49 protein-coding genes, 1 tRNA gene and 1 pseudogene (2 of these 51 running past the window's edge) are annotated in these 57,671 nt (G+C 58.4%); 25 read left to right on the top strand and 26 right to left on the bottom strand.

Annotated elements, in window-relative coordinates; all coding sequences use genetic code 11:
* On the top strand, window positions 1–1,436 hold the 3' portion of the coding sequence (locus KT71_RS02970; protein WP_008292957.1) for an aldo/keto reductase. The gene continues 43 nt to the left of window position 1, outside the view; only the last 1,436 of its 1,479 coding nucleotides appear in the window; its start codon lies off the left edge, out of view; it ends in the stop codon at window positions 1,434–1,436.
* On the top strand, window positions 1,433–1,915 hold the full coding sequence (locus KT71_RS02965) for a P-loop NTPase family protein (RefSeq protein ID WP_008292958.1): 483 nt from the start codon (window positions 1,433–1,435) through the stop codon (window positions 1,913–1,915). Before KT71_RS02970 ends, KT71_RS02965 begins: the two co-directional genes overlap by 4 nt.
* 4 nt (window positions 1,916–1,919) lie before the next feature.
* On the opposite strand, the gene KT71_RS02960 is transcribed toward KT71_RS02965, so the two are convergent.
* The 3 genes from KT71_RS02960 to KT71_RS02950 all read right to left on the bottom strand — a co-directional run bounded on the left by KT71_RS02960 (window position 1,920) and on the right by KT71_RS02950 (window position 4,760).
* A complete protein-coding gene (locus KT71_RS02960; protein ID WP_169729137.1) occupies window positions 1,920–3,329 on the bottom strand; it encodes a coniferyl aldehyde dehydrogenase in 1,410 nt (469 codons plus the stop codon).
* 183 nt (window positions 3,330–3,512) lie between these two features.
* Window positions 3,513–3,941: a CoA-binding protein gene (locus KT71_RS02955; protein WP_008292960.1), complete on the bottom strand. Its 429-nt coding sequence runs from the start codon at window positions 3,939–3,941 to the stop codon at window positions 3,513–3,515.
* 3 nt (window positions 3,942–3,944) lie between these two features.
* The gene (locus tag KT71_RS02950) at window positions 3,945–4,760 is read right to left on the bottom strand and encodes an enoyl-CoA hydratase (protein ID WP_008292961.1); all 816 of its coding nucleotides are present in this window, start codon (window positions 4,758–4,760) and stop codon (window positions 3,945–3,947) included.
* A gap of 156 nt (window positions 4,761–4,916) precedes the next feature.
* On the opposite strand from KT71_RS02950, the gene KT71_RS02945 reads away from it, so the two are divergent.
* Genes KT71_RS02945 through KT71_RS02935 form a run of 3 tightly spaced genes read left to right on the top strand, consistent with a single transcriptional unit; the run spans window position 4,917 to window position 9,102 of the window.
* Window positions 4,917–8,177: a WD40/YVTN/BNR-like repeat-containing protein gene (locus KT71_RS02945; RefSeq protein ID WP_008292962.1), complete on the top strand. Its 3,261-nt coding sequence runs from the start codon at window positions 4,917–4,919 to the stop codon at window positions 8,175–8,177.
* Window positions 8,174–8,506 carry a hypothetical protein gene (locus KT71_RS02940; RefSeq protein ID WP_023659874.1) on the top strand — a complete coding sequence of 111 codons (333 nt, stop codon included), beginning with the start codon at window positions 8,174–8,176 and terminating at the stop codon, window positions 8,504–8,506. Before KT71_RS02945 ends, KT71_RS02940 begins: the two co-directional genes overlap by 4 nt.
* Window positions 8,503–9,102: a hypothetical protein gene (locus KT71_RS02935; protein WP_008292965.1), complete on the top strand. Its 600-nt coding sequence runs from the start codon at window positions 8,503–8,505 to the stop codon at window positions 9,100–9,102. Before KT71_RS02940 ends, KT71_RS02935 begins: the two co-directional genes overlap by 4 nt.
* 131 nt (window positions 9,103–9,233) lie before the next feature.
* Here the strand turns inward: KT71_RS02935 and KT71_RS02930 are convergent, their stop codons facing one another.
* A complete protein-coding gene (locus tag KT71_RS02930) occupies window positions 9,234–9,722 on the bottom strand; it encodes a DUF2165 family protein (protein WP_008292967.1) in 489 nt (162 codons plus the stop codon).
* Window positions 9,723–9,937: 215 nt separating this feature from the next.
* Here KT71_RS02930 and KT71_RS02925 point away from each other — a divergent pair, with 215 nt between their 5' ends.
* Complete coding sequence (locus KT71_RS02925; RefSeq protein ID WP_008292968.1) at window positions 9,938–11,077, top strand: serine hydrolase domain-containing protein; 1,140 nt, start codon at window positions 9,938–9,940, stop codon at window positions 11,075–11,077.
* An 11-nt stretch (window positions 11,078–11,088) separates the two neighbouring features.
* Here the strand turns inward: KT71_RS02925 and KT71_RS02920 are convergent, their stop codons facing one another.
* Genes KT71_RS02920 through KT71_RS02910 form a run of 3 tightly spaced genes read right to left on the bottom strand, consistent with a single transcriptional unit; the run spans window position 11,089 to window position 13,101 of the window.
* Window positions 11,089–11,472 carry a YchJ family protein gene (locus KT71_RS02920; RefSeq protein WP_023659872.1) on the bottom strand — a complete coding sequence of 128 codons (384 nt, stop codon included), beginning with the start codon at window positions 11,470–11,472 and terminating at the stop codon, window positions 11,089–11,091.
* Between the two features lie 48 nt (window positions 11,473–11,520).
* Window positions 11,521–12,765: a cytochrome P450 gene (locus KT71_RS02915; protein WP_008292970.1), complete on the bottom strand. Its 1,245-nt coding sequence runs from the start codon at window positions 12,763–12,765 to the stop codon at window positions 11,521–11,523.
* Between the two features lie 15 nt (window positions 12,766–12,780).
* Window positions 12,781–13,101, bottom strand: coding sequence for a 2Fe-2S iron-sulfur cluster-binding protein (locus KT71_RS02910; RefSeq protein ID WP_008292971.1), 321 nt, complete (start codon window positions 13,099–13,101; stop codon window positions 12,781–12,783).
* A gap of 99 nt (window positions 13,102–13,200) precedes the next feature.
* Here KT71_RS02910 and KT71_RS02905 point away from each other — a divergent pair, with 99 nt between their 5' ends.
* Window positions 13,201–14,253 carry a helix-turn-helix domain-containing protein gene (locus KT71_RS02905; protein WP_008292972.1) on the top strand — a complete coding sequence of 351 codons (1,053 nt, stop codon included), beginning with the start codon at window positions 13,201–13,203 and terminating at the stop codon, window positions 14,251–14,253.
* A 10-nt stretch (window positions 14,254–14,263) separates the two neighbouring features.
* Here the strand turns inward: KT71_RS02905 and KT71_RS02900 are convergent, their stop codons facing one another.
* The gene (locus KT71_RS02900) at window positions 14,264–16,516 is read right to left on the bottom strand and encodes a xanthine dehydrogenase family protein molybdopterin-binding subunit (RefSeq protein WP_008292973.1); all 2,253 of its coding nucleotides are present in this window, start codon (window positions 16,514–16,516) and stop codon (window positions 14,264–14,266) included.
* The gene (locus tag KT71_RS02895; protein ID WP_023659871.1) at window positions 16,513–16,974 is read right to left on the bottom strand and encodes a (2Fe-2S)-binding protein; all 462 of its coding nucleotides are present in this window, start codon (window positions 16,972–16,974) and stop codon (window positions 16,513–16,515) included. Before KT71_RS02895 ends, KT71_RS02900 begins: the two co-directional genes overlap by 4 nt.
* Window positions 16,975–17,085: 111 nt before the next feature.
* Between KT71_RS02895 and KT71_RS02890 the strand changes: the two genes are divergently transcribed.
* Window positions 17,086–17,511 carry a YqaA family protein gene (locus KT71_RS02890; protein ID WP_023659870.1) on the top strand — a complete coding sequence of 142 codons (426 nt, stop codon included), beginning with the start codon at window positions 17,086–17,088 and terminating at the stop codon, window positions 17,509–17,511.
* Window positions 17,512–17,527: 16 nt separating this feature from the next.
* Here KT71_RS02890 and KT71_RS02885 read toward each other — a convergent pair whose 3' ends face one another.
* A complete protein-coding gene (locus KT71_RS02885) occupies window positions 17,528–18,682 on the bottom strand; it encodes a DUF819 family protein (RefSeq protein WP_008292976.1) in 1,155 nt (384 codons plus the stop codon).
* Window positions 18,683–19,107: 425 nt separating this feature from the next.
* On the opposite strand from KT71_RS02885, the gene KT71_RS02880 reads away from it, so the two are divergent.
* Complete coding sequence (locus KT71_RS02880; protein WP_008292977.1) at window positions 19,108–19,656, top strand: hypothetical protein; 549 nt, start codon at window positions 19,108–19,110, stop codon at window positions 19,654–19,656.
* A gap of 153 nt (window positions 19,657–19,809) precedes the next feature.
* Window positions 19,810–19,886 (top strand) — tRNA-Arg (locus KT71_RS02875).
* A 131-nt stretch (window positions 19,887–20,017) separates the two neighbouring features.
* Here KT71_RS02875 and KT71_RS02870 read toward each other — a convergent pair.
* From KT71_RS02870 to KT71_RS02860, 4 genes and pseudogenes are all read right to left on the bottom strand, one after another.
* Window positions 20,018–21,085: a succinylglutamate desuccinylase/aspartoacylase family protein gene (locus KT71_RS02870; protein ID WP_008292978.1), complete on the bottom strand. Its 1,068-nt coding sequence runs from the start codon at window positions 21,083–21,085 to the stop codon at window positions 20,018–20,020.
* A gap of 54 nt (window positions 21,086–21,139) precedes the next feature.
* Entirely contained in the window at window positions 21,140–21,436 is a 297-nt protein-coding gene (locus KT71_RS21010) for a cation:proton antiporter regulatory subunit (protein WP_274518440.1), read from the bottom strand.
* Window positions 21,419–22,342: pseudogene (locus KT71_RS02865) on the bottom strand (ATP-grasp domain-containing protein); the annotation flags it as partial. The gene KT71_RS21010 and the pseudogene KT71_RS02865, both read right to left, overlap by 18 nt.
* Window positions 22,343–22,560: 218 nt before the next feature.
* The gene (locus KT71_RS02860; RefSeq protein WP_008292980.1) at window positions 22,561–24,567 is read right to left on the bottom strand and encodes a M3 family metallopeptidase; all 2,007 of its coding nucleotides are present in this window, start codon (window positions 24,565–24,567) and stop codon (window positions 22,561–22,563) included.
* Window positions 24,568–24,828: 261 nt separating this feature from the next.
* Here KT71_RS02860 and KT71_RS02855 point away from each other — a divergent pair, with 261 nt between their 5' ends.
* From KT71_RS02855 to KT71_RS02835, 6 genes are all read left to right on the top strand, one after another.
* A complete protein-coding gene (locus KT71_RS02855; RefSeq protein WP_008292981.1) occupies window positions 24,829–26,529 on the top strand; it encodes an amidohydrolase in 1,701 nt (566 codons plus the stop codon).
* Between the two features lie 16 nt (window positions 26,530–26,545).
* The gene (locus KT71_RS02850) at window positions 26,546–27,283 is read left to right on the top strand and encodes a hypothetical protein (protein WP_023659869.1); all 738 of its coding nucleotides are present in this window, start codon (window positions 26,546–26,548) and stop codon (window positions 27,281–27,283) included.
* Between the two features lie 111 nt (window positions 27,284–27,394).
* Window positions 27,395–27,634 (top strand): hypothetical protein, encoded by a 240-nt coding sequence (locus KT71_RS20850; RefSeq protein WP_008292985.1) that lies wholly within the window; start codon window positions 27,395–27,397, stop codon window positions 27,632–27,634.
* A gap of 102 nt (window positions 27,635–27,736) precedes the next feature.
* Window positions 27,737–28,270, top strand: coding sequence for a DUF4252 domain-containing protein (locus tag KT71_RS02845; protein ID WP_008292986.1), 534 nt, complete (start codon window positions 27,737–27,739; stop codon window positions 28,268–28,270).
* A 153-nt stretch (window positions 28,271–28,423) separates the two neighbouring features.
* Window positions 28,424–28,933, top strand: coding sequence for a hypothetical protein (locus KT71_RS02840; RefSeq protein WP_008292987.1), 510 nt, complete (start codon window positions 28,424–28,426; stop codon window positions 28,931–28,933).
* A 5-nt stretch (window positions 28,934–28,938) separates the two neighbouring features.
* Window positions 28,939–30,195, top strand: a complete 1,257-nt coding sequence (locus KT71_RS02835; protein WP_008292988.1) for a serine hydrolase domain-containing protein — start codon at window positions 28,939–28,941, stop codon at window positions 30,193–30,195.
* 11 nt (window positions 30,196–30,206) lie between these two features.
* On the opposite strand, the gene KT71_RS02830 is transcribed toward KT71_RS02835, so the two are convergent.
* Together KT71_RS02830 and KT71_RS02825 are read right to left on the bottom strand one after the other, a co-directional pair.
* The gene (locus tag KT71_RS02830) at window positions 30,207–31,298 is read right to left on the bottom strand and encodes an S-methyl thiohydantoin desulfurase family protein (RefSeq protein WP_008292989.1); all 1,092 of its coding nucleotides are present in this window, start codon (window positions 31,296–31,298) and stop codon (window positions 30,207–30,209) included.
* On the bottom strand, window positions 31,295–32,848 hold the full coding sequence (locus tag KT71_RS02825) for a hydantoinase/oxoprolinase N-terminal domain-containing protein (RefSeq protein ID WP_008292990.1): 1,554 nt from the start codon (window positions 32,846–32,848) through the stop codon (window positions 31,295–31,297). The genes KT71_RS02830 and KT71_RS02825 overlap by 4 nt, the downstream gene beginning before the upstream one ends.
* A gap of 87 nt (window positions 32,849–32,935) precedes the next feature.
* On the opposite strand from KT71_RS02825, the gene KT71_RS02820 reads away from it, so the two are divergent.
* Window positions 32,936–33,145, top strand: a complete 210-nt coding sequence (locus KT71_RS02820; RefSeq protein ID WP_008292992.1) for a hypothetical protein — start codon at window positions 32,936–32,938, stop codon at window positions 33,143–33,145.
* Here the strand turns inward: KT71_RS02820 and KT71_RS02815 are convergent.
* Entirely contained in the window at window positions 33,142–34,437 is a 1,296-nt protein-coding gene (locus tag KT71_RS02815) for a purine-cytosine permease family protein (protein WP_008292993.1), read from the bottom strand. The genes KT71_RS02820 and KT71_RS02815 overlap by 4 nt on opposite strands.
* Before the next feature lie 15 nt (window positions 34,438–34,452).
* Window positions 34,453–35,631 carry a phosphoglycerate dehydrogenase gene (locus KT71_RS02810; RefSeq protein WP_008292994.1) on the bottom strand — a complete coding sequence of 393 codons (1,179 nt, stop codon included), beginning with the start codon at window positions 35,629–35,631 and terminating at the stop codon, window positions 34,453–34,455.
* A 175-nt stretch (window positions 35,632–35,806) separates the two neighbouring features.
* Here KT71_RS02810 and KT71_RS02805 point away from each other — a divergent pair, with 175 nt between their 5' ends.
* The 5 genes from KT71_RS02805 (at window position 35,807) to KT71_RS02785 (ending at window position 41,373) form a co-directional block, all read left to right on the top strand.
* Entirely contained in the window at window positions 35,807–37,432 is a 1,626-nt protein-coding gene (locus KT71_RS02805; RefSeq protein WP_008292995.1) for a serine hydrolase, read from the top strand.
* Between the two features lie 27 nt (window positions 37,433–37,459).
* A complete protein-coding gene (locus tag KT71_RS02800) occupies window positions 37,460–38,101 on the top strand; it encodes a hypothetical protein (protein WP_008292996.1) in 642 nt (213 codons plus the stop codon).
* 135 nt (window positions 38,102–38,236) lie between these two features.
* Entirely contained in the window at window positions 38,237–40,498 is a 2,262-nt protein-coding gene (gene katG, locus KT71_RS02795) for a catalase/peroxidase HPI (protein WP_008292998.1), read from the top strand.
* A 237-nt stretch (window positions 40,499–40,735) separates the two neighbouring features.
* Window positions 40,736–41,059 (top strand): hypothetical protein, encoded by a 324-nt coding sequence (locus tag KT71_RS02790; protein ID WP_023659866.1) that lies wholly within the window; start codon window positions 40,736–40,738, stop codon window positions 41,057–41,059.
* A 125-nt stretch (window positions 41,060–41,184) separates the two neighbouring features.
* Window positions 41,185–41,373: a hypothetical protein gene (locus KT71_RS02785; protein WP_008293000.1), complete on the top strand. Its 189-nt coding sequence runs from the start codon at window positions 41,185–41,187 to the stop codon at window positions 41,371–41,373.
* Between the two features lie 24 nt (window positions 41,374–41,397).
* On the opposite strand, the gene KT71_RS02780 is transcribed toward KT71_RS02785, so the two are convergent.
* Entirely contained in the window at window positions 41,398–43,698 is a 2,301-nt protein-coding gene (locus tag KT71_RS02780; protein ID WP_008293001.1) for a fatty acid cis/trans isomerase, read from the bottom strand.
* Window positions 43,699–43,840: 142 nt separating this feature from the next.
* Here KT71_RS02780 and KT71_RS02775 point away from each other — a divergent pair, with 142 nt between their 5' ends.
* Entirely contained in the window at window positions 43,841–45,382 is a 1,542-nt protein-coding gene (locus tag KT71_RS02775) for a GumC family protein (protein WP_008293002.1), read from the top strand.
* Here KT71_RS02775 and KT71_RS02770 read toward each other — a convergent pair.
* Genes KT71_RS02770 through KT71_RS02760 form a run of 3 tightly spaced genes read right to left on the bottom strand, consistent with a single transcriptional unit; the run spans window position 45,379 to window position 48,643 of the window.
* Window positions 45,379–46,254, bottom strand: coding sequence for an alpha/beta fold hydrolase (locus KT71_RS02770; RefSeq protein ID WP_008293003.1), 876 nt, complete (start codon window positions 46,252–46,254; stop codon window positions 45,379–45,381). The two genes, KT71_RS02775 and KT71_RS02770, sit on opposite strands and share 4 nt — an antisense overlap.
* 55 nt (window positions 46,255–46,309) lie before the next feature.
* Entirely contained in the window at window positions 46,310–46,840 is a 531-nt protein-coding gene (locus KT71_RS02765) for a DsrE family protein (RefSeq protein WP_008293004.1), read from the bottom strand.
* A gap of 42 nt (window positions 46,841–46,882) precedes the next feature.
* Entirely contained in the window at window positions 46,883–48,643 is a 1,761-nt protein-coding gene (locus tag KT71_RS02760) for an alpha/beta hydrolase (protein ID WP_023659864.1), read from the bottom strand.
* A 151-nt stretch (window positions 48,644–48,794) separates the two neighbouring features.
* Here KT71_RS02760 and KT71_RS02755 point away from each other — a divergent pair, with 151 nt between their 5' ends.
* Complete coding sequence (locus KT71_RS02755) at window positions 48,795–49,487, top strand: nitroreductase (RefSeq protein ID WP_023659863.1); 693 nt, start codon at window positions 48,795–48,797, stop codon at window positions 49,485–49,487.
* Between the two features lie 66 nt (window positions 49,488–49,553).
* Here the strand turns inward: KT71_RS02755 and KT71_RS02750 are convergent, their stop codons facing one another.
* From KT71_RS02750 to KT71_RS02735, 4 genes are all read right to left on the bottom strand, one after another.
* The gene (locus tag KT71_RS02750; protein ID WP_008293008.1) at window positions 49,554–50,207 is read right to left on the bottom strand and encodes a hypothetical protein; all 654 of its coding nucleotides are present in this window, start codon (window positions 50,205–50,207) and stop codon (window positions 49,554–49,556) included.
* A gap of 122 nt (window positions 50,208–50,329) precedes the next feature.
* Window positions 50,330–52,555 carry a tetratricopeptide repeat protein gene (locus KT71_RS02745; protein ID WP_008293009.1) on the bottom strand — a complete coding sequence of 742 codons (2,226 nt, stop codon included), beginning with the start codon at window positions 52,553–52,555 and terminating at the stop codon, window positions 50,330–50,332.
* A gap of 126 nt (window positions 52,556–52,681) precedes the next feature.
* Window positions 52,682–53,971, bottom strand: coding sequence for a Zn-dependent hydrolase (locus KT71_RS02740; protein ID WP_023659862.1), 1,290 nt, complete (start codon window positions 53,969–53,971; stop codon window positions 52,682–52,684).
* Between the two features lie 18 nt (window positions 53,972–53,989).
* Window positions 53,990–56,008, bottom strand: coding sequence for a S9 family peptidase (locus KT71_RS02735; RefSeq protein ID WP_023659861.1), 2,019 nt, complete (start codon window positions 56,006–56,008; stop codon window positions 53,990–53,992).
* A gap of 300 nt (window positions 56,009–56,308) precedes the next feature.
* On the opposite strand from KT71_RS02735, the gene KT71_RS02730 reads away from it, so the two are divergent.
* On the top strand, window positions 56,309–57,671 hold the 5' portion of the coding sequence (locus KT71_RS02730; RefSeq protein ID WP_023659860.1) for an adenine deaminase. 533 nt of this gene lie beyond the right edge of the window; 1,363 of the gene's 1,896 nt are visible here — the first part of the coding sequence; it begins with the start codon at window positions 56,309–56,311; its stop codon lies off the right edge, out of view.

Below are 57,671 nucleotides of genomic sequence, written 5' to 3'. Positions count from 1 at the left end.
GCATCTCCCGCGTAATAACCGGCCTCTGGCAAATCGCGGACATGGAGAGAGACGGAAGCACCGTGGATCGGGACGCCGGCGCCAGAAGCATGCAGGCCTACACGGATGTTGGACTTACGACCTTTGACATGGCGGATCACTACGGCTCCTCCGAAGAGATCGCCGGTCACTTCGCCAGCCGCTACATTGATCGTGACAAGGTCCAGCTGCTGACCAAATGGGTCCCCAAACCGGGTGGCTCCAGCCGCCAGACCGTTCGGGAGGCCGTGGAGCGGGCGCTGGAGCGCCTCCACGCAGATCAGGTACAGCTCCTGCAATATCACGCCTGGAATTACGCCGACCCAAGCTATCTTGACGATCTTAGTTACCTCAAGGAATTGCAGGACGAGGGCCTCATCGCCCATCTGGGTCTGACCAATTTCGATACCGCCCATCTCCGGGTGGTGCTTGCGTCAGGCATCGACATCGTGTCCAACCAGGTCTGCTTTTCCCTACTCGATCAGCGCGCTAGCGGCGCCATGCTGGCGCTGTGCCAGGAGAAAAACGTCAAGCTGCTGGCTTTTGGCACCCTGGCGGGAGGCTTTTTATCCGAGCGCTGGATCGACTCGCCGGAACCCGATGCCACAGCGCTGAGCACCTGGTCGCAGATGAAGTACAAGCGCTACATCGATGAGTCCGGTGGCTGGTCATGCTTTCAGGACCTCTTAAAAGTATTGGAAGCCATAGCCCGAGAACAGGGCGCCTCCGTGGCCAACATTGCAAGCCGCTACATTCTGGAAAAACCCGGCGTGGGGGCAGTGATTATCGGCGCCCGTCTGGGGCAAAGCGAACACATCGAGAATACCCAGGAGCTTCTCAGTTTTTCTCTTGAGGACGAAGCCAGGGATACCATCGGCGAGGCCCTGAAAAAGCTGACTCCCATTCACGGAGACTGTGGTGATGAGTACCGCAAGCCGCCCTTCCTGACAGCCTCCGGCGACCTCAGTCACCATATCGATGCCCTGCCGCCCCCCTACCCCACGGTGTCCGGTGGCGACGGGCAGACGCTGGCATTGAGTGGCACTATCTGGGAGGACCTGGCGGGATTTTCCCGCGCCGTGCGCAAAGGCAACACCATCTGCGTTTCGGGCACCACCGCTACCCACGGGGATCGCATTATCGGCGCCGGAGACCCCACGGCTCAGACAGACTTTGTTATCGACAAGCTCGAGGGCGCATTGCAATCCCTGGGGGCAAGCCTGGAGAGCGTTGTGCGCACGCGGATTTTTATCCGCAACATGGATGACTGGGAGGCCGTGTCCAAAGTTCATGGCGCTCGTTTTGCTCACATCCAGCCCGCCAACACCCTGGTGCGGGCTGACCTTGTGGGTGACGAGTACCTGGTAGAAATAGAGGCAGACGCTATCTGCACCACACCCCCGGAGAGCCGTTCATGACCAACGCTGTCATTTTTGGCAACTCCGGCTCGGGCAAATCCACCCTCGCCAAACGCATGGCCCGAGACAAGGGTCTGGGACATCTGGATCTGGATACCCTGGCCTGGGAGCCCACTACGCCACCTCAGCGCAAGCCCCTGGAGGTCTCCGAAGCCGCGATTCTGGCTTTTACGGGCGAGCACGAAAACTGGGTGATCGAGGGCTGCTATGCAGACCTCATTGCCCTGACATTCCCTCTTGCTGACCAACTGATCTTTCTGGATCTACCGGTGGAGGACTGCATCGCCCACGCGAAGTCCCGCCCCTGGGAGCCCCACAAATACCCCAGCAAGGAAGCGCAGGATGCCAACCTCGACATGCTCCTGGACTGGATCCGGGACTATCCACAGCGCAACGACAGCTGCTCCCGGCAGGCGCACGTCAGTCTCTTTGAGGCGTTTACAGGCGAGAAGCAACGTATCACCTCACCAACGGACTAAGCCCTCAGCCCTCAATCATAGACTGATGGATCGCCTTTGCCGTCTCACCGTAGGGTGGAGCTATTTCGATGGCCATGGCCGCGGGGTCGACATTCATGATGCCCCGGGGATTAGTAAACTCCATGAAACCCTCAATACCGTGGTGCCGGCCGTAGCCACTGTTACCTGTGCCGCCAAAGCCCATGCCGGGCAAAGACGCATGCAAGGCGGCACCGTTGACCGTGACGCCTCCGGAGCTCGTGCGGTTGATGACTTCATCGCACAGGGCTTTATCGCTACCGTATACATATAAGCCGAGAGGTCGCTCCCGGGCGTTGATGTACGCAATTCCCTCGTCGAGGCTGTCATAGGGAACGACCGCCATAATCGGACCAAAGATCTCCTCGGTCATCACAAGGCTGTCCTCTGATGGGTTGACCACCAGCGAGAGGGCCATGCGTCGGGCAGCGGCATCGCTCTCACCCGTTAGCTGCTCAATCTGAGACTCACGAGTGCGGGCGTCATCAAGAATAGATTCGATCCTGGCGTAATGCCGATCATTGATAATGCCGGTGATGTCATCGCCAGCGACATAGTCCGGCGCCTCTTTGCTAATAAACGCCTTCGCAAGCGATACAAAGTTTTCCAGATCAGCGCGGGGCACCAACGCGTAGTCGGGGGAAACACACATCTGCCCGTTTTTGATCATTTTGATACGCAGGCAATCGGCCACGTTGGCTGCGGTGACGCCGCCCGGCGTAAACACCGTGGGTGATTTACCGCCCAACTCCAGGGTCAGGGGAGTGAGATTGGGAGCCGCAGCCGCAGCAACCTGCCGGGCAACCCCGGGATTGCCCGTGTACAAGAGGTGATCAAAAGGCAGAGCAGGGAAGGCCTTCGCCACATCGAGATCGCCAAGCACCACGGCCACATGGTCCTCGTTAAAGGTGGCGTTGATCATCTCGAGAAGGAGCTCTGAACACGCGGAGGATATCTCCGAGGGTTTGATCATGACGCGGTTTCCCGCCGCCAGCATGTCGCAGAGGGGACCGATGGTGAGATCGAAGGGAAAGTTCCAGGGGCTCATGTTTCCGATCACGCCCTTGGGCTGTCGAAGTACATAGGCCGAACTCTCTCCGTGCATCGACGGGTCCGTTTCCCGCAGGGAGGGCTGCATCCACTCGTCGAGCTTCGTTTTGTTGTATTCGGCGCGAGCCAACATACCGAAGACCTCGATGAAATCTCCCTGCAGGGTGGGGTGGGTACCAAAGTCCGTGTTGAGAGCGTCCAGAATCTTTGGCCGATACTCCAGCATCATGGCGATGATGGCATCCAACCACTCTGTACGCTCTTTGAGCGTCGGCATGGGGTTTTTCTGAAAAGCCGCTTTTTGCTGCTCAAGGATTGCATTCATGGTTTTTATTGTTGTTTGCACCGTAGGTTCTCCCTCGTGATGAAGCGTGGCGATAACGACGCTCACCATCGAAGCTCGCTCACAGCTGATACTTTATTTCACTGCAATCTTGTAAAGATGTCACGAAGTACTTCGCCGGTGCTTCGGGGCATTCCCGGGGGCAAGGTTTTTGTGCATTTGGGTTTTGCCCGGGAAGCGCAGTCCCTAGAGCAAGCCCGCGGCGCGGAGTCTGGGCCACTCGATGGCGGGACAGCGATCCATGACTACCTCCACGCCCCCGGCCTCTGCCCGCTGCGCCGCTGCCGCATCGACAACGCCAAGCTGCGTCCACAGCGTTTGGGGGCCGCAGGCCAGAACCTCGTCCACAATCTGCGGCAGAAAGCTCGCATTGCGAAACACATCCACCATATCGACGATCAGGGGGATATCCCCGAGGGAAGCATAGACCTCCCTCCCCAATAACTCCGAGCCTGCGAGACCGGGGTTGACGGGATACACCTCGTACCCTTTCGCCAGCAGAAAGCCCATCACCTCGTGGCTGGGGCGCTCGGCTTTGGGGCTCGCACCCAGAAGAGCAATGGTCTTTACGGACCCCAGAACGCGGGCGATTTCTGTATCACTGATCAGGGGCATGGCCTAGGCGTCGCCCCAAACCGGCGGGCGTTTTTCAAAAAATGCGGCTTTACCCTCTTCGGCGTCTTCTGAGGTCATGGCCCGCACCATGGCCTCGTTGGCATAGGCAAAAGCATCCTCAATGGGCATATCCACCTGGCGGTAAAAATCAGCCTTACCGTGGCGGATACCCTGAGCCGATTTCGCGGCAATGCGTTCCGCCAGCGCAGTGGTCCGCTCCAGCAACTGATCCGCGGGCACGCATTCATTGATGAGACCAAAGCGCACAGCGTCTTCCGCACTGAAGGCATCGCCCGTGAGCGCCATGGCCATGGCGTGTTTGCGGTGCACGTTGCGGCCAATGCCCACGAGGGGCGTTGTGCAGAAACCGCCCATATTGACGCCCGGTGTGCAGAATGAGGCCGTATCCGCCGACACGGCGAGATCGCAGGCGGACACCAACTGGCAGCCCGCGGCGGTGGCCGTGCCTTGAACACAGGCGATGATGGCTTTGGGAGAGTTCACAATACCCAGCATCATTCGCGAGCAGGTATCGAGAATGAGCCGCATACGCTGAAGCTGGGCGCTGCGGTCCTCACCCTCCTGTTTACTCATTTCCCGCAAGTCATGTCCCGCGGAAAAAACCGGTCCCCTGGCGGCAATGACAATGGCACGCACGTCGGGATCATTGTTCGCCCGATCCAGGGCGTCGATAAGCGCGTTCAGCATCTGCAGCGACAGGGGGTTGCGCTGCTTTTCTCGGTTGAGAGTCATCCACCGCACATTATTGTGGCTTGATTCCATTAGCGGTGCGTCATTGTTGGCGGCGGCATCCGACATACCGGGGTACTCCTTTTATTGCTGCTGCTTTGAAGATTGCATGCAGGGTCTGTTATTGGATCACTGGTCCTACCAGCATAGTAAAGTTCCGGCCGAAGCTGTGGTAGGGTTTCCGTCCGATAAAAACTCGTTCCCGGTACGCAAACAGGAGTTTTCATGCCGTCATTCTTACCTTTTTCCTTACCTTTTTCTTCGACAACAGCGTCGCCAACAGACACGCTAACGACCCGGGCGACACGTTGCCTTGCCTGGCTGCGCAGGCCGTTTTTTGCGGCGGCGAGTCTTGCCATCGCGTCAACCCTGGGCGCCAGCAGCGTCAGCGCCGATATTGATCCCGACAGCTTTGCCCCCGAGATACGCGCCCTCGAATGGCGTGAAATCGGTCCCTTCCGCGGCGGGCGCTCTGCGGCGGTCGCGGGACTTCCGGGTGATCGCGACAAGTACTACTTCGGCTCCACCGGTGGCGGCGTCTGGATGACGGACAACGGCGGCACCTCCTGGGAGAACATCTCCGATGGGTACTTTGGCGGCTCCATCGGTGCCGTAGCGGTCTCTGAATGGGACCCCAACGTGATCTATGTGGGCACCGGGGAAAAAACCGTCCGAGGCAACGTATCCCCGGGCGACGGTATGTGGAAGTCCATGGATGCGGGAGACACCTGGACGCGCATCGGACTTGAAGACTCTCAGCACATCTCCCGGATTCGCATCCACCCCACGGATCCCGATACGGCCTATGCCGCAGTTATGGGCCACCTTTTCGGACCCAATGAACAGCGCGGCGTATTTCGCACCACCGACGGCGGCGCCACCTGGGAAAAGGTACTGTTCGTCAACGACGAAGTCGGTGCCGTTGACCTCGCCATGGATCCGAGCAACCCGAGAATTCTCTACGCCAGTTTCTGGCGGGTAAAACGCACGCCCTATTCTCTGGAAAGCGGCGGTGAAGGTTCGGGGCTTTTTAAAAGCGTCGACGGTGGTGACAACTGGACGGAGCTGACCCGCAACGAAGGCCTTCCCCGAGGGACCATTGGCATCAGCGGTATCACCGTATCGCCCAGCAACAACAAGAATATCTACGCCATTATCGAAGCTGAGGACGGTGGCGTGTTCCGCTCCCGCGATGGTGGCAAGACCTGGACGAAAACCAGCGAGAACCGCAATCTCCGTCAGCGGGCCTGGTACTACACACGCATCTTTGCCGACCCCATGGACGAAGAAGCGGTATACGTGGCCAACGTGCGTTTCCACTACTCCAAGGATGGCGGCAAAACCTTCAGCGAAATCGATACACCCCACGGCGATAACCATGACCTGTGGATCGACCCCGCGGACCCCCTGCGCATGATCCAGTCCAATGATGGCGGCGCCAATGTCTCCTACGACGGCGGAGAAACCTGGTCGACCCAGGCCAATCAGCCCACGGTACAGTTCTATCGGGTTGCCACGGACAACGACTTCCCCTATCGCCTCCTGGGCGGCCAGCAGGACAACTCCGCCGTGCGCATCCGATCGCGATCAGCCATGGGCTCATCCATCGGTGTTCGCGACTGGGAGGCCACCGCCGGCGGCGAAAGCGGTCATATTGCTGCAAAACCTGATGATCCCGACGTCGTCGTGGGTGGATCCTACGGCGGCCTGATGCGTCTGGTGAATCACCGCACGGGGGAACGCCGTGCCCTGGATGTATGGCCCGACAACCCCATGGGCTGGGGAGCGGCAGAGGTAAAATACCGCTTCCAGTGGAACTACCCCATCAGCTTTTCCCAGCACGACCCCGATGTACTGTTTGTGGCGGCCAACGCAGTCTTCCGCAGTGATGACCTGGGTTACAACTGGACCCAGATCAGCCCGGACCTCACGGTCAATGACAAGAGCCGCATGGGCAAGTCCGGCGGCCCCATCACCAAGGACGACACCGGTGTTGAGTACTACGGCACGGTCTTTGTGCTCACGGAGTCCCACCACGAACCCGGTGTTCTCTGGGCGGGCAGTGACGACGGCCTCGTTCATGTGACCCGTGACGGTGGCGAAAACTGGGTAGACGTTACGCCCTCCGCCCTCCCGGAGTGGGCGATGGTGAACAGCATTGATATCGACCCCTTCAACGAAGGCGGTGCCTATCTTGCAGCCACCCGTTACAAGATGGACGACTTCAAGCCCTATCTGTTTTACACGGATAACTGGGGTAAAAGCTGGAAGCGTATCAACGGTGACATCCCGGACGATCACTTCACCCGCGTGGTCCGAGCGGACCCCGAGCGCGAAGGACTGCTCTTTGCGGGTACCGAACGTGGCGCCTATTACTCGTTGAATAACGGTAAGAACTGGGAGCCTATACAGCTGAACCTGCCCATTGTTCCCGTTACCGATATGAAAATTAAAAACGGTGATCTCATTGCCGCAACCCAGGGCCGCGGTTTCTGGATCATGGACGACCTGAGCACCTTGCGACAGCTCGATGAGGACCACGCCGGTGCGGTGCATCTGTACACGCCCCGCCCCTCCTACCGCATTTTGTCCAAAGGCTGGGATCGATCCACGGGTCCTGCGGGCACTAATCCTGAGGAAGGCGTGGCGCTTTACTACACCCTCCCGGACGATCTGGGTGATGAGGCAAGCGTCGAGCTGTCGGTCTTCAAAGAGGGAGATGACGACGCAATCTGGACCTGGACCCGAGAGCCCGGCCCCGACGATGAAGACGCCAGTGGCGACGAGCCGAACACGCGGGTGCTGAGCACGGATGGAGGCCTCAACCGCTATGTCTGGGATCTCGATTACCCGGGCATGAAGCGCTTTGACGGACTGATTCTATGGTCGGACATGAAAACCGGACCCCGTGCGATTCCCGGACAGTACCGCGCCGAGCTTACCGTCGACGGTGAGAGCCAGAGCGTGCCCTTTGAGGTAATTCCGGATCCACGTTCCACTGCGACCCCCGAAGACTTTGCCGCACAGTTTGAGTTTGTGCTCGAAACCCGGGATCTGCTGTCGCGCATGCACGAGGAAATTGCGGATATACGAAGCTTCCGGTCGCAGCTCGATGCCCTGGAGGCACGCCTCATCGACGAAGGCGACAGCGTAGAGGATCCCTCAGCACTGCTCGGCGAAATTCTGGCCATGGGTGAAACCATCACCAGCGTTGAAGAGGCCCTGTATCAAACTAAAAACCAGAGCCGCCAGGACCCCCTCAACTTCCCCATTCGACTGAATAACAAACTGGTCAGTCTTATGCGGATGGTAGCCACGGGTGACGCCGCGCCCACGAGTCAGGCCCTGGCCTTCAAGGCCGAGATCACGGAGACCATCGAAGCGCAGCTGACGACTCTTCAGGAAGTCTGGGATCAGGGTGTGCCCTCGCTGAACGAGCAGATCAAAGCCAAGGGCATGGATATGATCGCTCTGAGCGGACGTTGAAACAGCCGCAGGCAAATTACGGTGGCGCCTCATTGGGGCGTCAGCGTTTTTCTCGGGATTATTCTCTAAGGTTCGTACTTTGTCTGTTTGCCGCCTCATTGGCGGCCGCCTCCGCGCGCTCGCAAACGGAGCCCTACAGTTACTACGGCGGCGAAATCGAAACCGAAGCAAAAAACGCTGCCATAGAGTACTGTGAGTATGAGTTGCTGGTGGAGGAACAGCGCTGTAACCGCCGCGCGAACAAATCGGCGTGTATCAAGGAAGTGCATCGGGAATGCCGGGAAAAACACGAAGATCCCCCAGAGAAAGACAAGCCTCGGGACAATTGAGTCACTACTGGGCCCGCTTCAAGACCCTCGGCGGAAACCGCTTTCGCATTGATACACGCATTTATCTGGAGCCAACGGTCAGCCCCGACGACGGTGACCGGGTTCTCGGTTGCATCATCGGCAAGAATCCCGGCTCAGCCACGCCCGCAAAACGCACAGCGCAGCCCACCCCTATTGTCCTTGATGGCGACAAGTTTCTGCCTACGGTGCTCTCTGTCGTGCGCAAAGCCTATGCAGCGGCGGGAGCGCCCGTCCCCTCGGGTGCCTATGTGCGGGTTCTCAATCTGTTCTATCTGTGCGATCGCGATTTGAGTCAGGCCAAACGATCTCTTGCCACTATTCGCCGGGCACCGCCCTACCCCGAAGAAAAGCAACACTACCCCTGGGCCTGGTATGCCTGGGGTGGGCCCGACCGCCTTCTGGACCCGCTCAAAACGCGCTTTGACGATTTGCGCAGCGACAGCTGTTTTTACTATGCGCGAGACAGGGATCGCATCATGACAAAACGCCCCAGCAGCAGGGATCTCGCCAAACATACCCAGGGCATGCCTCAGGCAAAAGTTGTCTCGCATTTGAGCCAGTTGATTCGTGGTTAACTGACGCTTCACCAGCGAATTCAAGCGGTCTTCACTTAAGTGCTATTTGGATCTTCGAGCGGGCAGCCGTTGGCCGACTGCGCTTTTTAAATTACTTCCATGTGCCCCTGGGCATGACTGTTACGCGACGCCTAGTAATCGTCGGTCGCGCCTACCAGAATGCCGATCAGCGCCATCACGCCACCATATCGGTACGCACCGCTGAGCACCGAGCCGCCAATGTCTGGCGATCTCCATAGCTCAAAAAAGTTTTCTGCGATCCCAATGAATCCGCCAAACAACATGATCACCGCAATGCCACATCCTGCCATGCCAATTTGGCGTGCTTCGACAAAAGTTTCAGGGTCTGCATCGTGGGCCTTCCACATACGCCAGGTTCCCATGCTGCACATGATCGCCGCCGCGACCTTACCGCCGAAGATGAACAATAGCCCAGCCCAGATGACGATCGGGTTGGAAGTGGCCTGCCAGCGATCGGTACCGCCCTCAAACAGAGACATGGTTGTCACTGCCTCGACATAGCTCAGGGACTCGGTCCAATGACTTAAGTTGTATAGCGCGGCACTGATGGCCCACCAGGCAGCGGTAGCCATCAGCCCAACTTTTACCAGCCTGTACATACATTCACCTCGGGTATGCATAACGTTTTCGGAATATTGCTGCTCAGCTACGGAAGAGGCAAGAGGTATTTGCGGCCCTATCCTTGCACTGACCCAAAATGTCTTGTGAAGTGACGTAAGCCTCACGCACCAAACTTAACAACCCATCAGCGCTTTACCGGGACCACGGCGCTGTGTAAAACGATGTTCTGCTTTCAACCCAGAGGAACATTGCCATGGCCAGATTCACCCTCGTCGCACTGAAGCGATCTGTCTTTATGGCGCTGATGTCCTCGCAGCTCGTGTGGGCCGACATTGCCGCAGACATAGATGCGATTTTCTCGGGTATTCCCGATGATGGCCCGGGATGCAGCGTGGGCGTTGCACAGGACGGGGAGTGGCTGCTCAAAACGGGTTATGGCCTCGCCAACATGGAACTGGCTGTACCTCTGGATGGCAGCCACGTACATCGCATGGCCTCGGTCTCCAAACAGTTCACTGCCATGGCGGTGTTGTTACTGGCCGACGAGGGAAAGATCGATCTCGATGCCGACGTACGGGACTATCTCCCGCGATTAAAACCCTATGGTGCCCGGGTCACGATCAACGCCATGCTCGGCCATGTTTCGGGCATGGGGGACTACGATTTAGTGGCAGGCTCCTACGAGGGCCCGAAGGCTGACAACGCCATCGATCTCCGGTCGGCCGCGGGCGGTGAGTTTCGTCTCGGTAATGAGGACTACCTGACCATCGAAGAGTTTTACGCGGTTGTTGAGCAATTGCCCCTCGCTCAATCGCCGGAGCAGGGTTTTCTGTACAGCAATATCGCCTACGTCATCCTGGCCATGCTGGTGGAGGATGTCTCTGGCGAAAGTCTCCGGGATTACGCTGAGCGACGCATCTTTGCGCCCCTGGGTATGCATAACAGCTTTTTCAGTGACGACCCCGTAGAGATCGTTTACCAGCGCGCCGACGGCTATAAAAAGAACGATGAGGGCCTGTACGTCAATGACATGACCAACCTGTTCTGGGTCGGCGACGGTGGCCTGCATACCAATCTGGACGACATGCTGATCTGGGACAGTCACTTTTACGCGCCCAAGCTGGGGCGAGATCCGGCAAAACTCATGGCGCTTATGAACACCCCCAACAGCGAGCACCGATCCGACGGGCGACGCTATGCCAACGGGCAGAATATTCGCGGGAGCGGTAAAGACAGGATCTTTGAACACAGCGGCGGCTGGCTGGGCACCAGCACTTACTACGCCCGACTGCCCGGCAGGCACCTTGCGCTGGCGATGATGTGTAACGACGCCAGTCTCGACACCGACGCTTTAATCGAGCAGTCCATGGACCGCTTGCTGGAGATTGACTGAGCCGGAGGTGTTCAGAGGTGCTTGCCTTTGAGGTAGTACCAGCGCCCGTCAATTTTTTCGAAATCGCTCACCTCATGGAGCCTGTGGCCTTTGCCGGCGATCTTGTATCGCGCGACAAACTCCACCGTGCCCCTATCGTCCATCGCCCCTCCGGCAGCACCTCCCCGGATTTTCAGCCCTAGCCATCGCTGAGCCTCATCGAGGCGCACGCGGCTGGGACGGGTTTTGGGATGCCAGGTCGCGAGGAGATAGGCCTCATCGCAGGCCACGAAGGCACTGTATCGGGAACGCATAAGCTGCGCCGCTGTTTCTGGAATAGCGACACCGTCCAGAAAAGGCCCACAGCACGCATCGATGTCACGGCCGCTATCACAGAGACAGGGTGTCCCACTCATGAGCGCCTGCCGTCTCTCTGCAAAGCCGGAAGGCCGACGGTAGCAGACTTAAAGGGGATGCACCCGCACGGGCAGATTGCTGATGCCCCGCACGAAATTGGACTTCACACGCTCGGGTTCACCGACCACCTCAACCTTGCTGAAGCGCTGCATGATCTCTTCCCATAGCACCCGAAGCTGCATTTCTGCCAGGCGATTCCCCATGCAGCGATGGACTCCAAACCCAAAGGACATGTGCTTGCGCGGATTCTCCCGGTCAATGATAAAGCTGTTGGGATTTTCGATGGCAGTCTCGTCGTGATTCCCGGAGAGATACCACATGACCACCTTGTCGCCCTTGCGAATCTGCTTACCCTGAAACTCCACATCCTTGTTCGCCGTGCGACGCATGTGCATGAGCGGTGTCTGCCAGCGAATCACTTCCGACACCATGGAAGGGATCAGCGCCGGGTTCGCACGCAACTTTTCGTACTCCGCAGGATTCTGGTTCAGCGCTAAGACACCGGCACTGGCCGAGTTTCTTGTAGTGTCATTACCACCGATAATCAGGAGAAGGAGATTGCCCAGGTACTCCATGGGGTCGTCCACCATGTCTTTGGTGTTGGGATCGCGTTGGAGCATGCGTATGAGATCCAGGGTCTCCACGCCGTCATCCTTTCGCTCGTGCCAGATACGCGTAAAGGTCTCCAAACAGTCGTGGAGGCCGGCCAGGCGCTCTTCGGGATCCACATCACCCCCGGCGATCTCCGGAGAACCGGCACCCAGGTCAGACCAGTAGGTGAGTTTGAAACGCTCCTCAAAGGGAAAGTCAAAGAGCGTTGCCAGCATCTGCGTCGTGAGATTGATCGACACCCGGTCGACCCAGTTAAAGGTCTCACCCACGGGCAGGCCATCGAGAATCTCCACGACCCGGGAGCGGATCAGAGCCTCCATCTCAGCCAGGTTTTTTGGCGCGACAACGCCCTGCACCGCACGACGCTGCACATCGTGCTTGGGAGGGTCCATGGAAATGAAGTTGGCGATGGGTAATTCTTCGCTGTTATCGCCGATCACAATGGCAGGTTCCGAGGAAAAATCCTCGAAATTACTGTCCACAGCGACAATGTCCTCCCAGCGGGTAATGGACCAGAAGGGCCCAAACTGACTGTCGGCCACGTAGTGCACGGGGTCCTCTTTGCGGAGGCGTTCAAAGTAAGGTCGCCAGGCGTCCTGCTGATAGATTCGGGAATCACTGACGTCGATGTCTTCCAGGGCAAGGTCGCTGGGATGGGGTAAGTCCTGAGCTACATTCATAATTTTTATTCTCGCTTACATTTGATATTCGGGAAGCCGCACCACCAGACCATCCATGTCGTCGGACACTTCAATCTGGCAGCTCAGGCGAGAATTTTCAGCGCGATCGGGCCGCATACCCAGCATGGACTCTTCCAGCATTTCGACACCGCCGGTCACCGCCGCCCAGGGTTCTTCAACAAAACAATGGCAGGTACCGCAGGCGCAGGCACCGCCACAATCGGCATCAATGCCCGGTACGCCATTGTCAATGGCGTTCATCATCAGGGATTTACCCACCTCGGCATCGATGGTGTGGCTCGCACCGTTGTGCTCGATCAGCGTGACTTTAGGCATGCTTTTTTCTCAGTAATGTAGTTATGCAAAACACTTTACTGAACAGTACGGGGCAAAAGGGGTTATTATCTGCCAATACAGGGTTAAAAGTTGCCATAAATGATTGCTGCGACCCCCGGTCAGGACGCCCATGCCTTTTTGCTCCCCAGTACCTACTCCCGGATCATTGCCAGGGTGGCCCGGCTGCAGGAGCGGGATCTGGGAAAGCTACTTATGGGCACAGGCCTACCCGAAGCTATCCTCATGCCCGGGGACGAGACCTTTATCTCGGGTGATCAGCAGCTACAGATTATGAAGAACGGCAGAGAACTGCTGGGCTCCGCTGATTTTGGACTCCGCCTGGGAGAGCAGCTGCAGCCATCGGCGCACGGCCCCCTCGGTTATCTCGCCCTGTGCAGCCCGGACCTTATCAGCGCTCTTTTCGCCCTGCGGGATTATCTGCCCCTGCGCATGCCCTGGGTCGCGGTGGACATCGCCGTCTCCCGGGAAAGGATCCATTGTGAACTCAGGCTGCAGATGTCCATCGATGACAATGCCTTTGCGCAGGTAACCGTTGCGGAATGCTTTGCCATGGTGCTGCAGTCTTTTGTGGAGGCGGTGCTCCGCCGCCCCGCAACGGAAGCGATCATAAGCTTTGCCCACCGACCGCCGCCGCATGAAAAGTTCTACGACAAATTCCTCCACGCGCCCTACCGTTTCGGCAAGGGGCAGACCAGCTATGTTCTTCCGGGAGAGTTAGCCAATGCCGCAAATGCCACCAGCGACAATGCCTCCTATCGATTGACGCAACAGTTGTGCAACTCCCTGTTGGAGCAAACACCGCGATCGAGCAGCTCCATGGCTGACAGAGTGCGGACACTGATGCTTCTGCGACCCATAGACTCTATTGCCGAACCGGATATCGCCCGGGCACTGTTCGTATCCAAACGCACCCTCGCGCGGCGACTGGAAAAAGAGGGAACGAGCTACCGAGCGCTAAAAGATCAGTTTCTTGCAGAGCTGGCGCGCCGCTATCTCCAGGAGCCCCGACAGACCGTCGAGGGCGTCGCGGCATCGCTGGGGTATCACGATGCCGCGGCATTCCGAAAAGCCTTCAAACGCTGGACCGGGATGACGCCGCGACTGTACCGGCAGAGACCGGCGGCGTCCTGAGTCCCAGGACCTAGAGTCTGATGGGCAGATCCCTCACACGCTGGCCCGTGGCGGCGAAGATCGCATTGCCAATCGCCGGCGCCACGGCGATGAGGGGTGGCTCCCCAAGACCCATGGGAAACTCATCGCTGTCCATGAACTTGATATCCATCTCCGGGACATCTTCCATACGCAAAGGCGTGTAGCTATCGAGATTGCGATCTCTCACCTGCCCGTTTTCAAAAGCCGTGCCCTCGTGAAGCGCAAGACTCAAGCCCCAAAGCGTCGCGCCCTCGGCCTGTGCCAGGGCGCCGTCCGGATGCACGACGGTACCGCAATCCAGGGTCTGCCAGAGCTTTTTCACCGTGACATCTTTGCCTTTAACAGCCACATGCGCCACGCAGGCGGACCAGGTAGGCATGGCCCGTTCCTGACCGTGAGCCACAGCAACGCCCAGGGCCTCGCCCTCAGGAAGCGACGCTCCCCAGTTCGAACGCCGCTGCACATCTTTCAGGACAGCTGCAAGGCGGGATGCGCCTCCGACCTGCTTTGGCCCACTACCCGCTTGTCGGCCTTCGGCATCCAGAAGCGATAAGCGGTACTCCAGAGGATCCATGCCAAGTTTGTGGGCGATTTCATCCATAAAAGACTCCACCCCCCAACCGATCCAGCCGGGACCCACGGCCCGCAGCCAACCCGGGAGGAATGTGTCCTGGGCCAATTTATTGTTGATGGCCCGCACGCGGTGGTTTGGCAACGAGTACCAGTGATCGGCACCGTTGATGGAGAATCCGTCAAACTTACCCTCACCATCAACGGCCTCACCGAGAAACCCGGGTGCCATGGACAGCGTTGGCCAGCCCGCCGCCGCAGCATGGTCTATGGCACTGAGGCTGCCGTCTTCGGCAAAGGCCGCATCAAGACGGGCCACCGAGGGTGATCGCGCGCAGTCAAAGAGACTGTCCACCGGCCGCGTCATGATCAGTTTTACGGGTTTACCCAAGGTCCGCGCCGCATGCGCTGCGGGAATCATCTGATCGCCAAACAAACGACGACCAAATCCTCCACCCAGATAGTAGGTGTGGAGGACAATGTCTTTCTCTTCCATATCCAGGGACTGGGCCAGGACGGGAATAATGAGGGACTGCCACTGGTTTCCCGCATGCACATGGCACTGACCGTCGCGGAACTCCACCAGGGCGTTCTGGGGCTCCAGGGTAAAGTGCAGCGCCGTGCTGGTGCGATAAGTGGACGACAAGGTATCGCTGGCGGCCGAGATGGCGGCATCAGCGTCACCGGCGTTCACAAAAAGCACGCCGGACTCGGGATCATCGACCAGGGACTGCCCCTCAGCCAGAATATCCTCCTCGCTGACGGAGGCGGTATCCCCTGCATCCCACTCTACCTTCACCGCCTCCGTAGCCTTCATGGCGGCGGGAAAACTGTCGGCGATAACCAGGGCCATGCCCTGAACAAATCCTGAGGGATCCTCAATAGTCAGGGTCTGCTGATAACCCGCGATGGCTTTCGCGGCGCTGTCATCAACAGACTTGACCACGCTGCCATAGCGTGTGGGCGCCACAATGGGGTGCGCGTAAACCATGCCGGGCAGTTCAGCATCCAGCCCATAGACCGCATCGCCTCGAGACTTCGCCGGTACATCCAGCGCATTGGTCGCTTTACCGATGAGCGTCCGCGCCGATGGGGGCTTGATGGGCAGGGCCGCCAGCTCCTCATCGCTGAAACTCCGACTGATATCACCCCGGGACACAATCTCTGCAAAGCTCAGGGATTGACCCGCGCCCGACACCACACCCTTTGCGGCGCTGAGCTCGGAAGCGTCTACGCCCAGAAGCTTTGCGGCTGCGTCGATAAGCACCGTGCGCCCTGCAGCTCCCGCACGGGAGAGCATTTCAAAGCTGGTCACCACCGACCAGGAGCCACCGGTAACCATGTAACCCCACTTCGGGTCACTGTCCACATGTTCCAGGCTGACGCTCTCCCAATCCGCGCCCAGTTCTTCAGCCACGATGCGCGCCAGCGCCGTGCCCACGTGCTGGCCCATTTCTGCCTTGGCAATATTGACCAGGACCTGACCCGCTTCGTCGATTTCAAACCATACGACGGGGGAAAACTGCTGACTGCCACCCGTGGCACTCATCTCACTCGCGACGTCTTCGCCGGAGCAGCCAGGCAGCACCACGCCCAGCCCCATGATCAACCCCGTACCGAGACTCCCCGCGAGAAAACTCCGTCGGCTAACGCCCGTCTCAAACTTTTTCATGCGCTCAGCTCCCCATCCGCCGCAGCCTTGATGGCCTTGCGTATCCGGGTGTAGGACATGCAGCGGCAGAGATTACCGGTCATGGCCTGGGTAATTTCCGCCTCTGTAGGATTGGGGTTGGATTTGAGAAAGGCTTCGGCGGTGACGATCTGGCCGGACTGGCAGTAGCCGCACTGGGGCACCTGCGCTTCGACCCAGGCGCTTTGCAATGCAGAACCCTCGGGACTGGCGAGGCCTTCAATGGTAGTTACCTCGGTGCCCGCAACTTCACTGACGGGGAGCACGCAGGATCTGACGGGTACGCCGTCGCGCTGCACCGTGCAGGCCCCGCACTGAGCGATACCGCAACCAAACTTGGTGCCCTTGAGTTGCTGTTCGTCCCGAATCACCCAGAGCAAGGGCGTGTCATCCGGGGAGTCCGTGGAAACCTGTTTACCATTGAGCTTGAATTCAATCACGCAATCACCTCCATACTTTTGCCTAAGCATAGCGTATTGTCGACGCAGTCGTTGTGCACCAAAGGCTGCAAAAACGCAAAATACGCCCCGGGCGAACGCCAAAGGAGTCTCTTGGAAAACTACCTACTACTTTTCGGATCGTCGTTTCTTGCAGCGACGATCCTGCCCTTCTATTCAGAGATCGTACTGGTACTGGGTCTTCAGCAGGGCGCGGACCCGGTGATGCTGTTACTGACGGCAACGCTGGGGAACACCCTGGGGGCGGTGGTGAATTGGGGCATCGGCAAGCAGCTGCTCAGGTTTCAAAGCAAGCGGTGGTTCTACTTCAGTGACGCTCAAATCGCTCGGGCACAGGATTGGTTCCAGCACCGCGGCGTCTGGTCTCTGCTGTTTGCCTGGCTGCCCATCGGGGGCGATGCTTTAACGCTGATTGCGGGGGTAATGAACGTCCGCCTACCCACGTTTCTGGTGCTGGTCGCCATCGGCAAGGGGCTGCGCTACGGCTTTGTGCTGCTCATTGCGCTCTACGCGATCTAGCCCAAGACCCGGGGTATCAACCCCCCAGCAGACCAACCATGGTGAAGCCGAGATAGTTGCCCAGGGCCAAACCGGCCGAGCCTACGAGAATCGCCGGGAGCTCCAGATCGCTGCGACCGAGGCTGCGCGCCAGCGCCAGGGCCGAGGTACCACCACCGATATTTGCCTGGGATGCGACGGATGCGGTTTCCAGATCGGCCTTAAGCAAGCGCGCTGCGCCAAATACGACGGTGCCATGCACGGACACCAGCACCACCACAAACACCCCCAGCACCGGGGCCAGCTCACCCATGCGCATGAGTGCTTCAGCGTCGCAGAGGGAACCGATCACCGCCAGAAACAAATACACCGCAAGAAGCCCCAGCAAACGGGCCCCCTTGATACGCTGGACCATGGGCAGCTGCGCCAGGACGAGCGCGAGTGTCGACAGTATCAGCACCGAGGGAATATCGAGTCCTGCAGACTCCTTCAAACTGTCCGCCAATACATCCGAGAGACTTACGGCAGCGATACCCAGGGCAATCACCACCGCGAGATCAAAAATTCGCATGACCTCACCATCGTCTTCGATGGGGCCATGGGCCACCCGCTCCTCCTGGTTTTCAGCTTTGGGCCAAAACCCTACCAGGAGGCGAGGCAGGGTCACACAGACAACCATCCAGACCGTAGTCATGGCGTTATCCACCGCCGCCGCTCCCGCATAGAGCGCCGCGTCTTCCATGACGCCATATTCCAGGGCCACGGCGTTGTAATTCACGCTGCCCCCCACATAGGTACCCGTAAACATACCGGCCAGGGCCGCGTGCTGCTCACCCAGGGCGTCGGCCCCGCCCACAACCCAATGCCCCGCGGCGGCTCCCAAGGCGGTACCACAGGCCCCGAGTAAGAACAGCAGCAGCGTTGGCCCCCCCACCTGTCCCAGACTGCGTAAATCCACTAGCAGGAGAAGCCAGAAAATCCCCAGGGGCGCGACATAGGTAAAAATAGCGCCGTAGAGCGGCGTATCGGGCCCATAGGTGGGAATAACACCCAGGTTGGCGACAATGGCCGTCAGCACAATCACAAGAAGTGCCGCCCCGAAATGTCGTAGCCAGGTGCGTGTCGCCAGCCATTCAGACAAAGCGATGAGGGCCGCCAATACCGCGGCAATAGTCAGGGTGCTTGTGAACATAGGTGCAGTTTACACGGAAGCCGCGTGCTGCCGAGCACCTCCTGAGCTGCGGATATTCCCCCTACTTTTTTTCTGTGTTTTCTTGCACTTGGCACGTTCTACGGATACCCTTTGCCGCGCTAAAAATCGTCGACCCGTAGTTGGGTCGGGTTTTTGGATCCCCTGGCTCACGACCCAGCGTCCGATAACGACGGTCCGTTGCGAGCCTCAAGTGATCGTCGCTCAAGCCAGTGCACCGCGGTGTGGCAGCCAGTTCCCATAGCTAAGCCGCATCAAGATTCACACCGCGCCAAGAAGCCAGTTGCGTAATGAGAGCACCGGGCTTTTCATGGTAAGCACGATTTTGGCTCGATAATTTGCGCTGAAAAGCCTCAGCTTGAATTTAGCAATTTAGCTCAACAACACTAATTCAACGGACATACTGAATGCTTACTGCAAGAAACCTGGAAAAGATTATGGAGCTCGAAGAGAAGCTCCGCGCCGAGTATCAAGTACAACTTGATGCAAAGGCAGAAGAGATCAGCAAACTCGAAAAAGCAACGGAAGATCAAAAAGCCGTTATCGCGAAGCAGCTGGAGCAGATCTCAGCCCTGTCGGTAGACGCTTCAAAAAACAAAAAGGTCGAGCAGCGCAACCGCGAACTTCATCAGCGCTGTGAAAATCTTCTGGAAGACGTGGCCAAGCAAAAAACACGCGCCAAGGCACTGCAGTCTGACCTGTCTGAAGTCCGCGAAGAAGTAGCGACGCTCAAGCAGTTTGATCCCGCCAAAATGAAGAAGAACCTCGATGCCAGCAAGAAGAAGCTTGCCGAGAAAACGGCAGCTAATGATTTGCTGCAAAAGTCCTACAAACAGACCAAGAACGAGAATGCCGAACTCAAAGCGCAGCTGAAAGCCCTGGAAGAGAAGCTTGCGGCACTGGAGAGCGACGAGTCCGAGACCAGCGAAGAGGTCGAGCAGGAAGCCGCCGCCTAATATCGGCACTGCGCCCGTGTAAACCGGGCGAACAGCAGTTTGAAAACCCCTGGTCCGGCGACGGCTGGGGGAGTACGAAATGGTAAAACTTCACCGCAGAAGCAAAAAAATCGGAGAATTACGCGTTCAAATCGCGGTATAATCACGTTCAAGGCGCCCGTAGCTCAGCTGGATAGAGTAACTGGCTTCGAACCAGTTGGTCGGGAGTTCGAATCTCTCCGGGCGCGCCACCTTCCCCTCTTTTCCCTCTTTTCCCTCTTTTCCCTCTTTTCCCTCTTTTCCCTCTTTTCCCTCTTTTCCCTCTTTTGGCAGACTTTAGTTTTCCAGACGTAATCTAACGTCGCACGGCCCCCCGGGCACCTCAGACTATGGGCGCATCCTCGGGATCCATGGGCGCTTGCTCATCGGTTGCATGGGCCTCCTGAAACTGCTCCACATGGCGCTCCACCGCACTCGCGCGCCGTCCGTAGTTAGCTATGTGAAAGGTGGCGTCTCCCTCGTACACCAGTGGCAGGTTGGTTCGCCCAATCACCACGCCGCTGGAGGGCGCCAATATGGGAGTCTCGGAGGCGCCCAGGGGGTCCGCAACGATTGCCAGGGTTTGCCCCTCACTCACCTTGTCGCCCAGGGCGGCAAAGGTGCGCAGCACGCCGCTCTCCCCCGCCCGCACCCAGGTTGTTTCATTACTGATAATCGGCTCGGGGTGTGCCTTTCGGCTGCGAGACACAGGCAGCATGCCGATGCTGCGCATGACGTTAATGATTCCCCGCACACCGGCCCGAATATAAACCTCCTCAAAGCGCAGGGCCTCACCCGCCTCGTAAAGAATCACGGGAATTCCCAAGTCTCCGGCGCAGTCGCGAAGGGAGCCATCGCGAATTTTTGCATCGATGGCCAGGGGAACCCCAAAGGCGCGGGTCATCTCCGCGGCCTGCTCATCATCGAGGTCAGCACGAATCTGCGGGAAATTGCTGCGATGTCTTGCCCCCGTGTGTAAGTCGATGCCGTGGGTACACTGCTTCACCACCTCTTTTACAAAGGTATGAGCGACGCGACCCGTGAGAGAGCCTTTGGAGGAGCCTGGAAAGGAACGGTTAAGGTCACGACCATCAGGTAGGTAGCGCGTGTGATTCAAAAAGCCGTAGACATTCACAATGGGTATGGCCAGCAGGTTGCCGCGAAGATTTTTCAGGGCCTTGTGCTGAAGCAGGCGACGGATAATTTCCACGCCGTTTATTTCGTCACCATGAATCGCGGCGCTGATAAACAGCGTCGGACCCGGGCGGCGGCCGCGGAGCACCTGCACATTGATGGAGAGGTCATCATGGGTGTACATGGGCGCCACGCGCAGATCGATGAGCTCCCGCTCGCCCGGCGCTATGCTCACGCCGCCAATCACCAGTTCCGAATTCTTGAGCACCGCTGCCAATGTTCTATTCCCCAATAATGCCCGCGATCAAATTGCCGCAGCCGTGTCCTGTTTCTAGTCCGAGTTCGTCGCAGTAATTGCCGTATCGAGTTCCTGCACCTCGGGTCGCCGCTTTTTCTGGGTCCGCGCGGGAATCATATCTCGCATGGCCTCGAGCTTTCCGTAGCAGAGCAATTTATCACCGGGCTCCAGGACCCGATCCCGCCGGGGGTTAGGGAGAACCTTGCCGCCGCGATAAAGGGTGAGCACGTTGAGATCCTTTTCTTCCACGGTAGATTGAAGAATCGTCTGCCCCACAAACTTTGAGCCCTCGGGGATATACAGCTCCGTGACCCCATAACCCTTGCTCACCGTCAGGCGCTGCCGGATGTCGATTTCAGGAAAATCCACCTGCGCTGCGAGGTAATCCACAACCGCGCCGGCAATATCCAGTTCCGTTGCCGTTTCGATGCCTTCAAGCCCTGGGGACGAATTCACCTCCATCACCTGGGGGCCGTCCTTTCCTTCCAGCATATCCACACCGGCGACCCGAAGACCGAGAATCTGCGCACAGCGCACGGCCGTCTCACGGTAGCGCTCATCCAGTTCTACAGGCTCAGCGACCCCGCCGCGGTGGACGTTGCTGCGAAACTCCTGACCCTGGGCCACCCGGCGCATGGCGGCCACCACCTGATCGCCCACCACAAAGGCGCGAATATCCTTGCCCTTGCTCTCGGCAACAAACTTTTGAATCAGCACGTTCTGCTTCTGGCTCTGGAGGAGTTCAATGATGGATTCAGCCTGTTTTACGGACTCCGCCAGGAGCACACCGATCCCCTGGGTTCCCTCAATCAGTTTGATAACGATGGGGGCTCCCCCCACGCGCTCGATCGCCGGCAGCACGTCCTTGCGATCGCGGACAAAGGTCGTCCGGGGCAGTCCGATGTGATGACGACTGAGAATCTGCAGACTGCGGAGTTTGTCCCGGGAGTTTGCGATGCCATGGGCGGTATTGGCACAGAAGACATCCATTTCCTGGAACTGACGCACCACCGCCGTACCGTAATAGGTAATGGAAGCACCGATTCTTGGCAGTACCGCGTCATAGCTGCTGAGTCGTTTCTGACGGTAGTAAAGCTCCGGAGAGCCTTCCTCCAGATCAATGGCAAACTTTAGTGTATTCAGCACCTTAGCGTCATGGCCGCGCTGCTCTGCGGCCTCTTTCAAGCGCCGCGTGCTGTAGGCGTTGGGCGCGCAGGAGAGTATTGCTAGCTTCATGTTAAGCCTCGTCGTTGCTGAAAAAAGTGCTGAAGAAGGTGCAAAAAAAGGTCCAAAAAAGAGGTCCTAAAAGTCGTGAAAAAGTCGCGACTCAGGGTGATGACCGTTAAGACAGGGATCCTGATCACTGATCCTGTACAACAAGCATTTGTGGCAATAGATGGTTCCAATACCCCTTGGACCCTACGCGTAACGGGCGATCAAAGCCAGCCGGCGACCTAAAGTAATCCGCGATTCCGCAGGAGAGGCTCCACCCGGGGATCACGACCACGAAATGCGCGGTAGAGGGCCATGGGATCAGCAGAGCCACCGCGCTCCAGCACATGGCTTCGAAACGCCCTGGCGGTATTGGAATCAAAAAGACCGTTTTCCTTGAAGGCCTCATAACCGTCCGCGTCCAATACCTCCGCCCAGATATAGACGTAGTAGCCCGCCGAATAGGCGTCGTCGCTGAAGATGTGCTGGAAATAGGTTGATTTATAGCGGGGATCAATCATTGGCGTTTTGCCAATCGCCGCCATCGCCTGCGCTTCAAAAGCTTCCACATCGCCTTCGGCAGCCCTTGGGTCGCTATGCCAGGCAAGATCCAGATAGCAGGCAGCCAGATACTCTGTCGTCGCAAAACCCTGTTTAAACTGCTCCGAGTCCTTGAGTTTGGCGATGAGCGCATCCGGGATAACCTCGCCGCTATCGACGTGGCGCGCATAGGACTTGAGCACCTGGGGCTCCATGGCCCAATGCTCCATGATCTGCGAGGGCAGCTCGACAAAATCCTGTTTGACGTTGGTTCCGCCCAGGCTGGCGTAGGGGACGTCGCTCAACAGGCCGTGAAGCCCGTGCCCAAATTCGTGAAACAGCGTTCTTACTTCGTCGACACCCAGAAGACAGGGCGTGGACTTGGGGAAGTTGCAGCAATTTACAATCACCGGGGTCACCCGCTGACCATCGTAACTCTGGGCGCGGAACTCCGACATCCACGCGCCGCTGCGCTTGGACGGCCGCGAGTAAAAATCAAACAGGAAAAATCCGACTCGCGTTCCATCCGCCTCACAGACTTCGTAGGGCACAACGTCCGGATGATAAACGGGTAAATCCCGTCGCTCTTTAAACACCAGGCCGTACAACTTATTCGCCACGGCAAAAACGCCGTCGCGCACATTCTCGAGCGTGAAATACTGTTTTAGCTCGTCGGGGTCCAGATCAAAGCGTTGGCGGCGCAGCTTTTCCGTGTAGTACCACCAGTCCCAGGGCGCCAGTTCCTCGCCCGCAGCAAGTCCCGAACACTCCAAAAGTGCCGTCGCTTCCCGGGCGACCTGGGCCTGGCAGGGGTCCCAGACCTGATCAAGGAGTTCGCGCACAGCCTCGGTGGTCCGGGCCATACGGTCATCGAGCATAAAGTCGGCGTGGCTTTCAAAGCCGAGAAGCTGTGCCCGCTCCTGACGCAGAGCAACGATCTCACGGATCAACGGCCGGTTATCCACCGTCCTTGTTCCACACTCTGTGTACCCCCTATAAATAGCTTCGCGCAAGGAGCGCTGATCCGCATATTGCAAAAAAGGCGTGATCGATGAGCGCGACAGAGTGAATACCCAGGCATCGAGATGACCGCGACTGCGCGCCTCCTCCCGCCCCATGTCCCGCACGTATGCCGGGAGGCCCGCGAGATCCTTTTCGTCAGTGAGGACCAGGGCATAGGCATTGCTGTCTGCCAGGACGTTTTGCCCGAAGCGCGTACAGAGCACCGCCAGCTTTTCCGTGATGGCGCTCACGCGATGACGATCCGCCTCATCCAAGGCGGCTCCGGATCGGACAAACAGCTGCCGGGTTTCCTCAAGGAGCTGCCTTTGCTCGGGGCTCAGCTCTTCTTCGCTGTCGTAGACTGCCTGTACGCGGCTAAAGAGCTTCGGGTTGCCATAGATAGCACTGCGATGCGCACTGGACTCCGGGGCGATCTCGCATTCCAGCGCCTGGAGTTTTTCATCGGTATCCGAGGACGTCAGGTTCCAGAACACGTCTTCGACACGACGGAGGGTTGCGCCGCTGTTTTCCAGAGCGAGAAGCGTATTCTCAAAAGTGGGCGCCTCGGCCGACGCCACAATCCTCTGAATCTCTTCCCCTTGCTCGGCAAAGCCTTTATCAAAAGCTTCCCGGTAGTGCTCGAAGCGTAGGTTAGGAAAATCCGGTATGCCGTGGGGCGCCGACGGTGCAAAAAAAGGGTTACTCATATCACTTGGGACCTGAAAAAAGTGGGAGCGTCACGCAGGAGCGGCGGGTCAGGGGCTGTGCTGCTCAATAGTGATCCAAAGCTTAACGAGTGTGCACTTCTTTTACGACAGACTTCGCCCCGGACGCACCTTTTTCTGAACGCCTGCCGACGGGCTACCGGACTCTTGGGAATCGCCTATGGGCCCCAGGCCAGCCGCTTGTCAGAAACATACCGTAGACGTACTCTGAAATTCAGATATCCCCTTTCAAGGTGTTCCACCATGCGCAGTGCAGCGATCGATAATAAACGCCGACATCTCCTCAAAGCGCTGACAGCGGCCTCGACGGTCGCTGCCCTCAGCAGGCCAAGCTGGGGGCAGCTGGGACCGGGCTCAGGACTTGGAAAAGCAGACCTCATTGTCACCGGCGGCACGTTTCACACCATGGATGTCACGACCTCCAACGCCGAGGCCATGGCCGTGCGGGGCAATCGCATTCTCGCCGTGGGGGCCATTGCCGATATCGAGGCTTTAGCCGGTCCCGGGACGCGGCGTATCGATGCTCGAGGCCTGACGGTGACACCGGGCTTCATTGATGCCCACTCCCATCCCTTGCTGGCGAACGAGGCCATCAGTGTTGACGTCAACGTCCGGCAGATTTCAAAGGTGCAGGCGCTCCTCAAGGAGCAGGCACGGCGAACGCCGCCGGGGCAGTGGGTCCTTGCCCACATGTACGACGACACCAAATTTGAGGAGGGTCGCCCTCTCACCCTGCAGGACATCGATGCCGTCGTGCCCTCGCAGCCGGTCATGGTCCGACACCGCGGCGGGCACACCGCCGTGGTGAACTCCAAAGCCTTCTCTATAGCGGGCATCACCAAGGATACGCCGGACCCCGAAGGCGGACGTTTTTTCCGCGAGGATGGTGAGCTCACGGGTAAGGTCGCGGAGCTTGCCATGGACATCTTTGACGATGTGGGCGAGTGGCCAGCGGTAGACCGTGAGACCAATCGCAAAGGCGCAAGTCTCATGACCCGACGCATGGCAGCGGCAGGACTGACGAGCACCACGGACGCTGCGGGAGACCTCGAAGGCTGGATATCCTATATGGACGCCTTAGACGCCGGAGAGCTGTACACCCGCGTTGCCTTTATGCCCCGCGGCAACACCCCGGTTTACGAAGCCATGAAGGCCACGGGCATGCGTTCGGGTTTTGGGAATTCCATGCTGCGGGTGGGTGCTGTCAAATATGCCGCCGACGGCAGCGCCTCGGAACGTACCATGCGCATGAGCACACCGTTTGAGGGTACGGACGACTACGGCATCCTTACCATGTCTCAAGAACAGATCGACGCGGCCGTGGACGAGGCCGTCGCCAATGATTTTCGCATCGGCATTCACGCCAATGGTGACGTGACCATCGATATGGTGCTCAAGGCCTATGAGCGGGTGCTGCAAAACTGGGACGGCGCCAACCCGCGTTTTCGCATCGAGCACTGCTCCCTGGTTAATCCAGGGCTTCTCACACGCATCAAAGCGACGGGCAGCATCCCCACGCCCTTCTACACCTATGCTTATTATCACGGTAACAAGTGGGTCGACTACGGTCCCGAGAAGATGCGTAGCATGTTCGCGCACCGCTCCTTTATCGACGCAGGCATCATGGTCGCACCGGCATCAGACTTCACGCCCGGCCCCTATGAACCCATGATGGCGCTCCAGAGCATGGTGACACGGCAGGATTCCCAGGGCCGGGCATGGGGTGAAAACCAGCGCATCACGGCGGCGGAAGCCATGGCGGTCTGCACGGTCAACGGCGCCTATGCTTCTTTCGAGGAGCACGATAAGGGCACGCTGACACCCGGCAAGCTCGCGGACTTTGTCCTGCTGGCTCGCGATCCCCTCAAGAGCGACCCCAATGCCATCAAGGACATCCCTATCGTGGCCACCTATCTGGATGGTCAGGCGGTGTTTGAAGCCTGATCAGCAGACCCGGCCCATGAACGTCGCACGAAGCACTTGCATTGCCTTGCTGACGCTCATCTCGGCCTGCACGAGTCCGTTCCCCAGAACCAGCACCGGGGAGACTTTACCCCTGATGCTCATGCCCGCCACCAGGGTGGGCATCAGTGATCAGCGGGCGCGGTTTCGGGAAATCTTTTGCGCCATACTCGATGAGCGGCAGGACTCTCTGCCGGACTATCGACCCTGCGAGGAGACGCTTACGCGGGTTAATAAAGAGCCCCCGGAATCGGGAGACCCCGTAGATCTCGGCCAAAGCCGCACGGGACTGACCGCGCTTATTGTTCCGGGCGTGGGCTGGGATTGCTTTGAAGAGTGGATGGATACCCACGACACCATGGCGGGCCATGTGGAGCAGTTTGGGTATCGCCTTTCCACGCTGCGGGTTGAGGGCCTGTCGAGCAGCACCCGGAATGCCGCACTGATCCGGGACGCATTGCTGTCGGACCCCGCGCTGGCAGATACCCGCAACGTCGTGCTCATCGGCTACTCCAAGGGTGCCAATGACAGCCTCGAGGCCCTGGTGAGCTATCCCGAGATACGGGAGCGTATTGTTGCGGTTATCAGCGCGGCAGGCTCCATCGGCGGCTCGCCCCTGGCCGAGGACGCCAAGCAGGCCCATCTGTCACTCATCACAAACTGGCCCGGCGCCGAGTGCACCGCGGGAGATGCCGGCGCCATCGAATCCCTCCGCCCCAGCGTGCGCCAGCAGTGACTCAGAGACAACGCGCTGCCGCCCGGTATTGCCTATTACTCCCTGGCCACCCTTCCGGAGCCGGCGCGGATCTCCACCGCCCTCTCCGGGAGCTACAACCGCCTGAGCCTGGTGGACGGGCGCAATGACGGGCAGCTGCTGTTCTACGATCAATTAATCCCGGGAAGCGGACTCTTGGGATATCTCAACGCCGACCATTGGGCCGTGGCTGCCCCCATTGCCCGCCATCACAAGTTTATCGGCAGTACCGTCGCGGACCAGAACGACTTTCCCCGGGAGGCCCTTTTTGAGGCACTGCTGCGATTTGTGGAGGAAGATCTTGCATCGAAACAGGCAGGGGCTCTGGATTGACGCGCTCCGTCGCGCCTGGACTTCACCTCGTCGCTAAAGCCGTGACCTTTGCCCCGGGCTTGCGCACTCTGTGCATTCAGAGTCCCCATCAAGGTCACCGTCATGAAGATTTTTGCACTTGTTTTATCCTTGTTGCTCGCTCCCGCATCAGCCCACTCTGCTGATGTCGCTTCGGCAGACCTGCCAGGGTATGTCGACTTCTCCGCACTGGCCGACGAATACGGTGAAGCCCGGGTAACGATCAATCTAAGTGGATCTATTCTGGGACTTGTGGCGTCTTTAAAGCATGACAATCCCGCCGCCAGCGAAACGCTCAAGAACCTGGATTCCGTGCGGGTTCAGGTTTATGACACGGCAGGCAACACGAGTGCCGCCGCGTCACGTATGGACGCGGTGAGCGGCAAGCTCATGAATGCCGAGTGGGAGCAGGTTATTCGGGTGAGGGAGGCGGGAGAGCGCGTACACGTATTCATGAAGCAGGGCGACAACCGCATCAAGGGCCTGATGATTATGGCCGTGGACCCGGAGGAAGCCGTGTTTATCAATATCCTCGGGGATATTGATCCCGCACATCTGGAAACCGTAGTTTCCCAGATGAACGTCGTCGGCAATATCGACCTTGATCTGAGCCTTTAAAGCATCGCGGCCCCCTGACCTAGACACGAGCATCCGAGGCAGCGGGTTCCATTTTCCGGAACCGCTGCCTTGACCCTCATATTCAGTTAAAGGCCTTACGCGCGTATTCTTCGCCTATCGCCCCTCGGGGCACAATGCGCGGAGTTTCAAGCGATGCTGCGACTACTACGGCACAGTGCCGTCCTCATCACCCTGGTGACGCTCCTGGCGAGCAATGTCCTACTGCTGACCAGCAGCGCATTTAACGCAGCCATCTCCACGGCCCTGGCAACAACCCTGGGCGTGCGCACGGCAAGTGCAGCGCTCTCCACCAGACTCGCCGGCAGCGAGCGGCAACTGCAAACCTTAAAGCGCACACAGCTGCGTCGCAGCGCCTCGGTAAAAGGCTTTGGCAGAAGTCTGACGGCGCGAACCAAGCGCGTTGCCGCTCGGGGCATCGCCGCCATTCCCGCAGAATCCCTACCCTACATAGGAGCAGCCGTGGTGGTATCGAGTATGGTGTATGAGCTCTACGAGGCCTGCGAAACTCTCCGAGAACTGGATACGCTCTACACCGATCTGGGTTTGGCGGAGACCGTACCGGATGATGCCATGCGCTCTCTGTGCAATCCTCCACCTCTGGACGAATTGTTTGGCAACCCCCTTTCTCAACCGGACGTTTAAGAACGATGACCACGCGCCAAGGCTTCACAAACACCTTCCTTTCCCTCATTGGCTGCGCAGCCATGCTCACCCTCACAGTTACTGCTGAGGCTATCGAGGACGAGCGGCCCGCCGGTCTCAACGGCGCGACCTGGCAATTTGGCCCCCTCAACCGCTGGGCCTACACCCACATGAGCGAGGTGCTACCCAGCAAGCCTATCCGCCACGGTACGGGTAGCCCCCGGCCGCTCCCGGGTCTCAAGGCTGCAGCGAACGATATGACCGTCGATTGGAACGGTGCGCCCCGACAGCTTGCCGCGCTCATGGAGGAGCAATACATCGACGGTCTCCTCGTGATGAAAAACGGCCGCGTCCTGTTCGAGCGCTATGCCGGCACGCTTACCCCAGAGCGTAGCCATCTCCTGTGGTCCGTGAGCAAAACCATTACCGGTCTTACGGCGGCCAGCGTGGCGGCCGACGGCCTCATTGATCTTGATAAAACGGTTGCCGACTACGTACCGGCACTCGCCGATAGCGGCTGGGGCCCCGATACGCTCCGGGATGTGCTGGACATGCGCGACGGCTCACAATGGAATGAGGACTACGCCGCTGCCGACAGCACCGTTCGGCGACAGGACTGCGCCGACGGACTCCTCACGGGGCCCGACTGCGAGGGCGTGCCCGTCGTGGGGAACTATCGTTTCCTACCCACGGTGGGTCGAATGCCCGACCGTCAGGGCAGCTTCGTCTACAAATCGGGCACCACGGATGTGATGGCCTGGGTGTTGGAAGCCGCCACGGATAAACGATTTGCAGACCTGGTCTCCCAGCGCATCTGGAAACGCATCGGCGCGGAACAGGATGCCGGTATTACCGTTGATACCAGTGGCTTCACCCTGGCATCGGGTGGCATACACGCCACCCTTCGCGACGTCGGGCGCGTCGGACAGCTCATCCTCAACCGCGGCCAGGTGGGTGACGAGAGGCTTTTTTCCCCGGCGTGGATAGACGACATTGTTTCAAGAGACGGCAGCCGGAGTTGGCCCTATGCGGTGGAAGAAGGTTTCCGACCTTACTATCGCTCCTTTATGTGGGGTCTGGGCGATGGCCGCGGTTCCATCCAGGCACGGGGCGTCCATGGTCAGCTCATCCATGTAGCGCCCGAATCCAAGACGCTTATCGTGATGCTGTCGAGCTGGCCCGATGCCGAGGGCGGCGCACCGCAGGTGGGCGAATCCACGCAGCAGCGTCTGGTACAGGCGATAGAGGCTGCACTCCCCTAGCACCACAGCCCTCAGAGGTCTTCGATGGGCACGTAGTCGATGTCGAAACCAAATACCCGAGGCTCTACGACCTTGAGGGCTTTTTCACTGCGGTAATGACCGGGACAACCGATACCGAAGACCGTCACACGCTGACCGTAGTGAACCCGCTCCGCATTGATGGGCGCCGAGGTTTCATGGTCCACCATGGTGATCAGATCCGGCACGCTGGCAACCACGCGATCACCGATTTCGGCGAGGAGAAACTCGTTCTTGATGGCCAGACGCAGGGGCGGCGAGTCATCCACCGTGGACTCCAGCACCGCCTCGCCGACATCAAAGCCCCCGACGGTCCTGCGATTAATATCCACGACCTTGCCGGTGTAGAGACGCTTGAACTGCCCGTAGTCCGAGGCCTCAAAGAGCGCGCTGAGAGGCGTTTCAATCTGTGCGGCATTACCCGAGTGTTGCTTTAACAGCTGCCCCAGCTTCAGGGCAAAGCTGATGGTGCCGGGGATGATGGCCCGCCGCGCTTCTTCGCTGGTCATGGGATGCTCAGCGGTAAAAACCATGCCGCCCATGGCCATGGACAGATTGCGGAGCTGACGCTCGTAGAGCTCCGCATCTCCCACATCGAAGTACACCGCACCGCCGCTGTAATCCACGGCAACGGCGGGACTGGGTTTTACCCCCTCGATGGCAAAAGTCATCATTTGCGCCTCGGGCAGGGCCCGTGCCATACCGTCACCGTCAATCAAGGGGATGCCTCTGGCCGCCGCTGCCAGCAAGGGAATCACCGAATTAGCGCCGCCCACTTCGAAGGACACCAGGTGGCTGATGGATCGACCCATCCAGGCCTCGAGCCGGTCGACCACCTCCAGGCACTCGTTACCGATGGGCAGATGTTCGAGACTGATGGAGGGGGCGCCCACCTCCCCCACGGCGACCACGAGGGCATCATCCGGCAAGGTCTCCAGAGGAAAGAGTGTAACGGGACCGTACTTTTTAAGTGCTTCCGTAACCAGGAGCTGGCCGATATAGGGATCGCCACCGCCCCCCGTGGCGAGAAATACCGAGCCCATGCACAGCGCTTCGATGTCCTCATGGCTAATGGTCACGCTCATGACTGAGTCCCCGCGAAGTTCAAATCGCCGATCATTTTCACCCGCAGACGCGTTGATTCATCGGCCATATAGGCGATGGCTATCTCCTCGATGTCCGCAACCTTGATACTGCTTGCTAAAGCACCGGCAGCCACGAGCTCGTCCGTAAGTATCGCCCGGAGCTCGGCAAGCACGCTATCCCGGGGATGCTCGCGATAGGACACGATGCGCTCCATCTCACGCCCCACCTGTGCGTTGGCAGCGCCAATGGCATTTGCCACCCCGGCGTGTTCCGGCCTGAGGAGCTGCGAAGCGTTGTTCAGAGTTCGGGACATGAGCACTGCACCACCGCCCACGAGAATCACCGGCACAGGGTCACGACTGGACTTCATCTGATCAATCCCGTCATCCACAATCTCATGCATGCATTGCATCGCCATCTCAATCACGTTCTCCGGGAGATCCGCGATTTTATCGGCACTGCCGATATCCGCCGCACCGGCGGCAACGGCAATATCGGTCGTCGTCAGGGTGTCACCGCCGAAGACACGGCCTTCGGTCACCAGTCGATAGCCCACACTCCGGGGTCCAATGCTGGCCCCATCGGCACTCACCAGGCTCCCTCCGCCAAGACCAATGGCCTGAATATCCGGCATGCGGAAGTTCGTGCGTACGCCGCCGACCTTGATCGCGACATTCGACTGCCGGGGAAAGCCCCCCTGGAGCACGCCGATATCCGAGGTTGTGCCGCCGATATCCACGACCACCGCGTCCTGCAGCTGCGTCAGGAGACTGGCGCCGCGAAGAGAATTCGTGGGGCCCGAGGCAAAGGTCAGGGCGGGAAACTCCGCAGCGAACTCCGCGGACATCAGGGTGCCGTCGTTCTGACTGATGTAAAACGGACAGCGGATGTCCCGCGCGGTCAGGGCATCGCGAAAAGCCTGCACCACGCTCGCGGCGAGAGGCCGCAAACTGGTATTGAGGATCGCCGCGTTTTCCCGCTCCAGAAGCCCCATACCACCGATCTGATGAGACAGGGTGAGGCCAACATCGGGAATCTTCTGACGCAGGCGCTCGGCTACCAGCAATTCCTGCTCGGGGTTTGAGGGCGAGAAAACCCCGGATATGGCCACCAGGCGAATACCCCTGGCTGCGATATCGTCAATGACGCTGCCCAACTCCTCTTCATCAAGATCACCAATGGGAAAACCATCGTAGGTAAAACCCCCATGAATCATGTAGCCGTGCCGTCCTATGGCATCGGCGATGTCCTCGGGCCAGTCCGTCATGGGTGGAATCATTTTCCCCGAGGGCAGTGCAATGCGGATCACCGCCGTGGGTGCGAGCTCACGGCGCTCGATGACCGCGTTGGTGAATTGCGTTGTTCCGATCATCACCGCCTCGATGACGTCGTGAGTGGCGCCGCTCTCAGCGAGAATCACATCAAGAGCACCGAGAACCCCATCGCGCACATTTTCGGAGGTCAGGAATTTGGTGGAGGCTACCACCCTGTGGCCATCAAGGATGACGGCGTCCGTGTGGGTGCCGCCCACGTCGATACCAATTCGCATTGTCAGAGCTCCCCCTTGCGCGGGCATGATTCTGTGCGAAGCTTAGGGCTTGCCATCGCACGGAAATCCATGTCGGAAACAACAGCTATGACCGAGACAGAACTCACTGCCCTAAAAACCGCTTTTACCTTCATGCCCCAACCTATTGAAGTGACAAAGTATGAATATGGAGATCGCTACGAGCGCGTGCTGGAGCAAGTGCAGCTCGTCCGCGAGTGTCTCCTCGAGCAGGGCATCGATCCCGATGAAGTAGCGGGGGAGATCAATCCCGACAGCTCACCCAACTCCTATTATTAATCATCCTGCTTGCGCCTCCGCCAGCTCCGGGCGATAGCAAGCTCCACACCGGAGTAAGCCATCATCGATAACAGCAGCGCATCGAGAGCGCCAATGGACGTCACCGATGCCCCGGCGTAGTACAGCCATGCAGAGACAAGACCGGAGCCCAATGCCACGAGCACGGCGTTCACCTTGATGGCGGGTCGCTCCCGGAGGTGCGCCTCGGAGAAGTCCTGTCGCCGAAAAATATAAAAGTCCGCGAAATAGATCCCGGCTATGGGGGGCACCAGCAGCCCCATGAGAATCAGGAAATCAATAAGCTGATCGGAAATCCCCACGATGGCGGCGAGGGTGCCGAGGACGCCCATGGCAATCACCACGGAGCGGTAGTCCCCCAAAGGTACAGATGCCCGCGATGCCAGCGCTGTGGAATAGAGGTTGATCACGTTGGTGGTCCAGGTGGCAAACACCAGCACCGCCAGGGCCAGACCACCAAAGCCCATGAGCGTCATATAGGTCATGGGCTCGAGCTCTCCCCAAACCAGCACGGGGATCAACCCCACGATGTAGGCGATGCACATGCCACCGCCCTGACCCACAAAGGAAGCCACCACACAGTCCCGCGTCGTTCGCGCATAGCGCGTCAGATCCGGTGTCAGGACAACGCCGACAATGGCCGCTCCGATCACCGCGGACACGCCCGTGGGCAGGTCGATCGCGCCACTGCCGGGCAGCTCCAGCAGCTCCGTAAACGCCACCTGCTTAAGGGATAGGACCACGACACCCCCCAGGGACAGGAGCAGAAACGGCACGGCAATCAGGGCCAGCCGGTCGATGGCCTTAAAACCGTAGATGGTAGTCACGGTAACGATAAGACTGGAAAGCAGGGTGTACGCCCACTCCGGCAGCGTCAGGGTCGTCAGCTCTCCCGCGGCCAGAAACAGCGTCCGCCCGAAGAGCTCCGCGGTGACGGCATACCAGCCAAGGAGAAAAACGCCAAAACCAAAGTTGATGAACTTCGCGCCCACATAGCCGAAGGTGTGCTCGATGATCATGTAACTTGAGAGCCGCGTTCTGGCGCCCACGATGGCGGCGGGAATCGACATGAGACTCAGGGACAGCGCCCCCAGGAGGGTGGCAATGATCGCAGCGCGCAGGCCCATGCCCCGGGCAAGCTCGCCGGCGCTGTACATCAATGGCAGGGTGATGGAAATGCCGATGAGCACGATGCCAATCTGCATCCCGCTCACTGCCTGCGCGGGATCAACGGGGGTGCGGGAGTCGGCGTCGTAAGCCAAAGCGTCAGCCAAGTTGATAGGCCTGCATCAGGAGTGGTTGCAGGACCCTATCACACGAACATTGATCACTTCCTCAATGGATCGCAGGGCTTCCAGGGAGTCTTCGCTGGGACAGGCTTCCAGATCGATGATGTTGTACGCGATTTCCGCGCGGCTCTTATTGAGCATATCCACAATATTGATGTCATGGTCCGCGATAATCGCCGTGATCTGATTCAGCACCTTGGGTACGTTGCGATTTGTAATGGTGACCCTCACGGGCGTTGCCCGGGGCAAAGAGATATTAGGGAAGTTGACGGAATTGCTGATATTGCCGTGTTCCAGAAAATCCATGAGCTGATCAGCGACCATGATGGCGCAGTTTTCTTCGGCCTCCCCGGTGCTTGCGCCAATGTGCGGCATCTGCAGCATCCCCGGATGACGGAGGGTGTCGTTCGCGGGAAAGTCCGACACATAGCGATGCAGGCGGTCTTCCTGCAAGGCGCGCATTACCGCAGCGTTGTCGACGATTTCGCCCCGGGCAAAATTGAGCAGCACCAGACCGGGGTTCACGTTGGCCAGGAGACCGTCGCTCACCAGAGCCCGTGTGGCATCCAGCACCGGCAGGTGCAGACTGATGTAATCGGCACGGCTGAACAGGCTGCTGAGGTTGTCCATTTTTTCCACATCACTGGAGAGACGCCAGGCGGCCTCCACGCTGATTGCCGGGTCATAGCCGATGACCTTCATCCCCAGGGCAAGACCCATATTGGCGACCAGGGAACCGATATTCCCCAGGCCCACGACGCCGAGGGTCTTGCCGATGAGCTCCGTGCCCGCAAAACGCTTCTTTTCTTTTTCCAGGAGAGGATCCAGGCCGTCTTGCGGTTCCAGGGACTCGACAAACTTCATGCCCTCGTAGATATCCCGGGAACCCAGGAGCATGCCCGCCAGTACCAGTTCCTTCACGGCATTAGCGTTCGCACCCGGGGCATTGAAAACGACGATCCCCTCTTCGCTGCAACGATCCAGGGGAACGTTGTTCACACCCGCACCCGCGCGACCCACGGCTTTGAGGGTATCGGGAAACTCCATGTCGTGAAGCTTCTGACTGCGAATCAGAAAGGCATCGGGATGGGGCAGCTCCCCCGCTACTTCGTAGTCTTCCCGAGGAAAGCGGTTCAGACCTTTTACGGAGATGCTGTTATAGGTGCGGATTCTGTACATACGGGTTCGATGCCAACTTAAGAAGTCAGGGATTGTAGGTCGAATAGCCTCGGGACCTCCAGACGGCATAAGATACCGACTTCATCGCTGGAGACTCGCTATGTGCAAAGCTCAACGGACTGACCGGGGAAAATCGCGAACGATGCTTTGTAGAGCGTCCAAGGCATTTGGAGCCATGCTGTCATTAAGCACCGTCCTGCTCCTTGCGCCGCTATCCGTTCTGGCCGCGGAGGAACCTCACGCGCGCTTTACCGGCGTCACGGCCAAAAACTTCGATGAAGGCGGGGCCGTGAGTTTGCAGTTCCATCGCCACGCGGAGTCATATCTCCACACCACCACGATTGCCCGCGGTGAGACGCACCGCGAACTGGAGAGGACAAACACGCCCGAACTCGAAGCAGTCACCGTGGTGGTCGATGGGGACGAGCGCAGTTTTGCCGATTATGCGAAGAATGATGAGCTCCTCGACAGCGTCATCGTTCTTCACGGCGGCAAAGTCGCCTTCGAGGCCTACCCGAGGATGACACCCCGGGACCGGCATTTTGCCTGGTCCGTTACCAAGGTGCTCACCTCAGCGGCGCTGGCCACCCTGGTGGCCGAGGGCAAGGTAGCGATGGACGCGCCCATCGAGCGCTACCTGCCCGAGCTTGCGTCCACCGCCTGGGCCGGCACCTCGGTTTACGATATTGCCAACATGGCATCGGGCATCGATTGCCGGGACAGCGACGGCTACCAGAACACCGCCACCTGTGTGTACCGCATGGAGGAGGCCCTCGGTATTACAGCGCCCACGGGTCGCGACGAGTCCTTTACGGCATTGGTAAAAAGCATGGGGCGGCTGCGTCCTCCGGGAGAACGCAACGAGTACGTATCCGCGAACACCAATGTATTGATGCTGGTCATCGAGCGCACCACGGGGCAGAGCTACGCTGACGCCGTAGAGGAGAGAATCTGGAGCCGCATCGGCGCGGAGTCCGACGCCCTCATGGCCGTCAGCGATGAGGGCTATGCCTACGCATCGGGGGGACTCATGGCCCGACTTCGGGATCTTGCCCGCTTTGGTCTGGTATTCACTGACGGTAAAGATTTTCCGGATATCGCAGACACCATGATTGCCGATCTGAAGGCCGGTGGCGGGATAGCCAGAAGTGAAGAACAGCTGGAATGGCTGAGACGTGACCACGGCGATGACCTGCCGCGGCGCGCGGGCTGGCAGTGGGACCAGGTTTGGGATGACGGCGGCCTGTACAAAGGTGGTTACCTCGGTCAGGGACTCTACGTCGATCCAGCCCGCGACCTGGTCATCGCCTGGTACGGCACGGGACTGGACTTTAGCGCCCGACAAACCGATATGCTCTCGGTCGCCAGACAGCTTGCCGTCTCCGGCGTGTTTGACTCGCGCCCAGAGCCGAAAGCTCTAAAAACGCTTATCCAGAACAGAAACAATGAATACGAGGCCGCCTTTCAGGCGCAGGACCTCCCCGAATTGCTCGCTCTCCACACGGACGACGTTGTTTTTATGAGCTCGCACCGGGAGCGTGTCGAAGGCCTGAAAAACCTCAGGGCGTCGTTTGAGGCTGAGTTCTCTCTGGGGAAGAGCACCTTGCGGCTGATCACGGAAGAAGTCACTCGCTCCAAAGACTTCGTCATGGAGATCGGCCGCTATGAAGTAAATCTGGGTATCGATACAGACACCCCGATCAGCGACGCCGGCGACTATCTCGTCGTATGGAAGCAAAACGCCGAGGGCCAGTGGCTGATTTATCGCGACATCACCACCAGCACCCAAGCAATGCCCTGAGCCGGCAGTTAGCGAGGAAGAGGAGCAATGGTGCACCGCAGCGAGAAACTGCTGGCCGTAGGATGCTGTGCGCTTACCCTGCTACTGGTGACCACTGTCTCTGCCTGCAGCGACAGGGTGATCCTGGAAGACGGGGTGCAGGCGCCCGAACCGCCCCGCCAGTGGGCCATTGATGCGGCGCCCTTCCCATTGAGAGATTTTCTGATCGCCCCAAGGGCGGGCTACGACATCACCGCGAAGGTGTTGAGCAAGCGCCGTTACCGCTGGGATGACCTCGCGGCAGTTGCCCCCTGGGATTTTGCCCTGGGTTGGGGGCCCCTATCCGATGAGGCCGTTCTGCGTCCCATCAAAGTCGGCCAGGGCGACCGATTCATGTTCTGGCATCTCTATGATGCCCGGATAGACATTAACACCGTGAACATATCGTCGGCTAACGTGCACATAATTCCCGCGAATGACGGCATATTGCATGAGATATCGAAGATACCCGAGGGTGCCATCGTGCGTTTTGAGGGAGAACTGGTGGACCTACACTTTGCCGACAAGCGTGTCATACCCAGCAGCCTCACAAGAGGCGATACGGGCCCCGGTGCCTGCGAAATTCTCCGGGTCCAAAGCGTCACCGTAGAACGGCCGGATCCGGAAAAATCGATGACAGCGACGCTGTAAGGCACAGGCTAATCGTATTTTTAGATCGCATTTTAATTTTTAATTCATTTTACTGTTCAATAGGCATCTTCTAGTCTGTAGGCATGTCGGGCATAAGGCCTGATTTTATCTAACAAGACAGACGACGAGGATCCTATGAATATGCTCAAGAACAAACTGTCTCTTTGTGTGGCAATGGCAGCAACGCTGACCGCCACGGTGCCCGCAAGCGCTGACTACGTCCATGGCGGCGAACCTAAATCCGTGCAGGACTGGTGGCCTCAGGCGCTGAATCTGCGCCCCTTGCATCAGAACGAAAATACCGCGAACCCCATGGGACCCAACTTCGATTACGCCGCTGCGTTTGCGAAGCTTGATCTCGCAGCAGTCAAAGCTGACATCGAAGCCATCATGACAACGTCCCAGGACTGGTGGCCCGCAGACTACGGCAACTACGGCCCATTCTTCATCCGTATGGCCTGGCACAGCGCCGGCACCTATCGCACCATGGATGGCCGTGGCGGCGCCGGTGGCGGACAGCAGCGCTTCGAACCCCTCAACAGTTGGCCCGACAACACCAACCTCGACAAGGCTCGCCGACTCCTCTGGCCCGTAAAGCAAAAGTACGGCCACGCCCTCTCCTGGGCAGACCTGATGGTTCTCACGGGCAACGTTGCCCTGGAGAACATGGGCTTTAAAACCTTCGGTTTTGCCGGTGGTCGCGAGGATGACTGGGAGCCCGATCTGGTTTACTGGGGACCCGAGTCCGTGATGCTGGCCGATGAGCGTTATTCCGGCGAGCGGGAGCTTCAGAAGCCCCTGGCAGCGGTGCAAATGGGTCTGATCTACGTAAACCCCGAAGGACCCAACGGCAAGCCGGATCCCAAGCTTGCGGCTCACGATATTCGCGAGACCTTTGGTCGCATGGCGATGAATGACGAAGAGACCGTTGCGCTCATCGCAGGCGGACACACCTTTGGTAAGGCTCACGGTGCGAAGAGCCCCGAAGGCTGTCTTGCTCCGGAGCCGGCTGGCGAAGGCGTGGAAAACCAGGGCATGGGCTGGGATAACAGCTGTGGTAAAGGCAACGCAGAAGACACCATTACCAGCGGACTGGAAGGTGCGTGGACGGCGGCGCCGACCCAGTGGTCCATGATGTACCTCAGCAATCTCTACTCCTACGACTGGGAGATGACCAAGAGCCCTGCCGGCGCGACTCAGTGGGTACCCAAGGACAACGGTGGTGCTAACACCGTTCCCGACGCACATATTGAAGGCAAGCGTCATCAACCCATCATGTTCACCACCGATCTGGCACTCAAGGAAGATCCTGCTTACCGCAAGATCACCCAGCGCTTCCTCAAAAATCCTGAGGAGTTCGAGCTGGCGTTTGCCAAGGCCTGGTTCAAGCTGACTCACCGCGATATGGGTCCCCGGGCGCGCTACGTCGGCTCCGAAGTGCCTGACGAAGTGATGATGTGGATGGATCCCGTACCTGCGGTGGATCACGATCTCATTGACGCCGGTGATGTGGCGGAGCTCAAGGCGAAAATCCTGTCGTCGGAGTTCACCACCGCAGAGCTTGTGCGCACCGCATGGGCGTCGGCATCCACCTATCGCGACAGCGACATGCGTGGCGGTGCCAACGGTGCGCGGATTCGTCTTGCGCCCCAGAAGGACTGGGAAGCCAACGATCCTAAGGAACTGGCCCGCGTGCTCAAGCGTCTGGAGCGTATCCAGAAGGACTTCAACAAGTCTCAGCGCGGCGACAAGCAGGTATCTCTGGCGGACCTCATCGTGCTGGCAGGTGCCGCTGCGATAGAGCGGGCGGCGGAAACCGCCGGCTATGACGTCGAGGTGCCCTTCACGCCCGGTCGCACGGATGCGACGCAAAAGCAGACGGACGTGAACAGCTTTGCCGTTCTCGAGCCCAAGGCTGATGGTTTCCGGAACTACTACAGCGAAGCGGCCTACCGCAAGCCTGCCGAGGCTCTGCTGGACAAAGCGGATCAGCTGGACCTGTCCGTGGCGGAGATGACGGTTCTCATCGGTGGCCTGCGTACTCTGGACGCCAATGCCGACGGGGCGGAGCACGGTGTGCTTACGGACGAGACCGAGGCGCTTGATAACGACTTCTTCACCAACCTGTTGGATATGCGCAACGTGTGGCGTCCGACCAAGGACAATCCCTACGTCTACGAAGGCCGGGATCGTGTCACGGGTGAGATGCGCTGGTCAGCAACGGAAGTGGATCTGGTGTTTGGCTCCAATTCCGAGCTTCGCGCAATCGCTGAAGTCTACGCCTATGAAGGTGCTGAAGAGGTCTTTGTCCACGACTTTGTGGACGCCTGGAGCAAAGTCATGAAACTTGACCGCTTTGACCTCAAGGGTGGCGACAGCATGGTCGCTGCTAACTGAAAGCTGGCAATGTGAGGGATCTCTGACGGTCCCTGCCTACCCTTCGCAAGTTAAAGCGTCTTCCCTCGGGAAGGCGCTTTTTTTTGCCAAAAACTATTTGCTCCTCCCCCACTGAACGCCGACGCTTTGCCTGGCAGAAATTTTCTGCTTACATTGCCTGTCGACAACAGCTTAGAGAGCGGCAATGCTGACCCTCCTTCCCGTGTCGCGCGAAGGCACATCAGGCAGACACAGACAGTGCCTCGCGTAGAGACCAGCTCCTATCAGTTAATGAAGATCCACATCCTGAACGCTGTGGACCTGTCAAAAGACGCCGTGCATATCTACGTGGGCATGGCGGTATTTCTGATTACCATCATTGTCTGGCAGCGAGGCCGGATTTCCTGGTTGAGCCTGATACCTGTGATTGCCGTCGCCACGGTCATGGAAGCCCTTGACCTCCATGACGACTCCCGATCCTTTGGCTATCTGCGCTGGGGCGCCAGCGCCCATGATTTGCTCAACACCGTTTTTTGGCCGACGGTGATCGTCCTGTTGGCTAAGCTGCGATTAATGAGGTAGCCCTTTAATGGCTTGAGGGCGCCTGACAGCGGACACCCGCCGATCTACCCGCCAATCTACCCGCAATCAAACAGCCGCGGAGAGTGGCACAGCCAAAAGCATCCAACTCCCGCTAAACTAGTCCCATGGAAACTCAGGAAGAAAAACACGCTGAGCTGGACGCCCTGATTGCGCGCCTGAAACGCAAGCAGAGAGTCCATCACGCCTATACGCTGGCGGTGCTACTGCTGGGGATCATGGCAGGCTTTGTAATCGCCCAGTGGTACATCGACCCTGTTACCGTCATACCGCCCTGCGGAGGCATTCAGGTCTGAGGGTGTCCCCTGGCCAGATACCGACTAGCGATTCTGATAGCGGTTGAGATCAAACAGGCCGGCCTCCAGGGGATGGCTGCTTTTGTACTGCGCGGTGAGGTCGTCGCTGAGCTTCCAGAACCACGGCGCCGTGCGTCGCACCCCGAACGCATCCACCAGGGCGGTGTAATCCTCCAGGCTTGCGAGGGATCGAAGGGCCTCGCTGAACTTCGGTAACTGGGACTCGTTAATCTGAAAAAACATGTTGGGATAGGCGCCCACAAAGCCCTCGGTCACCGTGAGGGTATCTTCCTCAGGCAGGCGACGATCCTCCTCGGCAAAAAGCTGGGCGTTGTTGCTGTGAGCCCTGTTGGCGATGAGGCTGTAAACAGCGTCATCACCGCGGGCACTGAGTATCCGGAGAAACGATACCTCGGGCATGAAGCTAAAAGCCCTACCCTGCCCCTGCATAAGGGCCTCCAGCGCTTTTTGATTCACCGCGTAGCGGTCTCTGCGTCCCGCGGGAATACGTGCTTTAAACATGGCCATGAGCTCGGACTTGGGATCATCGGTCTGAAACTCGATGGCCGAGGGCCGCTCAAATTTCTGGAGCTTCGGGGAGATGATGTATTTTTTGACGTCGTCCGTCGCACCGCGGTACCAGTGGTTGCGCACAGCTTCCCTCTCGCCCTCGGGGAGGAACAACAGAAAAGCCTGTTCCCCCTCCATGCGCAAAAAGTCCATGTAAAGGCGGCTTTCGAGTTGATGGCCAACGGCACCGTAAACATCAAAACCTGCCACGAGGAGATAATGAATGCGCTCCAGAAGGGAGTAGTCGATCACCCACATTGTCTGGGGCTGCTGACCCACAAAGCCTTTAACCACCGTGGCACTGTCAAAATGCCGGAACACGGTCAACGCCGCATTGTCGTTTTCTTCGGGACCGCCATCCCAGATCAGGTCCATATCCAGCTGAAGACTCTGCTGATCCACAACCTTTGCTATCGCTTTTGCCTGCGCCTTCAAGAACTTCTGCTGGGATTTGGCATAGCCCCGCCACTGCAAGGCCGTGATGGCCAAACTACCTTTCGCCTGGGGAAGACGCATCTCCTGCGCCTCGGCCGCCAAAAAGTCGGCCCTCTGCTCCGGGTCAGCAGCGTTGGGGCGGACAAAGGCAACCCAGAAATGATCGTCGATGACATTGAGGGCCACCTGGCCGCGACAGACGGGGCCCTTGATGTAGGCCATGATCGTAAAATGCGCTTCCTCGAGCATAAAACGGTAACGCGCTTCCACGGGCAACTGCTGAAAATTGATAAAGGGATTGGCAGCGTGCTTGCCTTTATAGCCCGGCAGCGATGTCACCTCGTAGTCGGGCTCCAGAAAGAGTGCTTTCCAGCGCTCCATACGCGCTTCGCTGAGCGCATAGGGCATGTGGCGCTTTGCCAGTCGACTGATATAGCGCGGTTGGAGACGGTAGTAGAAGCTGTCCGTGCCCGGCTTATCGTAGGGCCGTCGCGTTGCGATCAAATCGATGGGCTGCCCCGGTGCTGTCCGCGAGCGAACAAGCTTGTACCAGGCCGAGTCGGCGCCGAGATCTTCAAAATACAAATCACCGATAAACAGGTGCTCGAAGATATAGCGACTCATCAATCGTGATTTATTGTCGGGGGCGTTGAGGAATGTCTCCCAGGCATCGATGGCGCGTAACTCATCATCGGGGCGCGGAGGCAGCGGAGTGCCGGGGGCACCGGCCTCCAGCCACTCCGTCAGGAGGGCCTGCCTGTCGGCGTCCAGACCGGGAAATCCGTAGGGCATCCCCTGCAGCGGCCGCTCCTCGCGGTACTCGGCAAACTCTTCCGCTTTCGGGCAGCTTTGATCACGGTCCAAACTAAAATCAAAACTGTCCGGGAGTTTTCCTGAGCTTGGCGATGGGTTTTCCTGTTTCAGCTTGAGCATCTGGTACATCACGCCCTGGTGAGGATCGGAATCATCCAGCACCGGATAAAAATCCTTCTCCCGCCATTCCTCGATGCTAAGAGCATCCTCATAAAGACGCGTGAGATTGGCCGGTAGTAATCGGGTGCCGTTGTACACCTTGTCCTTACTGGCGCCCCGCTGCAGCCCGATCCAGGCATCCATCTTGAGCTGGCACGGCGCATCGTAGCAACCGTGACAGACCATGCAGCGCTGCTCAATCACGGACTTTATCGGTGCGGGGTAATCCTCCGCCGTTGGTGTTTCCGAATGTACCTGCGCTCCCTGAACAAAAAAGATTGCCAGCAACAGGCTCAGACGAGAGCCACGGGCAACGCTACGACGGAAGAAAAGAAAAACCATGTTCATAGGAAAATTTAATATCCGAGCAATGGGTAGGGATCTCGCGCGGCGTCGAGCAGGTGAAGTCTAAGTATAAAGCTATCACGCTATTCGCACAGGGGAATGCTTGCTCTACACTGTGCTTCGCTATGGTAAATGGTCTCTCTTAATGGCATTCAGCGCTAACCCGTCACCACCACGACTGGAGCCGCAGGGCGACGATGGTTCCCATGGTCGCGCCCGCAGACGCATCTTCTTACTGAGCTCGGTAACCGTGCTTGTTGTAGGGCTGCTCTACACCGCCTTTCAACCGGCGGTCTATCAGAGCAGTGCCACGGTGCTCATGAGCGCACCCACGGCGATTGATCAGCAAATGCTGGATGCAGACATCCAGGGTGTCGCCATTCAGCGGCGCACACTCACCGGCAGCGAAATCACCCGTGACCTCTCAGATCGACTGGCAGAGGATTTTTCCGCAGAGCGAAGCCCTCTGGAGCTCCGTCGCATTTTAGACGTGATTGCCGTACCCGAGACCAACCTCCTGGAGCTACGCGCCCAGGGACCAGAGCCCGAGATCCTGCCACCGCTGGTGGAGACCTGGATCGAGGTCTACACCAGCGTCCGCGCCAGGGACATAGAAAGTCGCAAAGCCCAGACCCTTACAGAAGTGCAAAGTGAATTGGATGGCCTGGGGAGCAAGCTCATCGCTGCCCGCGAGGCCCTGGAGGCCTACCGCGCGGAGAATGAGATCATCTCCATGGAACGCGAGGAAAACGCTGTCCTTGCGCAGCTCGATGGACTGAACAGCGCCCTGAACAACGCGGTAGAAGAAGAAGTTCGCAGCAAATCCTATCTGGACACCCTGCGGGCATCCCTGGCCGCGGGAGAGCAAGTGGTCCCCCCGGGCGATCGCAGTGACGTGGCCGCCATGGCCCAACAGTTGGCGGAACTTCAATCGCGACTCGGCGAACTGCGCGCCCGTTACACCGAGGACTACATCCGCAAGGATCCCCGGCTGCGCGAAATACCCGACCAGGTCGAAAAACTTCAAAGCGAGCTGGCCAGCGCCTACGCCGAGGGCACTCAGGCAGAGCTGAACAACGCGCAGCGAGACTATGCAGCGGCACAGGAGTCCGTGGCTAATCTCAAGAACCGTCTGGAGGAGCACCGACAGGCGGTCGCAGACTTCAACACCATTTATGCCACGCACCAGGCATTGGTTGAGGACCTGGCGCGCCTGGAGGAACTCAATCGTGAAACCCAGGCACGGCAGGTGCAAATCGAAGTGCGCCAGGTCGATAAATATCCGCAGGTGTCAGTCATCGACTGGCCCTCACCCGAAGCTTCCCGGATCGGCCCTCCCTATCTTCTGCTTCTGGGTGGCACGGTACTGGCGGCCCTGGGCCTGGGAATCTTCAGCGTCTGGCTGTACAGCTACCTGCACCCCCGCAGCGCCACCCCCGCCTACGTCACCTTGTCCGGCGTGCACATGTATCCGAACGATGGCACCCAGGCCCTGGAGCAACTATCCGGCGAGCAAGCCCGCCTGCAAGAAGAGGCTACGGCGCGACTGGAGCATTCCGGAGAGAGCGAGGGTCACGAAGAGCTTGAGGAAAAAGAAAATCCCGAAGAAACTCCTGGAGAAAGTCCCGGAGAAAGCCGCGAAGAAAGCCGCGAAAACAACAGCGATAGCAAAGACACCCGGGGCTAGAGCGTCGCCAGAAAGTTTTCGTAAGCGCCCAGTACGTCATCGGGCGCCTCTACCTGGGGATAGTGACCCACCGTCGGCAAATGGTGAATAAAATGATCATTGCCGATCAACTCTTCAAATCGCTTCACCATGTGGCTCCCCGATACGGGATCCAGATTGCCGTTAATCAGGCCGATGGGGCACATTGCAGCAGCGAGGGCACCCACCCATCGCCCGCGATGTTCGATGCGATCACTCATGTAATGGATCAGGCGATGCACGTTGCGCCGGCCACCGTCCCGATCAAAAAGCTCAAAGAAAGTATCGATCTCTTCCTGGCTCGCCTTGGTTTCGCCAAAGATATGATCAAAGGATTTGCTGAGGCTTTTCTTCGTGAGGGCATGACGGAAAATAAAACCCAGGGGGCTTTTCAGGAGTTTCTGGGCCAGCACCGCGTGGTGCGTTTCCGGGAACAGGCCTCCGTTGAGGAACATGCAGGACAGCCACTGGCCCACACCCAGCTCCTCGTTCTGCCGTGCGAGCATTTCCTGGGCAACGGTGTCTCCGTAATCGTGAGCCAGGACATGAAACTGCCTAAGACCGAGCTGGTCCGCCAGGGCCTCGCAAAGATCTGCCTGTTCCATAATCCGGTAATCGTGCGGTGAGGGCTTGGCGCTGAAACCAAATCCCAGGAGGTCCATGGCGACCAGGCGATAGTGCTGATTCAGGGCGGGCCAGATCTTCCACCAATCCCAACTCGAGGTGGGAAAGCCGTGAATAAGGAGAATGGTGCCGCGGGACTCCTCACGGGCGGCTTCATCGACAAAGAAAATGTTGTGTCCCAGCAGTTTGGTCGTCGTGCCCCGCGCCAGCCACTCATCCGCCGTTGTCATTCACCGTTCTCCTTCCTTGCCATCATCGGCTTAAGCTTTCCTTACCAGCGGTGGACTAAGGGCGAAGCGCATAGCCCTGCTGCTGCAGCAGCACGTGCGTCGTGGTCGCCGAATGCGTCATCTCCACACCCGGTAGCAGGTCGTCAGGGGAAATATCCCGGGCCACTGCGTTCTGACCGCAGTACAGCACCTTCACGTTGTAGCCCTGGAGAATACTCAAAAGCTCAGCATTGGGGTTCTTGCCGCCGTAAGCGTCGTCATTCAGCAGGTCTCTGTGTGCCGTGCCGTGCACCACCAACGCGATGTCGACGTTCTCCGGGGGGATACCGTTGGCATGCTGAAGATTGATAAAGCCGGCAGCAATTTTAAAGCGGTTGTTCACCTCGCCCGTGACCCCACCATCCACCACATCAATGGCGAATTTAAAGCGCGTATCGGCGGGTAGAGGTTTTGCCGTGGGCACATCGGCAAACCGGCCATAGCCCTTGATCAGGCCGTCGGAATGGAAGTCTTCAGGCCCCGCCAGGACACCCTGAGGGAGAAGCAAAGCCGCAGAAATTACCGTAAACCATCGCATTATCATCATACTGATTTACCTTTTCTTGAAGATTGAAGATCAACGGCCAGTTTAATATCTCCAGCTGCTCACATCAGCGCCTTCGGGCGCACTTTCCTCGATACGCTTGAGTATCCTGGGCACGTACATCCAGTTGTAGCGCAGGCGAGACAGGTGGTTGCCGTTCTCCTGATCACCATTCCAGCAGTGTTCCGCGCGATCACCATAGTCCACTTCGCCGCCGTAATACGGCGCGGTTGTGCTCTCCAAAAACTCTTCGACGAGGTACACGGCATTATTGAGATAGTAGTTATCCATGTCACCGGTGTAGATATGTAGCTTGCCTTCAAGTTTAGGACCCAGAGTTTCCCAATCACGGCGCAGGATATAGCTAAGATCAAAATTCTCTTTCCAATAGGCCGCTATTTCCGGATCGATGTCGCCCGTCTCGGGATCCCAGAGATCCGCAGGGTAACCGTCGTCATCCATGGGCGAGAAGGTCGCCTCCCAGATATCAAACTGCTGCCCCGAGCGGTTGCGATCGCCCAGCACACGCTCCAGGTCATTCTGATCCTTGATGCTCGCCGTGACATTACCCAGATAATCCCGTCGCCCGGGTCTGGGGATCTTCTGAAAATCACTCGGGTAGTAGTAGGCGTTGCTGTCTTCGTAGATGTTCATGGTGAGGTAGGCACGAAAATCGATGGGATCGGGGCAGGCGACAAAGGCCCCGTTAAACTCATCGGGGTAAAACATCTGCGTAGCCATGGCCTCCCAGCCGCCCGTGGAGCCGCCGTAGGTAAATCGCGCCCAGCCTTCGCCGATGCCGCGGAACTGCTCTTCGATAAAGGGAATCAGCTCATAGTTGATCGCGTCACCGTAGGGGCCCTGGCTTGCAGAGTTCACGGCATAGGAATCGTCGTAATAGGGCGTGGGATGCTGGATCTCGATGGCCAGAAAACGCGGGAAGTCATCGGCTATCCAACGCAGGTAGTTATTGTGCGCCTCCTGTTGCTGGATAATGTTGTAGCCTTCCATGCTGAAGCGCTCGCTGTACACCGGCTCGAGATCAGGGTCCGGCGGCTCGGGACGAAAGGCGCCAAAGTCACTGGGAAAATGCCCGTGAAACACCATGAGGGGGTAGCGTGCCTCGGGATGCTCCTCGAAGCCGTGGGGCAGCAAAACGTGCGCGCCCAGATACACATCCTCACCCCAGAACTCCGACAACAGTTCACTCTTCATGCGCACATGCTTAACAAACTCCGTGTCCCGGGCCGGCTCTATGGGGGGAATCTGCTGATCCAGCACAATCTCGTACACACCATCGGGGGTGATATCGAGGGCTACGGGCTCTGACAGATAGTTACCGGGCTTGCGATTCCATTGCTGGCCCTCACCCTGATCCGGCGGCAGGCTCACGGTTTTGCCGTTGCTCAATGTAAAGTCCTGGTAGCGATTCAACAGCGCCTGAACGAAGTAGCGCCCCGGAGGGAGTTCCGCCAGCGAGTTAATGGGAAAGCCAATATGCGCAGCGTCGATGAGCATGTCGGCACCCGGTGCCCAATCGCTGACATTGCGACCGTAAATCAGCTGGGTGTCCAGGGAGTTATCAACAAGAAACCTGGGCTCGTCGCGGTCCGTGTTGGAGAGCATAAGGAGCAGGCGGCCGTCCTGGGGTTGCGTCCCCAGGGCCTCGTCAAAACGAATGGTGAAAGCAGGCCCCGAAGCGGGCTGCTCAGCAGCGGGCACGGCGGTCGCCATGGGCGCTTCGTTGCAGCCCCATAAGCCGCCAAGGAGCACTACGGTGGTAAGGGCTTTAAGAGGTAGTTTCATAATCGGAGCGTCCTCAAAAAATATGCAGGCGACCATAGCACAATGGTTTTCTCTTGATCATTGCGAGCTATGTAAAATGGCGGGCCCGCATGTCGGGCAAAGCCGAGCCCAAGATTGCGGAACACATACATAAAGAAGGGAGTGAAGTGGAGTGAGTGAAGATCTTGAAAGAGGATTCGATGAGGTTGTTTTAGGCCGGCGAAGTATTCGCGGTTTTAAACCCGACCCGATCCCAAAGCCTGTGATCGAAGAAATTGTGTCCCTGGCAACGCGCGCGCCCTCTTCTTACAACTCCCAGCCCTGGCATGTGCATATTGCTGCCGGTGATGTATTAGAGGCGATTCGTCGGGACAGTACCGAGCGCACCGCATCAGGTACCGCGCCGTCCTTCGAACGTATGGAGTCCGGTGCCTATGAAGGTGACCATCGCAAACGTCAGATCGAAGTCGCGGTTCAGCTCTTTGAGGCCATGGGTATTGTGCGGGATGACAAAGCCGGCCGGGATAACTGGACCATGCGGGGCTTTCGAATTTTCGACGCACCCCTGTTGATGGTGATCACCTACGATAAGCAATTGCAGGGTGGCGATATTGCGCCCTTTGACTGCGGCGCCCTGAGCAACATGCTGGTCAATGCCGCCTGGTCCCGAGGCGTTGGATCCGTGATTAACAGTCAGGGTGTTATGCACTCGCCGGTGGTACGCGAGCACCTCAATATTCCTGAAGACCAGGTGATCCTGATCAGTATTGCGCTGGGTTACCCCGACGAGAGCTTTCCGGCTAATGCCGTCGTGTCAAAACGACGCCCCGTCGACGACGTTGCCACTTTTCTCGGCTTTGAATGAATCGGGAACAGGGTCAGCACTCATGAATGCGGAAAGAAAACCTTAGGCGTCACCCGCAAGGCACCACTAATCTGTTAAGCGCACACTCAGGTTACCGGCCTGAAGCTTTGCGCGAAGCGTACAGCTGCCGGTGCCCTGTTCCCAAAGCACCTCGGAGCCTACGAGGAGTTTGCGCTCGTCAAAGACCTCCTTACCTGGTGTTTGCAGGTTGGCATCGCCAATGTTGGCGTCAAGCTTGACGGTGCCAACGCTGGCGGCGGGAACTCGGATGCTCACATCGCCGGCGCCGGCTTTCACATTCAGGCAACCACTGGGAAGGTCGACTGCCAAAGCCCCAGCATCCATACCAATATCCAGATCTTCGATCTCTGGCACCTGCACGGTAAAACGCAAATCAGCGTGTCGCGTTGTATAGGCTGAAGAAGGCTTGAATGACAGCGTAGACCTGTCGCCCTGCTGGGTTATCACGATGCCCGCCTCCTCTGCGTTTTTACGACAGGTTTCACCGTCGGCGCTACAGAAAAACCGCACAGCCACGTGCAGCAAGTCATCTTCCGAGGACTCCACCACGAAGTCACCCGCCGGTAGATTCAAAACAAGCGAGCTGCCTATTTGCGTATCGAGGGTCTTGGGCGGCGTCACTTCCACATCGCGAACACCGCTGGAAACACAGCCAACCAGAGGCAGGAACAGGACCGGAACGAGGAGGGAGCGAAGCATTTGCAGAATCTCTCGACAAAAGCGCAGTGTAGCGTAGGGTCTTACGATTACTGTATGCGTTCTATCGCGCTATGGACTCGTTACGTCGCGCGCAGCAAATCTACCAAATTCCCGAGGGCAAGCTAGTCAGAGGTAGATGCAGTCTCTATCCCGTAGTAGCTCTCATCCAACGGCGGATAACCAAGGATCGCGCGCTCTTCATTGACGCGCACGAGGTTCGCGCGACGAAGAGCCGCAAAGCGCGGGTGAAGCTCCAAGGACTTAAAGGCTCGAGATTTAAACAAAAACACGTCCAGGGGGTGGCGCTTAGCAAAGGCTGACTCCAAAAAATCGATGCTCGCCTCGTCGTCGCCGGCAATCGCCAGGTACAGCGCTTCATCAAGATCACGCCCTGGAGACACGTCGCCGCCCGCACGAAACATATCGATGGTGAAGCGCCAGCGCTGCATTGCATCGTCATAGCCGGCATTGTCACCGACGGTACGCAGCGCCAGCGCCAACTCGGAATAGGGCGGAGGGTTCACTGTCACCGATGGACGCAATTTGGTTGCGTAAGTCTCCAGGCTGCCATCAAACGCCGAGGCGAAATGCCCGGCAAGCTCAGCATCAGATTTCGTTTCAGACAGCACTCGTATGTAAATGGTATGTGCTGCGTAGTACTCAGGAAAATCAGCAACGGCTTTGCGGGCCTTGGCAAGCGCCTCAGATTCATTGCCCTCTTTAAAATCCCCGTAGGGCTCAAAGAGCGGTCGAAGCTTATGGGGCCCGTTGTACTCGGCATTGATACCGAGGTCGTAATATTGAGACCGCAATTCCCCGGAGGTTCGGCGGTCGAACTCTTCCAGCGGCACGGTTTCCTGCAGAAGAATGCTCTCGGCAGGTTGATTATCAAGGTTCAAAAGTCCTGATTGAAGTCTTATGCTCTCGGCTCTTCCCGGATTAGCGCGAATGTAACGCTCGCCTACTTTCTTGGCGGTTTCAAAATCGCCAATACGATAGTTATATAGAATTGTATTGGTCACGCCTGGACGGTAGAGAGGATCAATGTCAACCAGGGTCTTTAATTGATCTGCCACGTCCCGAAGCCGACCATTAAACGAAAGAGCCAGGCCTAGCCAGTTGCGCGCATCCAAGGAGTTAGGGTTGAGTTCTATCGCCCGCCGCAAGCTCGATACCGCAAAATCCGGTCTGCCCGTATCAGCGTTAATCAAACCCTGTACTGCATAAGCGTCAGCAAGTTTTGAGTCCAGCGCAAGCGCTTTGTCGACGTTTGCACGCGCATGCGCCAACGCCTCTTTGGCCGGGATACTCCCGTAGGACCCAGGCCGGTCCGAGAGCAACGTGTAGGCCTTGGCGCGGGATGCATACGCCGGCGCATAGGTCGGATCTATCTCTATCGCCTGATTGAGTAATTCCAGCGCCCGCTGCATGGCGGCTTCGTCACGGGTAGAAATCAGGTCCCGAGCTTCCAAAAACAAATTGAAAGCACTGATGTCTGTGCGAGCGGCCGGCGCGATAGACGGTGCCTTATCCGACATCAACTCATCGGTCATCGCGACCAGAATCTGCTGCGCAATGTCATCCTGCACGGCAAAAATATCGCTGAGATCGCGGTCGTAGGTTTGCGACCACAAATGGAAACCATCGCTCACCTGAATCAGCTGCGCGGTCACCCGCACCTTATCGCCCTGGCTGCGCACGGATCCCTCGAGAATATGTGCCACATTGAGCACCTGGCCGATCTCGCGAAGATCTTCGTTACGACCCTTGAAGGCAAAAGACGAGGTGCGACCCGCCACCTTCATGCCATCGACCTGCGCCAGTACGTTCAACAGCTCTTCGGAGATACCGTCGGCAAAGTATTCCTGATCACCATCGGGCGACAGATCAGCAAAAGGTAATACGGCAATAGATGCGTCTTGAACAGGTGGCGTAGCCGCCGCAACCATCGCCTCGTCTGAGGTCGACGCGGACGCCACAGTCTCTGCGGCGGGAACCGTCTCTTGAGGAAGAAACCGCGGTAACACCATCGCCCCGGCAAACACTAGCAGCGCCAGAATCAGCACCATATCGAGCTTAGAGGCCGTCTGCTCCGTAATACTGTCTTCGGTTGATACGGCGGAAGTGCGCTGAATTCCCTCGGGGGTCAGCTCAAATGCCCAGGCAAACACCACAACAATGGGGAATGCGATAGCGAGAAAGGACACGGCTACGGCGTCAAACCAAGCTGGTAAGGAGATGGCCTCTTCCAGCGTGGCGGCAACCTGCACGATCACCCAGCTGACGACCACATACACGCCCGCTACGCGAAAGACATTACGACGCTTGAGTTCGCCGAGAAAGCTCACATCATTAACCTCAAAACCGGATGCACTGACGATAGCGCATTCGGTCTCGCAGCACTACTGATCAAACTACGGGGCAATGTCTCATGAAGCTTCGACACATCATCGCAACTACGGCGCTCTACGACCCTAGCTTTGATCATCCGTTGCCAAAATCGCCTGTAAGAGCACCGACGCGCCCCGCGCCATGTCTTCGGGTGAGGTGTACTCAAAGGGTGAATGACTGATGCCACCCTTGCTGGGCACAAAAATCATACCCGTAGGCGTTATCTGAGCAAGATCCTGGGCATCGTGCCCCGCGCCCGAGGGCATACGCTGGTAGCTGTAACCCAGACGCTTAGCCGCCGCTTCGATAATGTCACGCGTCTCGGTGTCCGTCGGTGCCGGCGGTGATGCCGTGTCCAACTCCGTAAAGCTGATGGTCGTGCCCCGGGCGGTCGCGATGCGCGCTGCTTCGGCTTCAATGAGCCTGAACACCTCCCAAATTTTATTCTCGCTCAGATCCCGTACTTCCAGACTCATCACCACCTTGCCCGGCACGACGTTGGGCGCTCCGGGGAAGGCCTCTATGCGGCCCACGGTGGCCACCTGACGGCCTTCGAGCTCCAGGGCAATGCGATTAATCGCCAGGGTCAGTTCCGAGGCGGACACCAGAGCATCAACGCGTTGCGGCATGGGGGTAGTACCGCCGTGATTGGCCACACCGCTTACGGTGATGTCCCACCACTGAATTCCCACAATGCCCTCGACGACACCGATCTGAAGATTCTTTTGCTCGAGAATCCCGCCCTGCTCGATGTGCAGCTCAAAAAAGGCGCGGAGACTCTCGGGGCTGCGAGCCGCCTCGGCGATGCGCTCGGGATCGCCACCGACGCGAGCGATGCCATCGCGGGTAACCAGGCCACTGTTGGACACAACATCCATGCCGGCCTGGGTGAGCTTACCCACCATGGCCCGGCTGCCCACCAGACCGCCCTCTTCGTCGGTAAAGCTGACGAATTCCAGGGGGTGACGGGTAGTAATATCGGCGTCATTCAAAACGCTGATGACTTCCAAGGCGCCCACCACCCCCACCTGCCCGTCGTAGTTGCCACCGCCGGGCACGGAGTCGATGTGCGAGCCAAACATAATCGGCGGAAAGCCCGGCTGGGAGCCTTCGCGGCGACCGATGATGTTGCCTGCCGTGTCCGTGCGCACGGACAGGCCCAACTCACGCAGCTCTGCCTTGAGCCATTCCCGGGCGGCTAAATCTGCATCGGTAAAGGCGACGCGGCTGACACCTCCCTCGGGATTGGCACCAAAGGCAGCCAAGGCTTCGATGCGCGACTGCATGCGCTCGGCGGTGGCGGTGAGCAGCGGCTGCGCAAAGGCCAGGCTCTGGCTCAGCATCAAGGCAACGAAGCCAACAAATAGTCTCATGGAACTCTCCCGGCGTTTTTAGGGTGCTTTCAGGTATTGATCAAACCAGGCAAGCCAGCGCTGGTAGCGATCTTTGATAAAGCTCGGTCGACGAATCCCGTGATGCTCATCCGGGTAGACGACCAACTGCGTGTCGACACCCAGACGCTTCATGGCAATGTACATCTGCTCGGAATTAATGATGGGAACGTTCCAATCCACTTCTCCGCCCATCCACAACGTTGGCGTAGTGATGTCTTCAACCTTCCAAAACGGCGACAGGGCATCCCAGCGCTCGCGGTTCTCCCAGGGCAGGCCAAACTCCAGTTCATACATCAGCTGATACTGATCATGGCCGTAGTTAGCGGGCACCAGGCCCAAACTCGCGCCGGAGGACGCGGCCTTGAATCGCGTGCTCTGGGTAATCACGTAATTAGTGAGAATCCCGCCGTAAGACCAGCCGCCCACACCCATGCGGTCGCCATCGACCAGACCGATCTCTATTCCGTGGTCCACCGCTGCAAGTACGTCCTCAACATCCTTTTCGCCCCAGGCGGCGACAGTGCCTTTGGCAAAGGCCTCGCCGTAACCGACAGAACCCCGGGGGTTGGGCATGATCACTGCGTAACCATTCGCGGCAAAAAGCTGTGCCGTATCGCGGTAGCTATAGGAGAACTGCGAGGCGGGTCCGCCGTGCAGCCATAAAATTGTGGGGTAGCGCTTGCCCTCTTCGTAGCCCACGGGCTTCACATAAAAGGCTTCCACTTCGGTGCCATCGGCGCTGGCAAAAGCGCGCTTCTCAACCTGGGGACGAGAGACATCCGCAAGGAGCTCCGCGTTAACCGAGGTGAGTGTCGAGAGGTATCCATCACTGAGGGAAAACAGATTGGCGGGCTGATCGGCGCTCTCAGCCAAGACCACGGTCATATCGCCCCTGCGCGCGACATCACGCACCGTAACCGGCCCTTCGAGATCGCGCCGGAAGTTTTTTCCATCCGTGCCGATGGAGGCAAGGTGAACCTGACCCTCGTCCTCGAGGCGAAAACTGATTCGCCGCCCATCGTCACTGAATTGCGGATCCGACAGGTTACGATCGAGTTTCGGCGTCAGGATCTGACGTTTCTCGCCGTCCAGACGCGCCAAAGCGAGACGTCGGGTGGGTGTTAGCGCCGAGCCGCCCACGTCGGGCCCCAGGGAACTGATGTAAGCAATACTCTTACCGTCAGGGCTCCAGCTTGGAGACCGCTCCCGTCCGCTGTCCTTGGTGATTTTTTTGAGGCGGTGGTTTTCATCATCAACATCGACAACCCAGATATTGCTGCCGTAGTAAAGGTCGGGATTTTCCGAGCGATCGCTGACAAAGGCGACAGACTTGCCATCGGGACTCCATACCGGATCATCATCATCGTAGTCACCAAAGGTGATCTGCACCGGCGCGTCATCACCCGGGGTGTACACATAAAGGTGATCGCGCCGACGATCCAGGTAGCCCTGATAGTCCTGTTTAAACTGCATGCGATCGATAACGTAAGGCAGCGGCTTATCGTCATCGTCTTTGTCTTCGGTCAAATCCGCGGGGCGGGGATCTTTGATCGTGAGCAAAAGCCGAGTTCCGTCGGGCGACCAGGCAAAGTCGCTGACGCCTTGCTTAACGTTCGTGACCTGCATAGCTTCACCGCCCAGGCGGTTGAGACTCCAAACCTGCGTCCTGGCGTTTTCACCGCGCGATGCGGTAAAGCTCAGATACTTGTTGTCAGGGCTCCAGCGGGGGCGGCTTGCGGAGCTATCCGGCGAGGTCATGGGAATGGGCTCACCGCCCTCCGTCGACATCATCCAGATTCGGGTGCGGGATTTGTCTTCCTCAAGATCTTTCTGACTAACGGTATAGGCCACCCAGCGCCCATCGGGGCTGATCTGGGGATCCCGTACGCGCTCCATCGCCATGAGGTCATCGATGGTCATCACGCGTGATTCGGGGTTGGGCTGGGCTTGGGCGCCCGCCGTCGCCAAAGAAATACCTAAGGCGAGAAAAAACATACAGGAAGTCACAAATCGCATGGTGAGTCCTCAGGAGCAGGGCAAATGAAAGAAGAGACAAGCCGTATCAGAGGCTACTGTTTTTAAAAAACCCGTCAACCACGCTGAATCCGCTGCCCCTCTGCCACGCGAAAGACTTTGCGCCGTTTTAGCTCGCCGAGAAACCCCACAAAAGATGCCTGCAAAGGCGTCAGGACAAACCATAGCCTATCGCCGGAACGGAGACTACAGGCCTTTTTGCTTCGAGATTATGGCTTGAAGATGCGACAGGCACCTGGGCTATCATTGGTCACGCCAAACCCCACCACCGCGGAGAATCCCATGCGAATTCTGTTAGTCACTCTTTGTCTGCTTAGCAGCCAGATCTTCGCGCAATCTCTGCCGGGGTTTCGCGAAGAGACTACGGCTTTCTCGGCCGAATCAGAAACGCGCCGTCAGCTATTGCAGGTTTCTCTGGGCCGCGTCCCCGCAGACTTACTCATTCGCAACGTCACCCTGCTGAACGTCTTCACGGGCAACTGGGAGAATGCACAGGACATCGCCATCGCGGGCGATCGCATCGCCTGGGTGGGTAATAGCGGCAACTTTACGGGCAAAGCTCTCGCCACGCGTGATGCCAGCGGCTTGTGGGCCGTTCCCGGCTTTGGTGAATCCCATAAACATATCGAGAGCAGCTACCTCACGCCGGAGTACGAAGCGGAGCTGGTCGTGCCCTTTGGCAGCACCTGGACCGTAGAGGGCTCCCACGAAATCTCCAATGTCGTGGGCAAGAACAATGTGGACTTCTGGCTTTACGCCGAGGATGCAGGGAGCCCCCTGAAGATCTTCCCGGCCGTAGGCTCAGCAACGCCACCTACGGTCTATGAATCCGGCGGCGGCTACTACGGTCACGATGAGATGGCGGCTTTTATGGATCGCGACCTGCGGGTTGTCGGTTTAGGCGAAGTCATGGACTGGACGGCCGTCAGCGAACTGGAGGCGCCCGGCCACAAACGTATCTGGGGCATGATGCAGGCGACCCGGCAGAACCGGGGGGTCGTCGAAGGCCACGGTGCGGGTCTTGTGACATCGGCGGAGATTAACGCCTTTGCGGCGGCGGGGTTGTCCTCGGATCATGAGGTTCGCCTACCTGACGAGGGGCTGGAGAAACTTCGCCGCGGTGTGTTTCTGGAAGTGAAAGTCCGCGCCATGCGTGATTTGTTCCCTTTCCTTATAAAGGAAGGCATCAGCGACTGGAGCAACATCTCTGTCACCACCGATGATCGCGATGTGCACACCACCACCCAGCTGGGATCCATGGACTACAACATTCGTTCGGCCATTAAAGCGGGCGTTCCCACAAAGATTGCCTATCAGCTGGGTAGCTACAATACCGCCCGGCACTTTCATATCGATCACCTGGTAGGCAGCATCGCGCCGGGGCGCTTCGCGGATATTGTGCTCCTCACGGACCCCGATACCGTCGCCGTGGAATCGGTATACGCCAGCGGGCAGCTGGCCGCGCAGAACGGCAAGTACCTATTAGATGTACCCGAGATCGAGTATCCGTCCTGGGCAACGAACACCATGAACGTGGGTCGCAAACTCACCGCCAAGGACTTTGCCATGCCTGCACCGTCGAATCGCGATGAGATGGATATCGCTGTCCTTGAGCCTTTCTACTTCAAACCTGAGCTGCCCAAAG

The sequence above is a fragment of the Congregibacter litoralis KT71 genome (assembly GCF_000153125.2).
Classification (GTDB): domain Bacteria; phylum Pseudomonadota; class Gammaproteobacteria; order Pseudomonadales; family Halieaceae; genus Congregibacter; species Congregibacter litoralis.
This window is presented reverse-complemented; position numbering and strand designations above follow the sequence as displayed.

Coding starts and splice junctions, on each gene's coding strand:
- KT71_RS02965 (WP_008292958.1), top strand. CDS start 1,433: ATGACCAACGCTGTCATTTTTGGCAACTCCGGCTCGGGCAAATCCACC.
- KT71_RS02955 (WP_008292960.1), bottom strand. CDS start 3,941: ATGCCCCTGATCAGTGATACAGAAATCGCCCGCGTTCTGGGGTCCGTA.
- KT71_RS02950 (WP_008292961.1), bottom strand. CDS start 4,760: ATGTCGGATGCCGCCGCCAACAATGACGCACCGCTAATGGAATCAAGC.
- KT71_RS02945 (WP_008292962.1), top strand. CDS start 4,917: ATGCCGTCATTCTTACCTTTTTCCTTACCTTTTTCTTCGACAACAGCG.
- KT71_RS02930 (WP_008292967.1), bottom strand. CDS start 9,722: ATGTACAGGCTGGTAAAAGTTGGGCTGATGGCTACCGCTGCCTGGTGG.
- KT71_RS02925 (WP_008292968.1), top strand. CDS start 9,938: ATGGCCAGATTCACCCTCGTCGCACTGAAGCGATCTGTCTTTATGGCG.
- KT71_RS02920 (WP_023659872.1), bottom strand. CDS start 11,472: ATGAGTGGGACACCCTGTCTCTGTGATAGCGGCCGTGACATCGATGCG.
- KT71_RS02915 (WP_008292970.1), bottom strand. CDS start 12,765: ATGAATGTAGCTCAGGACTTACCCCATCCCAGCGACCTTGCCCTGGAA.
- KT71_RS02910 (WP_008292971.1), bottom strand. CDS start 13,101: ATGCCTAAAGTCACGCTGATCGAGCACAACGGTGCGAGCCACACCATC.
- KT71_RS02905 (WP_008292972.1), top strand. CDS start 13,201: ATGATTGCTGCGACCCCCGGTCAGGACGCCCATGCCTTTTTGCTCCCC.
- KT71_RS02900 (WP_008292973.1), bottom strand. CDS start 16,516: ATGAAAAAGTTTGAGACGGGCGTTAGCCGACGGAGTTTTCTCGCGGGG.
- KT71_RS02885 (WP_008292976.1), bottom strand. CDS start 18,682: ATGTTCACAAGCACCCTGACTATTGCCGCGGTATTGGCGGCCCTCATC.
- KT71_RS02880 (WP_008292977.1), top strand. CDS start 19,108: ATGCTTACTGCAAGAAACCTGGAAAAGATTATGGAGCTCGAAGAGAAG.
- KT71_RS02860 (WP_008292980.1), bottom strand. CDS start 24,567: ATGAGTAACCCTTTTTTTGCACCGTCGGCGCCCCACGGCATACCGGAT.
- KT71_RS02855 (WP_008292981.1), top strand. CDS start 24,829: ATGCGCAGTGCAGCGATCGATAATAAACGCCGACATCTCCTCAAAGCG.
- KT71_RS02850 (WP_023659869.1), top strand. CDS start 26,546: ATGAACGTCGCACGAAGCACTTGCATTGCCTTGCTGACGCTCATCTCG.
- KT71_RS02845 (WP_008292986.1), top strand. CDS start 27,737: ATGAAGATTTTTGCACTTGTTTTATCCTTGTTGCTCGCTCCCGCATCA.
- KT71_RS02840 (WP_008292987.1), top strand. CDS start 28,424: ATGCTGCGACTACTACGGCACAGTGCCGTCCTCATCACCCTGGTGACG.
- KT71_RS02835 (WP_008292988.1), top strand. CDS start 28,939: ATGACCACGCGCCAAGGCTTCACAAACACCTTCCTTTCCCTCATTGGC.
- KT71_RS02830 (WP_008292989.1), bottom strand. CDS start 31,298: ATGAGCGTGACCATTAGCCATGAGGACATCGAAGCGCTGTGCATGGGC.
- KT71_RS02825 (WP_008292990.1), bottom strand. CDS start 32,848: ATGCGAATTGGTATCGACGTGGGCGGCACCCACACGGACGCCGTCATC.
- KT71_RS02820 (WP_008292992.1), top strand. CDS start 32,936: ATGACCGAGACAGAACTCACTGCCCTAAAAACCGCTTTTACCTTCATG.
- KT71_RS02810 (WP_008292994.1), bottom strand. CDS start 35,631: ATGTACAGAATCCGCACCTATAACAGCATCTCCGTAAAAGGTCTGAAC.
- KT71_RS02805 (WP_008292995.1), top strand. CDS start 35,807: ATGCTGTCATTAAGCACCGTCCTGCTCCTTGCGCCGCTATCCGTTCTG.
- KT71_RS02800 (WP_008292996.1), top strand. CDS start 37,460: ATGGTGCACCGCAGCGAGAAACTGCTGGCCGTAGGATGCTGTGCGCTT.
- katG (WP_008292998.1), top strand. CDS start 38,237: ATGAATATGCTCAAGAACAAACTGTCTCTTTGTGTGGCAATGGCAGCA.
- KT71_RS02785 (WP_008293000.1), top strand. CDS start 41,185: ATGGAAACTCAGGAAGAAAAACACGCTGAGCTGGACGCCCTGATTGCG.
- KT71_RS02780 (WP_008293001.1), bottom strand. CDS start 43,698: ATGAACATGGTTTTTCTTTTCTTCCGTCGTAGCGTTGCCCGTGGCTCT.
- KT71_RS02775 (WP_008293002.1), top strand. CDS start 43,841: ATGGCATTCAGCGCTAACCCGTCACCACCACGACTGGAGCCGCAGGGC.
- KT71_RS02770 (WP_008293003.1), bottom strand. CDS start 46,254: ATGACAACGGCGGATGAGTGGCTGGCGCGGGGCACGACGACCAAACTG.
- KT71_RS02765 (WP_008293004.1), bottom strand. CDS start 46,840: ATGATGATAATGCGATGGTTTACGGTAATTTCTGCGGCTTTGCTTCTC.
- KT71_RS02760 (WP_023659864.1), bottom strand. CDS start 48,643: ATGAAACTACCTCTTAAAGCCCTTACCACCGTAGTGCTCCTTGGCGGC.
- KT71_RS02750 (WP_008293008.1), bottom strand. CDS start 50,207: ATGCTTCGCTCCCTCCTCGTTCCGGTCCTGTTCCTGCCTCTGGTTGGC.
- KT71_RS02740 (WP_023659862.1), bottom strand. CDS start 53,971: ATGAGACTATTTGTTGGCTTCGTTGCCTTGATGCTGAGCCAGAGCCTG.
- KT71_RS02735 (WP_023659861.1), bottom strand. CDS start 56,008: ATGCGATTTGTGACTTCCTGTATGTTTTTTCTCGCCTTAGGTATTTCT.